Source organism: uncultured Bacteroides sp. (assembly GCF_902472605.1).
GTDB lineage: Bacteria > Bacteroidota > Bacteroidia > Bacteroidales > Bacteroidaceae > Phocaeicola.
Genome location: NZ_CABROP010000022.1, coordinates 1 through 51,071 on the forward strand (window position 1 = coordinate 1; position 51,071 = coordinate 51,071).

At 46.3% G+C, this 51,071-nt stretch carries 31 protein-coding genes and 2 tRNA genes; 5 read left to right on the forward strand and 28 right to left on the reverse strand.

What is annotated here, in order from left to right; translation table 11 throughout:
* Positions 1 to 132 precede the first annotated feature (132 nt).
* From RDP42_RS06690 to RDP42_RS06725, 8 genes are all read right to left on the reverse strand, one after another.
* Positions 133 to 1,197 (reverse strand): DUF4837 family protein, encoded by a 1,065-nt coding sequence (locus RDP42_RS06690; RefSeq protein WP_308763067.1) that lies wholly within the window; start codon positions 1,195 to 1,197, stop codon positions 133 to 135.
* A gap of 48 nt (positions 1,198 to 1,245) precedes the next feature.
* The gene (locus RDP42_RS06695) at positions 1,246 to 2,898 is read right to left on the reverse strand and encodes a M56 family metallopeptidase (RefSeq protein ID WP_308763068.1); all 1,653 of its coding nucleotides are present in this window, start codon (positions 2,896 to 2,898) and stop codon (positions 1,246 to 1,248) included.
* Between the two features lie 3 nt (positions 2,899 to 2,901).
* Positions 2,902 to 3,276, reverse strand: a complete 375-nt coding sequence (locus RDP42_RS06700; protein ID WP_148329602.1) for a BlaI/MecI/CopY family transcriptional regulator — start codon at positions 3,274 to 3,276, stop codon at positions 2,902 to 2,904.
* 278 nt (positions 3,277 to 3,554) lie between these two features.
* Entirely contained in the window at positions 3,555 to 5,126 is a 1,572-nt protein-coding gene (locus RDP42_RS06705) for a peptide chain release factor 3 (protein WP_204475728.1), read from the reverse strand.
* A gap of 2 nt (positions 5,127 to 5,128) precedes the next feature.
* Positions 5,129 to 5,986: a dTDP-4-dehydrorhamnose reductase gene (gene rfbD / locus RDP42_RS06710; protein WP_308763069.1), complete on the reverse strand. Its 858-nt coding sequence runs from the start codon at positions 5,984 to 5,986 to the stop codon at positions 5,129 to 5,131.
* Positions 5,987 to 5,999: 13 nt separating this feature from the next.
* Positions 6,000 to 6,545 (reverse strand): DUF4924 family protein, encoded by a 546-nt coding sequence (locus tag RDP42_RS06715; protein ID WP_204475726.1) that lies wholly within the window; start codon positions 6,543 to 6,545, stop codon positions 6,000 to 6,002.
* A gap of 6 nt (positions 6,546 to 6,551) precedes the next feature.
* On the reverse strand, positions 6,552 to 7,211 hold the full coding sequence (locus RDP42_RS06720) for a LysE family transporter (protein ID WP_308763070.1): 660 nt from the start codon (positions 7,209 to 7,211) through the stop codon (positions 6,552 to 6,554).
* A 324-nt stretch (positions 7,212 to 7,535) separates the two neighbouring features.
* Entirely contained in the window at positions 7,536 to 8,849 is a 1,314-nt protein-coding gene (locus RDP42_RS06725) for an anaerobic C4-dicarboxylate transporter (RefSeq protein ID WP_308763071.1), read from the reverse strand.
* 186 nt (positions 8,850 to 9,035) lie between these two features.
* Between RDP42_RS06725 and purL the strand changes: the two genes are divergently transcribed.
* Positions 9,036 to 12,743 carry a phosphoribosylformylglycinamidine synthase gene (gene purL / locus RDP42_RS06730; protein WP_308763072.1) on the forward strand — a complete coding sequence of 1,236 codons (3,708 nt, stop codon included), beginning with the start codon at positions 9,036 to 9,038 and terminating at the stop codon, positions 12,741 to 12,743.
* Positions 12,744 to 12,973: 230 nt separating this feature from the next.
* Here purL and RDP42_RS06735 read toward each other — a convergent pair whose 3' ends face one another.
* From RDP42_RS06735 to RDP42_RS06750, 4 genes are all read right to left on the reverse strand, one after another.
* The gene (locus RDP42_RS06735) at positions 12,974 to 14,149 is read right to left on the reverse strand and encodes a TlpA disulfide reductase family protein (protein ID WP_308763073.1); all 1,176 of its coding nucleotides are present in this window, start codon (positions 14,147 to 14,149) and stop codon (positions 12,974 to 12,976) included.
* 9 nt (positions 14,150 to 14,158) lie between these two features.
* Positions 14,159 to 15,574 carry a RagB/SusD family nutrient uptake outer membrane protein gene (locus RDP42_RS06740; RefSeq protein ID WP_308763074.1) on the reverse strand — a complete coding sequence of 472 codons (1,416 nt, stop codon included), beginning with the start codon at positions 15,572 to 15,574 and terminating at the stop codon, positions 14,159 to 14,161.
* A gap of 25 nt (positions 15,575 to 15,599) precedes the next feature.
* Entirely contained in the window at positions 15,600 to 18,854 is a 3,255-nt protein-coding gene (locus RDP42_RS06745; protein ID WP_374046932.1) for a SusC/RagA family TonB-linked outer membrane protein, read from the reverse strand.
* Positions 18,855 to 19,012: 158 nt separating this feature from the next.
* Complete coding sequence (locus RDP42_RS06750; RefSeq protein ID WP_308763075.1) at positions 19,013 to 20,794, reverse strand: helix-turn-helix domain-containing protein; 1,782 nt, start codon at positions 20,792 to 20,794, stop codon at positions 19,013 to 19,015.
* A gap of 403 nt (positions 20,795 to 21,197) precedes the next feature.
* On the opposite strand from RDP42_RS06750, the gene RDP42_RS06755 reads away from it, so the two are divergent.
* A complete protein-coding gene (locus RDP42_RS06755; protein ID WP_204476342.1) occupies positions 21,198 to 22,217 on the forward strand; it encodes a branched-chain amino acid aminotransferase in 1,020 nt (339 codons plus the stop codon).
* 143 nt (positions 22,218 to 22,360) lie between these two features.
* Here RDP42_RS06755 and RDP42_RS06760 read toward each other — a convergent pair.
* From RDP42_RS06760 to RDP42_RS06785, 6 genes are all read right to left on the reverse strand, one after another.
* Positions 22,361 to 22,433 (reverse strand) — tRNA-Trp (locus tag RDP42_RS06760).
* A gap of 73 nt (positions 22,434 to 22,506) precedes the next feature.
* Positions 22,507 to 23,097 carry a uracil-DNA glycosylase family protein gene (locus RDP42_RS06765; RefSeq protein WP_239465268.1) on the reverse strand — a complete coding sequence of 197 codons (591 nt, stop codon included), beginning with the start codon at positions 23,095 to 23,097 and terminating at the stop codon, positions 22,507 to 22,509.
* 2 nt (positions 23,098 to 23,099) lie between these two features.
* On the reverse strand, positions 23,100 to 23,729 hold the full coding sequence (locus RDP42_RS06770; protein ID WP_308763076.1) for a hypothetical protein: 630 nt from the start codon (positions 23,727 to 23,729) through the stop codon (positions 23,100 to 23,102).
* Positions 23,730 to 23,787: 58 nt separating this feature from the next.
* Positions 23,788 to 24,471, reverse strand: a complete 684-nt coding sequence (locus tag RDP42_RS06775; protein ID WP_308763077.1) for an ATP-binding protein — start codon at positions 24,469 to 24,471, stop codon at positions 23,788 to 23,790.
* A gap of 10 nt (positions 24,472 to 24,481) precedes the next feature.
* On the reverse strand, positions 24,482 to 25,777 hold the full coding sequence (locus RDP42_RS06780) for an L-serine ammonia-lyase, iron-sulfur-dependent, subunit alpha (RefSeq protein WP_308763078.1): 1,296 nt from the start codon (positions 25,775 to 25,777) through the stop codon (positions 24,482 to 24,484).
* A gap of 6 nt (positions 25,778 to 25,783) precedes the next feature.
* Positions 25,784 to 27,790, reverse strand: coding sequence for a cytochrome c biogenesis protein CcdA (locus tag RDP42_RS06785; protein ID WP_303912430.1), 2,007 nt, complete (start codon positions 27,788 to 27,790; stop codon positions 25,784 to 25,786).
* Between the two features lie 263 nt (positions 27,791 to 28,053).
* Here RDP42_RS06785 and RDP42_RS06790 point away from each other — a divergent pair.
* A tRNA-Ser gene (locus RDP42_RS06790) sits at positions 28,054 to 28,138 on the forward strand.
* 213 nt (positions 28,139 to 28,351) lie between these two features.
* Here the strand turns inward: RDP42_RS06790 and RDP42_RS06795 are convergent.
* Together RDP42_RS06795 and RDP42_RS06800 are read right to left on the reverse strand one after the other, a co-directional pair.
* Entirely contained in the window at positions 28,352 to 30,193 is a 1,842-nt protein-coding gene (locus RDP42_RS06795) for a RagB/SusD family nutrient uptake outer membrane protein (protein WP_308763079.1), read from the reverse strand.
* Between the two features lie 11 nt (positions 30,194 to 30,204).
* Positions 30,205 to 33,399, reverse strand: a complete 3,195-nt coding sequence (locus tag RDP42_RS06800) for a TonB-dependent receptor (RefSeq protein ID WP_308763086.1) — start codon at positions 33,397 to 33,399, stop codon at positions 30,205 to 30,207.
* A gap of 358 nt (positions 33,400 to 33,757) precedes the next feature.
* Between RDP42_RS06800 and RDP42_RS06805 the strand changes: the two genes are divergently transcribed.
* Complete coding sequence (locus tag RDP42_RS06805) at positions 33,758 to 36,322, forward strand: beta-N-acetylglucosaminidase domain-containing protein (protein WP_308763080.1); 2,565 nt, start codon at positions 33,758 to 33,760, stop codon at positions 36,320 to 36,322.
* 153 nt (positions 36,323 to 36,475) lie between these two features.
* Here RDP42_RS06805 and RDP42_RS06810 read toward each other — a convergent pair whose 3' ends face one another.
* The 7 genes from RDP42_RS06810 to ilvD all read right to left on the reverse strand — a co-directional run bounded on the left by RDP42_RS06810 (position 36,476) and on the right by ilvD (position 45,981).
* Positions 36,476 to 37,000 carry a nitroreductase gene (locus tag RDP42_RS06810; RefSeq protein ID WP_308763081.1) on the reverse strand — a complete coding sequence of 175 codons (525 nt, stop codon included), beginning with the start codon at positions 36,998 to 37,000 and terminating at the stop codon, positions 36,476 to 36,478.
* A 47-nt stretch (positions 37,001 to 37,047) separates the two neighbouring features.
* Positions 37,048 to 39,921 carry a xanthan lyase gene (locus tag RDP42_RS06815; RefSeq protein WP_374046933.1) on the reverse strand — a complete coding sequence of 958 codons (2,874 nt, stop codon included), beginning with the start codon at positions 39,919 to 39,921 and terminating at the stop codon, positions 37,048 to 37,050.
* 128 nt (positions 39,922 to 40,049) lie between these two features.
* Entirely contained in the window at positions 40,050 to 41,093 is a 1,044-nt protein-coding gene (gene ilvC, locus RDP42_RS06820; RefSeq protein WP_148330716.1) for a ketol-acid reductoisomerase, read from the reverse strand.
* Between the two features lie 52 nt (positions 41,094 to 41,145).
* Positions 41,146 to 41,892 carry an acyl-[acyl-carrier-protein] thioesterase gene (locus RDP42_RS06825; protein WP_204476352.1) on the reverse strand — a complete coding sequence of 249 codons (747 nt, stop codon included), beginning with the start codon at positions 41,890 to 41,892 and terminating at the stop codon, positions 41,146 to 41,148.
* A gap of 4 nt (positions 41,893 to 41,896) precedes the next feature.
* Positions 41,897 to 42,451, reverse strand: a complete 555-nt coding sequence (gene ilvN / locus RDP42_RS06830; protein ID WP_204479205.1) for an acetolactate synthase small subunit — start codon at positions 42,449 to 42,451, stop codon at positions 41,897 to 41,899.
* Positions 42,452 to 42,470: 19 nt separating this feature from the next.
* A complete protein-coding gene (gene ilvB, locus RDP42_RS06835; RefSeq protein ID WP_308763082.1) occupies positions 42,471 to 44,168 on the reverse strand; it encodes a biosynthetic-type acetolactate synthase large subunit in 1,698 nt (565 codons plus the stop codon).
* A gap of 10 nt (positions 44,169 to 44,178) precedes the next feature.
* A complete protein-coding gene (gene ilvD / locus RDP42_RS06840; protein WP_308763083.1) occupies positions 44,179 to 45,981 on the reverse strand; it encodes a dihydroxy-acid dehydratase in 1,803 nt (600 codons plus the stop codon).
* A gap of 599 nt (positions 45,982 to 46,580) precedes the next feature.
* On the opposite strand from ilvD, the gene RDP42_RS06845 reads away from it, so the two are divergent.
* Entirely contained in the window at positions 46,581 to 48,290 is a 1,710-nt protein-coding gene (locus tag RDP42_RS06845) for a Gfo/Idh/MocA family oxidoreductase (protein WP_374046934.1), read from the forward strand.
* An 81-nt stretch (positions 48,291 to 48,371) separates the two neighbouring features.
* Here RDP42_RS06845 and RDP42_RS06850 read toward each other — a convergent pair.
* Positions 48,372 to 51,071: efflux RND transporter permease subunit (locus tag RDP42_RS06850; RefSeq protein WP_308763084.1), on the reverse strand; the 2,700-nt coding region annotated here is incomplete at its 5' end.

Here is a 51,071-nt window from a genome sequence, read left to right on the forward strand (position 1 = left end):
AACACTTTGTGTATGAATTAGTTGGCTAATTTTATACTATTTACTGAATGTCCCTAGTTGGCTTTTTGTATCTCTATATATTCTCCCGCAAATAAGGTTTAGCCGCCCACAGGAGAAATCCCGATATCAAATTCAATTTATACTTTTACAATAGTCTTTCATTACCTTTTCTTCCGAAATCTGATTGTCTACAGGAAGTTCTCCCATCTTTTTCTCCTGAGGAAGTTTCAACGTATAAAGGGCAACATTCAGTTTACGAATCTGGTCACGTTTCAGTTTGCCCGGATTATAAACGAAACCTTCTACTACGACAATCCGACCGTTCGTACGGTCCACACGAACATGTGAAACGAAAGGACCTCCCATAGCATCGTTCTCCATTTCCCACAAACCGCGTACTTCATATGCATAATCACCCTGCACTGCAATGTGACGAGCTTCTACAAAAATAGAATCAGCAGTCACCATATACATACCTTCTTTTGCTCCCAGAATGTTGGCTTTCATCACAGAATCTCGTTTCTCTATGAAATATGCCTTTGTAAAAGTTCCCTTGCTGGTATACGGATAAGTATAGATTACAAAATTCAAATCATTCAGGTTGCTGGAAGCCCACAAGAACTGTGGGCCAACCTTATACGAAGCCAGTTCTACCGGCATCCAGATATCACAGTCAAACAAGCTTTGTACCTTGGCAGACAAGACATCATTATGCTTCTTCTCCAACAGTTTTACTTCCCGGTTCATTTCTGCACGGGTAAAGAAATCAATAATCACCTGTCCATTCTTGGATACATATTCGGCAAACTCTTCCTGATTCGGCGACTGGATAGTCATAATCATCTGTGGAGAAGAATACGCGTCACGGATATACTTGAATTTAGTTTGCGTATAGATGTCCTGAATATCCACAATAATGATGTTGCGGAACAAACGGGTACTACGGTCAAAATACTCCGGACGAATTCTTGAAATCCGGAAAGAACGTTCCGGTTGGGGCAATCCCGGTACATCGGTATCAAGTACATGGAAAAGCGCACTATCCGGACTGTTCCAACATTTGTCATCCGCAACCACCAGTACCTCATAAGGCCTACCACTGGATACCGGAGTAACAATACTTTTACCATCCTTCTGACAAGAAGCCAACACCGATACAACGAATATAAGACTTAAATAAAAGGAAAAACGTTTCATAAATTTTAAAACTAAGTTTTCAAATACAGACTATTACACGAATCAATTCTAAAAACCATTCATAAGATTCAGTTTAAGCATATATCCTTCACGTAATGCCTGCTTGATATCATATACCACTCCTTCAGAAGCATCTGAAGGTACCTTCAGCGAAACTGAAAGGTTCTCAGACTTATTTTCCTCACATAACTGCTTGATTTTCGAAGAAAGTTCATCCAGAGAGAAATCCTCCAACTCACCCACTATCACATTATCACTCAAAAATCGGACTTCATATCCGGGCAACGGAACAGTCTTATCGGCCACACCCGCCGGTACATCCGCATATGCTTTCGGAGAAGCATAATAGAAACGGGAAATCAAACATTCATTCACCAATTCTTGAGGATAAGTTTTCGAAAGCTCCCGTCTGACCTCATCATACGCTTTTACCAATTTCTGCTTGGCGACAGTTATCGCCCCCATCTTTGTATTGCGGTCTGCTACAATACGGACAACGATAGGAAACATTTCCTCTTTCTGTTCAGAATACAATTTAACGAAAGAGTCTTTCAGTTGCTTCTTAGCCTCGTCCGTCATGGTTTCATAATCAACAAACTTCTTCTTTAAAACATGATTTTCAGGTCCGAAAAGAAACTGGTTCCGCTGGTTGCAATACAATTCCAGCACATACGCCTTTCCCGACGAAATATGCTCCAGCATCAGATTGTCTGTATTCCGCTGCTGTGCTGTGTCCCTCACCATTAATCCGGATTTTTCTTTTCCTTGATGCTTCATTTGAAAAGCTGCGCCATAATCCGCTACCGTTTCTTTCACTTCCGGCCTCGCAAAGGCATACACGACCCCTGCAGCCAAAGGTACGGCTAACAAGACACGCAGCCGGACCCACTTACTGTGTCTTTTTTTCGACATCATAGATATACGTTTTTTAAGTGAACTGTGAGTAAAACCGCAAGCCATAGAGTAGAGCCTTGAGCCCACTGCTTTCCTCACCAATAACAGTTGATATGTTTTTACATCGATGCCTTGATTCAATACACCTTCATCGGCCTGATACTCATGAACACCATTAAGTTCATACCTCAGTTTCCACACCAACGGATTCCACCAATGAAAGATTAAGATAAACTGTATCAGCAGATTGTCATAACAATGTCCATACCGGCAATGCATCTCCTCATGCAAACGGACCGGAGAATATTCTTCATACTCCTGACTGTTCATGACGATATACCTTCCCCAGCTAAAAGGACGGACAGGAATATCATACAACACCCATCGTAATCCATTACATTCTTTATATTCCTTCCGGTTTATCCAACGGAACAAACGGATATAGCCTACAACCCATTGCAAAAGAATGAAGGCACACCCCGACAGATAAACCACCATCGATAACACAAGCCAACCCCAATCATTGGCTTCCTTCTGAGTAATCTCCACCATACCGGTAGCAGAAGCAGATATTACATCAACAGGCTGTTTCCATTCCTCCATAAGAATAAAAGGAGACTGCACTAAAGGCTCATGCTCTAATTCCAGAGAAACGAAAGGCAATAACAGACAGGTCAGCATTCCACCCACCAGCACCCATCGGTTCAAAGAAAAGCGAGTGGTCGAAGCACAAAGCAGCTTATAGAACCCATAGAGCAATGTCAGGCAGAAAGAGCTTTTCAGTAAATAGATTAAAAGGGCTACCATAGGTCAAAATTTACGATTATTCTTCCCCTCCTCTATCTGAGCTATCAACTGCTTCAGTTCCTCCAGGTTCATTTTCTCGTCTTCAATAAACTGAGAAACGACCTTGGTATAAGAATTATCAAAATATTGAGAAACAATCTCTCCGATAGCCGAACCCTTGTATTCATTTTCTGTTATTTTTGCTTCATAACGGTAGGTATTTCCAAATGCACGATAACTGACAAAGCCTTTTTCTACCAACAACTTCACCAGAGTAGCTACTGTATTGTAATGTGGTTTCGGTTCCGAATAGAATGCCAACATTTCACGGATAAACAAAGGGCCATGGGTCCATAAGATATTCATTATTTCTTCTTCTTTTGGTGTCAGTTTCTTCATAAACAGCTCATTTAAGATTAATACTACACGAAGATATGAAAATTATCAGACAAACAACTAAAAGTTTTAGTAGAACTACTAATATTAATAGTAATTAATAATAAGAATAAAAAAAGACAAAATATTCAAACGATTTATGGAAAACACAAGCAGATTTTGACCGACATGTCAAAACTAAAATAGAACATTCAGTAAATATCTCAATTTAAGGATATAAAAAAGGCAGGAGAGCGATGATTCACTTTCCTGCCTTTTTATATGTTTATATCTTATCTTCTTTAGAACTCACTGGTAAAATGGAACTTGATATGCTTGAAGTCCATCTGCGCCATCTGAAGCACATAACCACTGTCGGCCAGGAACACATCGCGTCCGTCGCGGTCTTTGGCCATATACTGGTACTTACGCTTCTTGAAGGCTTCCAGTTCAGCCGGATCGTCGCTTTCAATCCAGCACGCCTTGTAGAGGCTCAACGGTTCCCAACGGCATTTCGCATTGTATTCATTTTCCAAACGATACTGGATTACTTCAAACTGCAACTGCCCTACCGTACCGATAATCTTCCGACCATTGAACTGGTTGATAAACAACTGTGCCACACCTTCGTCCATCAGCTGGTCAATACCCTTGTTCAACTGCTTGGTCTTCATCGGGTCGGCATTCTCGATGTACTTGAACATTTCCGGAGAGAAGCTGGGCAATCCCTTGAAATGCAGGATTTCACCCTCAGTCAACGTATCACCAATCTTAAAGGTTCCATTGTCCGGCAAACCGATGATATCGCCTGCCCATGCCTCATCCACCGTGGTCTTGCGCTGAGCCATGAACTGCGTGGGTGAAGAGAAACGCATGGTTTTGTTGTGACGCACGTGCAGATACGGCGTGTTACGGGTAAACTTCCCGGAACATACCTTACAGAAAGCCACACACGAACGATGGTTCGGGTCGATGTTGGCCGTAATCTTGAACACGAACCCCGTGAACTTGGGCTCTTCCGGCATCACAATACGTTCCTCTGCCTGTACCGGACGCGGACTCGGCGCAATCTCCACAAAGCAGTCGAGCAATTCCTGTACACCGAAGTTGTTCAAGGCCGAACCGAAGAACACCGGAGCCAGTTCACCTTTCAGGTAATCGTCTACGTTGAATTCCGGATAAACCCCTTCAATCAGTTCCAGCTCGCTGCGCAACTTCTCCGCCAGCGGCGTACCGATATGATTGTCCAGGTCTTCCGTATGAATGTCCACTTCCACCTTCTCCGTCACCACCTGCTTGGAGGGCTGGAAAAGATTCAACTTCTGTTCGTAAATGTTGTATACCCCCTTGAAACGCGGACCGCTCTCAATCGGCCACGTCAGCGGGCGTACGTTGATGACCAGCTCTTCCTCCAGTTCATCCAGCAAATCGAACGGGTCCTTAGCTTCCCGGTCCATCTTGTTCACGAAGATAATCACCGGCGTGTTACGCATACGGCAAACTTCCATCAGCTTACGGGTCTGCGATTCCACACCCTTTGCTCCGTCCACCACGATGATAACGCTATCCACCGCCGTCAGCGTACGGTACGTATCTTCCGCAAAATCCTGGTGGCCCGGCGTATCGAGGATATTGATTTTATAGTCATGGTAGTCAAACTCCATCACGGAGGTAGTGACCGAGATACCACGCTGTTTCTCGATGTCCATCCAGTCAGACGTGGCCGTTTTCTTAATCTTGTTTGACTTCACGGCTCCGGCCACCTGAATCTGCCCACCGAAAAGCAACAACTTTTCCGTCAACGAGGTTTTACCGGCATCCGGATGCGCGATAATCGCAAATGTTCGTCTTCTTGCTATTTCCTGATTTGCCATATTTATTGTTTTAATTTTTCAATACATTCCGCCAGACTGTCCATCCAGTAAGGAACCTCCACTCCGTAGGTCTTTTTCAGCTTGGTCTTGTCGAGCACGGAATAGTGCGGACGGCAAGCCTTGGTGGGATAATCTTCTGTGTGAAGCGGGGATACGTGACAAGAGGTAATGCCTGCCAGCCGATGGATGGCCTTGGTAAAATCAAACCAAGAGCAGACACCTTCATTGCTGAAATGATAGATGCCCGGCACAATTCCTTTTTCCAGTGCCACAAAAATAGCCTGAGCCAGGTCGCGTGCATACGTCGGGGTACCAATCTGGTCGAAGATAACGCCCAATGTTTCTTTTTCCTTTCCCAGACGAATCATTGTCTTCACAAAATTATTACCGAAGGTAGAATACAGCCACGCCGTACGGATAATCATCGCATTCGGACAATATTTCATCACCTCCTGTTCTCCTCCTAACTTGGTAGAACCATATACGGAATTCGGACACGGAGTATCCTCTTCCTTATACGGGATATGGGCCGTACCATCAAACACATAATCCGTAGACACCTGCACCAGCCAGCCTCCCCTGCTCTGTGCCGCCTTGGCCAGATAGCCCGGTGCCACACGATTCAACTTGTCACAGAGTTCCACATTATCCTCTGCCTTATCAACAGCCGTATAGGCCGCACAGTTCACAATGACGTCAATCTGATGGGCTGTCACAAAATCCATCACCGCCTTCTCATCGCAGATGTCCAGCTCTGCCACATCCGTAAAAAAATACTCAAAATTGGTGTGCTCTTCTGCCAGCAGACGCATCTCATTGCCTAACTGTCCGTTGGCTCCCGTCACTAATATTTTTTTCATATTTCTGTGTATGTTAATCCAAATCCAAATCGCCTTCCTTGTCCTTTATATAATAATCAGCCAGCATGGCCAGTAAGTCACTAATGGATTTCATGGCCTTAGCCGTTCCCTCACTGATTTCCTTTTTCTGCAACTTCAGCATCAGCACCCCATAAAGGGCATCGAAACAGGTCTCCAGTTCAGGCACATCCTTGTCGCCTCCCTTGGCCCGCAACTCCACAATAAAAGGCAATACCTTATAATAAGCCGCCGTATAATACGGAAACTTAGGTGAACGCAACAGACGCAGATGCAAGTCGGTCAGCCAGACAATGATATTCTTGTTAATCTGCAGGTGACCTTTTTCCATCACTCCCTCCTGCTGCATCATGTGAATCAGGTCCTCATACCAGCGGGCCAGCTCCTGTTTCTGCTCGTCCGTAGCCGGATAAGGATCAATGATGTGCTTCCGGATTTTCTCCATATCGCAGCCATTGGCCCGAATCAAATCCTCTACCTGCCACATATACAGCAGGTATTCAGCAATATTCTTTTTTTTAAGTTGTTGAGAAATATACATATCCTATCAAGAAAAAGATTTGCCAGCAATGGCCAAGACGATTCCTACCACCGCCGCTATCATGACCACGACACCGATGATGCGGTTGAGCACCCAAATGCCGCGTAGGTTAAACCGCGAACGTACTTTGTTGACGAAATACGTAATGCTGAACCACCAGCCCAACGCCCCCGTAATAATAGCCAGATAGCCTACCAGTTGAAAACCAATGGGGCTGCCCGGCATCACAAACGAGAAGCGGGCAAACAGACCGATGAACAGGAAAATGATGAGCGGATTGGACAGGGTCACAAAAAAAGCCGTCACGAAATTGTGTAAGTACGTACCACGCGTACCCGAAGACGGACGAAGAGATTTTACCGGATTGCTGCGAAACGTGTAAATACCGAAAGCCAGCAACATGATGCTACCTACTACCTGAAGAAAAATATGATGTTTCAGAATAATATCATCCATGAAACTCATTCCGTATCCGGTAATCAACGCATAACATATATCGCTCAGCGCTGCTCCTACTCCTGTAACAAATCCAAACCAGCGACCCTTGTTCAACGTACGTTGAATGCAGAGCACACCGACCGGACCCAAAGGGGCAGAAACCACGATTCCGATAATCAACCCTTTCACAAACAATTCAAGTATAGTAACCTGTTCAATCCAATTCATAGTGCAAAGATGCTACTTTTTTACGAAAGTACCTACAAATTTTTATACGATTATCATCTTCTGCCTACCGAGAAAAACCCTTTCACAAAATTTTAACCTCCCATCCATACCCTCTTTTCCTCCAGTGTTTTCTTCAAAAAACTCTTACAAATTCTCTGTTTCACACTGTGGGATACAAAAACCACAGTGTGGGATATATATTTCACACTGTGAGATACAAATTCCACACTGTGAAACAGAGAATATTCAAGGGAAAAAAGATAAATGAGACGGGGCGTTTTCGTTTATCATCTCTACCACCTCCGAAAAATACCTTTACTCAGTCTACAAATCCACCAGTACTGCTAAGATACCCAGGCCTACAGCCACAAACGTAGAAATTAATCCCGGCATCATAAACGAATGATTGAGCACATATTTACCGATACGAGTCGTCCCTGTGGTATCAAAATTGATTGCTGCCACGACCGTCGGATAATTCGGAATGAAAAAATACCCGTTCACCGCTGGAAAGAGCGCAATCAGCATATAGGGGGAAATGCCCAATGCCATACCCAAGGGAAGCAAGGCCCGAATGGTAGCCGCCTGACTGAACAACAGGATGGACATGACAAACAAAGCCACGCCGAAAAGCCAAGGCATATCAGTCACCATACCGAAGATACCTTCCTTTATCACCGAAATATTACCTGAAATAAATGTATCGCCCATCCAGGCAATACCAAAGATGGCCACTACCGCTTGCATTCCCGCATTGAATACTGAACTCTTGGCCGCCTTCATGCCACTAGTGCCGGTCAGCAGCAGAATCAATGCGGCTACCGACAACATAAGAATTTCAATGATGTGCGCCATCTGCATCACGACCACGCCCCCGGAAGTCTGGAACGACGGACGAAGGCTGTCGATGGAACCAAACAACACAATACCTACCGTGGCTGCCAAAAACAACAGTACAGAAGTCAGCGCCTTGCCGGGATGAAGCACCTCGGCCGTACAATAATTGGCCCCCGACAACTCCCCCGACTTCAAACGTGCCTGGTACACAGGGTCATCTTTCAATTCCTTACCCACATGCATGGAATAAAAAGCTCCTACCAACACTCCCACCAAAGTACAAGGAATGGAAATCTTCAGGATATCAAACAAGGTAATATCGTATCCGGCCAACATACTCAAAAGGGCAACCGTAGCCGCAGAAATGGGACTGGCGGTAATGGCCTGCTGGGAAGCAATAACGGCAATTCCCATCGGACGCTCCGGACGGATGCCTGTCTCACGAGCCACTTCGGCAATCACCGGAAGTACGGAATAGGCCACATGCCCCGTTCCGGCAAAGAAAGTAAAGAGGTAAGTCACCAGCGGACTCAGCAAAGTGATGCGCTGGGGATGGCGACGCAAGATCTTCTCCGCCCATTTCACCATCAAGTCCAATCCTCCGGCAGCCTGCATGCAACCCGCCGCTGCAATCACTGCCACAATCATCAGCATCACATCAATCGGAGGAGCAGTCGGTTCCAGCCCGAACACAAACGCAAGAACAGCCAGCCCGAGACCTCCAAACACACCCAGTCCGATGCCACCCACCCGTGCGCCGACCACAATGGCCAGCAAGACAAACAGTAATTGTAACCACATAAAATAGAAACAGTTTTTGGTTTAAAGTGCAAAGATAGGCATATTCCGCGGAATGTGAAAACGACACAGGCATTCCACGACGCAGCGATAACATTACTTCTATTTTTTTCGTTTATTCCGAGGATTTTCCCTACCTTTGTACCACTTTTAAAGCGCATTGAATTTTCATTATAACATACAAGTGCTATGATTCTATTTTTCAGAACACCCACAAACAGTGTGATTGCCACAGAATGCAATCAGGAGCTGAATGCTGAAGACGTCAAGAAACTATGCTGGCTTTACAGCGACGCTACTGTGGAAAATGAAGACAACCTGAAAGGATGGTTCATCGGTCCACGTCGTGAAATGATTACCCCTTGGAGTACAAATGCAGTAGAAATCACCCAAAACATGGGGCTCAAAGGTATCCGCCGTATCGAGGAATATTTCCCGGTAAAGGACGAAAATGCCGACCATGATCCGATGCTGCAACGTATGTACCACGGACTGAACCAGGATATTTTCACGGTGGACATCAAACCGCAGCCTATCATATACATTGAGAATCTGGAAGAATACAACGAAAAGGAAGGTCTGGCGCTTTCACGCGAAGAAATGGACTACCTGCTGAAGGTGGAAAAAGACCTGGGACGCAAGCTGACCGACTCGGAAGTATTCGGTTTCGCACAGATTAATTCAGAGCACTGCCGCCACAAAATCTTCGGTGGAACTTTCATCATCGACGGACAGGAAATGGAATCTTCTCTGTTCCAGATGATCAAGAAAACCACACAGGAAAACCCCAACAAAATTATCTCGGCCTACAAAGACAACGTAGCCTTCGCCGAAGGTCCTGTAGTAGAACAATTCGCTCCGGCCGACCACTCTACTTCTGACTATTTCATTATCAAAGATATCAAGACCGTCATCTCACTGAAAGCGGAAACTCACAACTTCCCGACTACCGTGGAACCGTTCAACGGGGCCTCTACCGGTACAGGTGGTGAAATCCGTGACCGTATGGGTGGTGGTAAAGGTTCCTGGCCGATTGCCGGAACTGCCGTGTACATGACTTCTTATCCGCGTACGGACGAAGGCCGCGACTGGGAAAACATCCTGCCGGTGCGCAAATGGTTGTACCAGACTCCGGAACAGATTCTGATCAAAGCATCAAACGGTGCTTCCGACTTCGGAAACAAATTCGGACAACCGCTAATTTGTGGTTCTGTACTGACGTTCGAACACGAAGAAAATAACGAAAAATATGCTTACGACAAAGTCATCATGTTGGCAGGAGGTGTAGGTTACGGTACACAGCGTGACTGCCTGAAAGGTACTCCGGAAGCCGGTGACGAAATCGTCGTACTCGGTGGTGACAACTACCGCATCGGTCTGGGAGGTGGTTCCGTTTCTTCTGTAGATACCGGACGTTACTCTTCTGGTATCGAGCTGAACGCCATCCAGCGTGCCAATGCCGAAATGCAGAAACGTGCCTACAACGTGGTACGTGCCCTGTGTGAGGAAGATGTGAACCCGATTGTGTCTATCCACGACCACGGTTCTGCCGGACACGTGAACTGTCTGTCTGAGTTGGTGGAAGATTGCGGTGGTCTGATTCACATGGACAAGCTGCCTATCGGCGACGAAACCTTGTCGGCCAAAGAAATCATCGCCAACGAATCACAGGAACGTATGGGCTTGCTGATTGAAGACGAGGCCATCGAACATGTACGCAAGATTGCGGAACGTGAACGTGCCCCGATGTACGTGGTAGGTGAAACAACCGGCGACCATCGCTTTGCCTTCGAACAGGCTGACGGTGTGCGTCCGTTCGACCTGGCCGTAGACCAGATGTTCGGTTCTTCTCCGAAAACTTATATGGTGGACAAGACCGTAGAACGTCACTATGAAAACGTTTCTTACGATGTCACCAAACTGAATGAATATTTGCGCCGTGTGCTGCAGCTGGAAGCCGTAGCCTGCAAGGACTGGTTGACCAACAAGGTAGACCGTTCCGTGACAGGTAAGATTGCCCGCCAGCAGTGCCAGGGTGAATTGCAGTTGCCGTTGAGCGACTGTGGTGTGGTAGCCCTCGACTACCGTGGTGAAAAAGGTATCGCTACTGCACTGGGACACGCTCCGCAGGCTGCCTTGGCCAATCCGGAAGCCGGTTCCGTACTGGCTGTATCGGAAGCACTGACCAACTTGGTATGGGCTCCGCTGGCCGACGGTATGGACAGCATTTCTTTGTCAGCCAACTGGATGTGGCCTTGCCGTTCACAGGAAGGGGAAGATGCCCGTCTGTACAAGGCCGTGAAAGCATTGTCTGATTTCTGCTGCGAACTGCAAATCAACGTACCGACCGGTAAGGACTCCCTGTCCATGACACAGAAATATCCGAACGGAGAAAAAATCATCAGCCCGGGAACCGTCATCGTTTCTGCCGGTGGTGAAGTATCCGACATCAAGAAAGTGGTTTCTCCGGTCATGGTCAACAAACCGAAATCAACCTTCTATCATATCGACTTCAGCTTCGACCAGCTCCGTCTAGGTGGTTCTGCCTTCGCACAGTCACTCAACAAGGTGGGAGACGACGTGCCGACCGTACAGAATCCGGAATACTTCCGCGATGCCTTCATGGCTATCCAGGAACTGGTCAACAAGGGATTGATTCTGGCCGGACACGATATCTCTGCCGGTGGTCTGATTACGACCCTGCTGGAAATGTGTTTTGCCAACGTGGACGGCGGTATGGAAATCAACCTCGACAAGATCAAATGCGACGATATCGTGAAGATTCTATTTGCTGAGAATCCGGGTGTAGTGATTCAGGTAGCCGACAAGCACAAAGCAGAAGTCAAGAAGATTCTGGAAGATGCCGGTGTAGGTTACGTGAAAATTGGTGTACCGACCGAAGAACGTCACATCCTGGCTACCTTCCACGATGCCACTTACCAGTTTGGAATTGATTACTTGCGTGATGTATGGTATTCTACTTCTTACCTGCTCGACCGCAAGCAGAGCATGAACGGCTGTGCCAAGAAACGTTTTGAAAACTACAAGCAGCAGCCGCTGGAATTCGTATTCGACAAGTCATTCACCGGCAAACTGTCACAATTCGGACTCGACCCGAACCGTCGTACACCGAGTGGTATCAAGGCAGCCATCATCCGTGAAAAAGGAACCAATGGTGAACGTGAAATGGCTTACATGCTATATCTGGCCGGCTTCGACGTAAAAGACGTGACCATGACCGACTTGGTCAGCGGACGTGAGACACTGGAAGACATCAACATGGTGGTTTACTGTGGTGGTTTCTCCAACTCCGACGTGTTGGGTTCTGCCAAAGGATGGGCCGGAAGCTTCCTGTTCAACCCGAAAGCCAAAGCAGCCCTGGACAACTTCTACGCACGCGAAGATACATTGTCACTGGGTGTCTGCAACGGTTGCCAGCTGATGATGGAACTGGGACTGATTACTCCGGAAGACAAGAAGAAAGGAAAGATGCTGCATAACGACTCCCACAAGTTTGAATCTGCCTTCTTAGGCGTGACCGTACCGATGAACCGCAGTGTGATGTTCGGTTCACTGAGCGGCTCCAAACTGGGTATCTGGGTAGCTCACGGAGAAGGTAAGTTCTCATTGCCTTATCCGGAAGACCACTACAACGTAGTGCTGAAGTATTCTTACGATGAATATCCAGGCAACCCGAACGGTTCAGACTACAGTGTAGCCGGTATCGCCAGCCAGGATGGACGTCATCTGGCCATGATGCCTCACTTGGAACGTGCTTGCTTCCCGTGGGAAAATGCTTACTATCCGCTCGATCGCAAGAACGAAGACCAAATCACTCCGTGGATGGAGGCCTTCGTCAATGCCCGCAAGTGGGTAGAAGCCAACCGCAAGAAATAATCTGGTATAACTGGAACATGATACAAATGGAGGTGCACTTCAGCACCTCCATTTTTTTATTTCTTTCTTCCCATCCGAAACCCGGAATTTCCTTCTCTACATTGGAACGGACTCCTTTCTTCAATCCATAAAAAAACGGTACACAAATCTGACTGCTCAGATTCATGCACCGCCTGTGTTCGGAATCCCTTACAGGGCTTTCCGTATCAAATTCTCGCTTAGTTCAACTCTTACTGGAACAACTCCTTCAATTTCTCAGCCAGGGCCTCGCCACGCAGGTTTTCACCTACCATTACCCCATCTGCTGTAATCAGATACATGGTCGGTACGAATTTCACCTTATAAAGTGCGGCTACACCTGTCTCATCCAGGAAGTTCGGCCAAGTCAATCCTTCCTCCTTCAACGCCTTTTCCCAATCGGCTTTCTTCTGATCGATGGAAATACTTACAATTTCAAAACCTTTTCCGCTATACTGCGCATACAGTTTCTTCAGGTTCGGAATTTCTTTCCGGCACGGATTACACCAGGAAGCCCAGAAATCAATCAGCACATACTTCTTTCCCTGACGTAATGCAGAAAGAGACACTTCCTTTCCGGTTTTGTCTTTCACCTTGAAATCGGGAACCTTCGTTCCTTCCTTTCCTGCTGGATAAAGTTCCTCTTTCACCTTCTGTCCATAATAAGACTGTTTGGCCGCAGGAGAAAGGGCTTCGTACCACGGTTTCATGTCTTCACTCAAGTAGCTGGTAAACGAAATCATCATCAAAGGTCCCCAGAAAGAATCCTTGTTGGCCATGACTACCTGATGATACAATGAGTCTACCGTAGTAAAAAATTCCTTATCGGCAGCTGCTCTGACCTTACCCTCCTCGCTCTGCCGCAGTTCCTGAATCTTCGCCTGGTCTTTGACCTGATAAGCCGCCATTATCAAACTGTCGAAGGCGGCAAATTTACGGCCATTAAGCGCATACAATGAATCCAGATACGTCCGCGCAGACAGCAACGAATCATAACGCGCACTCAGCGGAGAGCCCTTTACCGTCAAAGAAGACAGATTATAGGAAACTCCCCCGTCAGATTCCTTCTTGGCCACCAGCTTTCCTGTTACCTCCATCTGGGCATTTTCCAACATAAGATTGCGCGAACCATACGCATCTTTCACCAACAGATGGAAAGCTCTCGGTTCTTCCATTTTTCCCGTAAATACGAACTGTCCGTTAACCACCGTCGTATCGGCAAAAGGCAACTCACTGTCGTGGCTGACCGGCACCAGCTGCACATGCGTACCATCAGGCAAGCCTTCAATATTACCTTTCAACACATAACCATCTACCGTAGGCTGGCTGGTACATGCCATCGCCATCAGCCCCATAGTGGCCATACAAAAGAAATTTTTCATTTTCATAATCCGATTTTATTTAGTTACATTTTGTTCAATTGTTCCGTTTCCGGGATTATTGAGTGCCCCAGCGGGGAAAGGCATGGTCCACAAATAAGACGTAGGACTCAACGTATACTCCTTCCCCTCATAAGTTTTGGTCAAAGTCCGGGCATACGTACCTTCCTGATTATAACGGCGGGCATCCGCAAAAGGCACAATAGAGAAAATCAGTTCATTGTCTTTGGTGCGTCGAATCTGTGACAGTGCCTCCTCCAATGTGGAAGCCTCAGCCGGACGATAAACTTCAGGACGGATACGGGTAATACGCACGGCATTCAGCGTATTCATGGCTTCAGAATAATCGTTGTTCTGAGCCAGCCGTGCCTGACACTCCGCCTTGATAAGATACGCCTCACAGGTGGTCAGTCCCCCATGATTGAAATAGCCCGACTCCAGTGCCTTGTAATACGTATCATTATTATCTGTTTTCAACTTCCAGCGTGACAGGAAACGGGCATCTCCTTCCTCAAAGCGTGCCGCTCTTTCCACCGGAATGTTTTTCTCATAACTGTCGTACACAGACTGTTCTCCAAAACGCAGATAATAGTTCTCCACATAATCATACTGCATAGGAGTGGCAATCTTGTCATAATTGTCCGGATCATCGATCGCATCCTTATGTTCTTCATAGAATGCATTCCAGTCGTAAAGCTGGTCATTCTGTGCCAAAGCCAGGTCGGCATAACGCAAAGCATCACTGTAATTCTGCATCTGCAAGTACACACGGGCCAACAATGCATAACCCGCCCCCAAGTTGGGGTGTATGGCCGTCATGGACTGGGCCGGTAATCCCATTTCAATGGCCTCCTTTACATCTTGGATAATGAAATCATACATCTCCTGAATGGAAACCTGCGTGTAAGGCGCATCAATCTCCGCACTGGTAATAAGGGGCACACTGCGCTTCTGGGAAGCCGTTGCCGCATCGTACGTATCGGCATAATAATTGACCAGCACATCGTAGCAAAGCGCACGTATCACCTTGGCATACGCTATCACTTCGTTCCGTTCGGCATCTGTCGCTTCAGTGGCCGTAGGTACATTTTCAACAATCAGATTACAACTGGAAATGGCTCCATAAAGCACGTAATAGGTTCCCTCGTCGGAATTATTCAGCACAATGCGATCGGCCGATTCGTCCCACATGTAGTTGGCACGACTCAAGCTTGGTGTGTTCACCTGCGAATTGGTCAAATAGACATCATTCAACAGATACAACGCGTTGGTCACTGGAGTCCGGCCGATGGTGTACTGGTCGCGCAGCAAAGCCTCAAAATCGGCCAGCGTAGTAGGAATCTTGTTCCCTTTCGGCGCTATATTCAAATAATCATTGCATGAGCTGAGCAACAGGCAAACCAGCGCAGCCCCAAAATATAATATCTTATTCATACGTTTCATACTATAAAAATCGAGATTAGAAATTCAGATACACACCACACAAGTAGTTAGGTCTGGCATAACCGCCCAGCAAATATTTGGCATTGCTGCTCTTAGCCACCATAAACACATTTTCCATACCCAACATAATACGTGCATTCTTTACATACAGTTTGTGACACACACTGGCCGGAATACGATATGTCAATGACAAGTTTCTCAACCGCCAGTTAGTAGCATCCAACACATTAATAGAGGAATAGGCATACATGCTCTCGTAGTTATAGTTATAGAGTTCACTCTCTGACGAAATATAACGCGGCACATTGGTATAAGCCTCATCCCCCGGTTCCCGCCAACGGTTTTCAATATCTTTGCTTACAGGACTCATGCCAGAACCGATGAAAGCCACGTTGGTATTCCGCATCTTGTGTCCGCCTTCAAACAAGAACTGAGCAGCCAGTTCCCAGTTCTTCCAGCGCAAATTCGTATTAATAGAGCCATTGTAAACCGGTACGGTAGTTCCTAAATAAACCAAGTCTTCAATTTCGGTAGGAGTCATATCTGTGTACAAGTTTCCTTTTGCATCATATACCTGCGGAGTACCTGTCGCACTTAATCCAGCCCACTGGTATCTGTAAATCGCATTGTACGGATTTCCTACCCGAGGATAAGCCGTCGGATAATCAATCACCAGATAAGAAACAGGGGCTTCCACATTGATGTAAGTCACCTTATTCTTATTGTAACCCAACACCCCACTCACATTCCAGGTCCAGTCATTATTCCGGATGATATCCCCCGACAAGGTCAGTTCAAATCCCCGGTTTGTCATTTTTCCATTGTTGATGGAATAGGTGCTGTATCCCCATCCTTCCGTAGGTACTCCATTGGTATTGGCCAGCAAGTCTGTACCTAACTTGTTATAAATTTCAAACGAACCGTTCAACCGGTTGCCCAACAAGGCAAAGTCTACACCGATATTCAGCGTCGTAGTCTTTTCCCAACGCAGGTTCGGATTCGGACGGCTGGAGATGGTACCCTGAATACCTCCCACCTGGTTATTGGTATTATAATAGGCAATCATGTAAGGAGCCGAATCTTTGGCAATATTACCTCCGATACCATAACTTGCACGCAACTTCAACATATTTATCCACGGCACCTGGAAAAACTTTTCCTCACTGATGTTCCATCCGGCACCCACCGACCAGATAGGACGCTTCTGATATTTGGAACCCGTGGAAAACAAGTTGGTCTTATCCCAGCGGATACTTCCGCTCACCATATATTTACCATTGTAAGTGTATGCCGCATTGCTATATACAGACACATACCGGTTTACCAGTTCACGGATGTAGGACATATCTTGCTGCCCAAAAGAGCCATATCCCCATTGCCCGCGGAAATTGCTCAACTGCCCTGCATCAACCAAGCTGTAGGTCAACAATTGAGGGTCGTAATTATACAGCGTACGGTCATTGTAATCCAATTTGTTTTCCCGGGTTTCCGTACCTAAAATCATAGTCACATCGTGTACCTCGGCAAAAGTTTTGTTGAAGTCCAGCTGCTGACGAAAATTATACGCATGCGTCGTATTGGCAGAAGTGAAAAAGATGTTTCCATACGGCAGAGCAAACGTCGATGTCCCGTCATTGTTGGAAGTAGAGAACGTGTTGACCTTATTGCGCACTTCGTACGAATCCTTGCTCTTCAGCTGTTCGGTCTTATATTCCGCATATTCATACTGAAAAGAAGCCGTATATTTTAGCCAATCGGTAAACTTGAACGTCAGACGGGCAAACGTACGGTTGCTGAAATCCTGATTCTTGGTCTGATTCATCTTCATCTCATCCAGCGGTGTGATATCCAGATTATACAATCCGTTATTGTGCAGCAGATTCAAGTCATACACGCTATAACGGTCGGCTTCCGTATTGGTGTAATACGTACCGTCATTATTTACCAGACCATCGTAAGGCATATAAGTATATCCCGGTGAGAAAAGGCTATAAGACTGCGTAGTACCTTTACCGTAGTTCAAATACGTCCCTACATCCAAAGTCAGCCAGGAAGTCATCTTCGTAGAGTTCTGCAAATTGATGCCGATGGTTCTGTTTTCAGAGAATTTATCCTCCAACTGATTGTTACGATAAGACACAGACGCATTGAACGTATTCTTCTCTGTCCCCTTTCCGATATTCAGGTTATACTGTTGGGAAAAAGGATTACGCTTACCATACTTCTCCACGTCCCGATAATAACGATATCCCTGAGATGCCAGCCCTGCCAGGTTGCTTTCCATCTGCTCCTTTGAAATATGTCCCGCATAATAATTCAGGATGTTACGGATACCTTGTGTAGGATAAGACATGTTATCGAGTACCGTCTGCGCATAGCCTTGCGCGTCAGCCCCACTCAGATGAGGATTCTGGGCAGCCCATTCCCGTTCCAGTTCCACCATCGTAGCCGAGCCTGCCAAGTATTTATCCGCATACGTTGCATAGGGTTGTACGGTCAGTGTGGCAGAGAAAGACACATTCAATTCGTCCTTCTTGGCCCGTTTGGTCGTAATCACTACTACACCGTTCGCCGCACGGGCTCCATAGATGGAAGTGGCCGCCGCATCTTTCAGGACCGTAATGCTTTCGATGTCTTCCATATTCAGATCGGGCACACTTTCCACCCAGTTTCCGTATCCGTCGTTCGTGGTTTTTTCTACTGGAAAGCCGTCAATCACATACAACGGCGTGGTCAGTCCATTCATGGAAGTCACCCCTCGGATTTTCCCGTCGCTGTATCCAGCCACGCGCCCTTCCAATACGGACCCCATGTCACTAAGACGCTGTGTTTCCAGCTTCTGGGCATCCACTTTTGAGAATGCTCCGGTAGCACGTTCCTTGGAAATGGTCTGATAACCGGTCACCACCACTTCATCGAGCAGTTCAGTCGAAGGCTGAAGGGCTATGTAATAATCATTGTCTGAAGTCAACTTCACACGCTGCGATTTGTAACCCAGATAAGATGCCTCAATCTCCTTTGTGCCCCGCGGCAGCGTCAGCGTGAAATGCCCCTGCATGTCTGTAATGACAGCCGTAATGGAACCTTTCGGGTCCTCATTGACCTGCTTCACATGTGCAGCAGGAAGCGGTTCCTTGTTTTCATCCACTACAATACCATGAATAGTGCGCTCATGTTGGGCATAAGCCGGAAATACGGACAAGACCAGCATAGCACCCAATAGCAGAAAGCCCATTTTGAGCCGAATGTCGTGCAATACGTTTTTTCCCATACTTATATCTTTTTAGAAGTTATAGACTGATGTCTTTCTACATTTTTTGCAAATCTCCTTAGCGCAAAAATGTAAAAAAAAGATATAACATTGATATTAAACGTGCATCCAAATTCGACAATTGTCACATTAGGATAACATTTTGTTATAAAAAGAGACTATTGCACATTTTTATGCATTGACATCACCTTGTTACGGTATTGTTTGGGAGGAATCCCCACTGTGTTCTGAAATATTTTGTAGAATGTACTCATGGAATTAAAGCCGACTTCCGAGGCCACAGCCTTAAGCGGAATGTCAGTTTCCGGGTCACTCAGCAGACGGATAGCCTCATTAATCCGATAATTATTGACATACTGCGTGAAATTCTGCTGTGTCTGCTCATTGATGACTTGTGACAGATACGTCCGGTTCGTCCCCAACAAGTCGGCAACCCGCTCCTTGGTCAGCAAATTTTCTTTATAAACCTCTTCCTCCTGCATCAATTTTTCCAGACGCTGGAACAAGGAATTCTTCTTTTCGTTTGTCAATGAAGAAGCCGCATATTTCTCCCCCACAGCAGCTACCGACACAGCAGGTGCTTCCTGTGGCTGCTCCCGAAGTGAAGCAATAACCTCTTTCAACTGCTGTTCTTTCCGAATTGCCTCCTGATGCTGCCGGACAATACTGGTGTACAACTGGTTCTGCCGCCTGTAACGATACCATAAAGCAAAAACCACCAACAACACAATAACCAGAATCCCTATGAGGGCCTGCTCTTTTTTCTCCTTTTGCAACAGAATCAACTTATTTTTCCGGATTTCATTTGCCTGATGCTCCGTATCATACTTGATACGCAGCTCACTCAGCACCTTCTCTTTATCCGTATTGAAAAGACTGTCGGTCTCCTGCTGAAGCTTACGTTGCCAAGCCAAAGCCTCAACATACTGTCCCATATTCTCATAGCAGACCGACAAAGTATTAATCACTTTGTTCCGATAAATCTCACAATTCTCTTCTTTAGTGAACGCCAAAGCTTGGAACAACAAATCAATGGCTTGCTGGTTTTTCCCTTCCTCGGCCAAGGCTATGGCGTATTCATTCAACAACAACACCTTATATGAGGTCTGATTCATATCATTCAAGGCCAGCCCTTTCTTATAGTATTCGATAGCCTGTTGCCGGTTGCCTTTGGCAAACTCAATCATCCCATAAATGGCATACACATTTCCCTGATTGTAATACTCGTTCTGCTTCATGATAAACTCTGCCTCCTTTATGTAGGGCAAAGCCTTGTCATAGTCATGCAACAGATAATACATATAGGAGGCATTCAAAGCTCCAATAAAGATAAGGTAGGCCGAATTCTGTTCGTGCCCCATCTCATAGGTCTGCAACGAATAAGTCAACCCCGCCGGATCTTCTTTCAAAAAATAAATACTCGAAATATTCCCGAGCAGAATGGCTTCCAGTTCTTTATAGTGACACCGGTGTGCAGCTTCTATCCCTTCAAAGAAATAGTGCAGGGCCGAATAATAATCTTTATGAATGTTGCTGGTATAAAGTCCCATCCCATTGTATACAGAGCACAGGGCAGAATCATTCTTCTCACTCTTAGCCAACAGCATGGCCTGCCCCAGATGGTTTATCGCCGAGGTATCCCCCTGCATGACGTATGCCTGTCCTAACCCGATATGGGCATAAAGAATGCTGAACTTATAGTCTTGCTTTTTATATCCCAGCTGGAAAAGTCTCTCCCCATATTCGATAGCTTTCCGATAATCAGCTTTGTACAAATAGAGGAAACACAATTCTTTTAAAGCCTTCGTATCTTCAGGATGATGTTTCAATATCTGTTCCTGCTGCTGAATAGCAGGAAGAAGGGTCTCCTGTGCAAAAGCTCTCACTTGCATTCCCACAAACAAGAAAAGAAATATTATGTGCTTCAGCCTTCTACTCATCCGGATACGATCTTTAATTGACATTTCACCAAATAAAAAATGACTTTCATCGCATTTTGATACTCTATAAACAATTAAAAAGCCTTTTTGCCGCCTTAAAAGTCAATTTTATTTCGTGCAAACTTACAGAAAAACTTTGTCTTTACATGAATATCCCTTGAAAAAATCCTCTCATACACTCAATTTACCCAGCTATCTCCTGTTTTACCAGTATATAAATTATACAAGCACAAGTGCAGGTCATTCCCAAAAACCATATTTCATTTCAAAATGAGGAGATATTCTTTTACTCTCTTTATTTCTGTCAAAAAAGAGCGGTTTTATATTGGATTTTGTAAATATAAAACGTACTTTTGCTTGCTGGTTTACAAAGACATTCAAAAAACTTATAAAATAGATAACCATGAAAGAAATAGACTGGTCAAATCTGTCTTTTGGATACATGAAGACAGATTACAATGTACGTTGCTATTACCGCGACGGAAAATGGGGAGAACTTGAACTCTGCTCTGAAGAAACACTGAACATCCATATGGCGGCCACCTGCCTGCACTACGGACAGGAAGCTTTCGAAGGCTTGAAAGCTTATCGTGGAAAAGATGGCAAAATTCGTATCTTCCGCCCAGAAGCCAATGCAGAACGCTTGCAGAGCACTTGCCGCGGTATCCTTATGCCGGAATTTTCTACCGAAAAATTCTGCGAAGCGGTAAAGATGGTAGTTAAAGCAAACGAACGCTTCATCCCTCCATACGAAAGCGGTGCGTCTCTTTATATCCGTCCGTTACTAATTGGTACAGGTGCACAAGTTGGTGTACATCCAGCCAACGAATACTTATTTGTGATATTTGTCACTCCGGTAGGCCCTTACTTCAAAGGTGGATTTGCTACGAATCCGTATGTTATCATCCGTCAATATGACCGTGCGGCTCCGCTGGGAACCGGTACCTACAAAGTCGGTGGTAACTACGCAGCCAGCCTTCGTGCCAACAAAATCGCACACGATGCAGGATATGCCAGCGAATTCTATCTGGATGCCAAGGAAAAGAAATACATTGACGAATGTGGTGCCGCCAACTTCTTCGGTATCAAGAACAATACCTACGTCACTCCGTTGTCTACATCTATTCTGCCCTCCATCACCAACCGCAGCTTGATGCAACTGGCAGAAGATATGGGCCTGAAAGTAGAACGCCGTCCAATTCCAGAAGAAGAGCTGACTACGTTCGAAGAAGCTGGTGCTTGCGGTACTGCTGCCGTTATCAGCCCGATTGAACGCATTGACGACTTAGAAAACCACAAGTCCTACGTCATCTCCAAAGACGGAAAACCGGGTCCTATCAGCGAAAAATTGTACCACAAGCTGCGCGCCATCCAGTATGGCGATGAAGCTGACCCATACGGATGGGTAACCGTACTCGACTAAACGAATCTCATCTGACTTATAATAAAAAGTCCGAAACCCGTTTTACAGACTGTTTCGGACTTTTTTTATTTTTCCATCTACTCCAAAGGAATCAATGAATACATAAAAATAAAGGCCACAACTTTTAAAGTTGCAGCCTTTAGCACGGGAAGAGAGACTCGAACTCCCGACACTCGGTTTTGGAGACCGATGCTCTACCAACTGAGCTATTCCCGTGTTTGCGGTTGCAAAAGTAGTATAAATTTTGGAAACCGCAAGAGGTATAGACAAATATTTTACCACCTTTTTGTCATAATAAAGATAAGCGACTGAACATAAGGCGATAATATTCTGCTTTTTTTTCAAGCTTCAAAGGATAAGCACGACTGGAAGAAGGCATCCGGAACAAAGATAATTCACGGTCTTTGAAATAAAACCTGCTTTCTCCCCCTACCGACGGCTCTTTGGCCTCCATTTGCTCACACAACACGTCCGTAGCTTTCTGTCCGGTTGTCACTACCGCCTTGCACGCAGGCAACTGTTGAAGCAACAAACCTATGTCCGTAGGGGTAACCACTTCCAAGAATTTATCCGAGGCATTGTCCTGCAACCTCCTGACACAAGATGCCGTATCGTACAGCGCAATTCCTTTTTCTTGAAGAAAAGCTACGATACGCGGCTTGTCGAAGACTTTTTCCGGACTAAGAAAGTGCTCCTTGTCTCCAAAGAAAATAAGTCCGAAAATACGCCACATATCGTTCTGTAGATTCGGATAGAAGAAATCCATGCTCCAGCGTTTCTTCTGCGGAGGAAAACTCCCAAGCATCAGCAAGACCGCATTCTTTGGCAGAAAAGGTTCCAGCGGATGGCATTCCACTTCAGGAAGCTGATTCTCGCTCATGGTCATGCCTTCGGTTTCGGTTCTTTCTTAGCCAACAATACAATGTTGTAGACGTATTCTGTCATCCATGCCTCAGAATATCCCAACGCATGCTGATACTGACGGATGTTTCCACAAGTCTTGCGTACCCCGTCGTCCTTCCAATCTACTTTGGTCAGGATGTCGTGAACCGTCTTTTCCGTCATGTTACGCAACAGTTTCTTGAAGACTCCCGGCATACGGAATTTCCACTGCATCAGGTTGCCAATCACCATCATCAAATCCTGGCTGAATCCCTGGAACATGAAAAGATAGTTCTTGATATCGTTTACATTGCGGCAGTTACGCTTGATAGAACCGTCTATCTCTTTAAAAAACAGTTCATTCAAGCCATAAATATCCATCAGCATCTTGCGGCAGCGAGCCCGTTCCGCAATTCCCAGTTTATTGTTTTGGGTAGGCACCTTCAACGTACGCTTGAATACAGCCAAATCCGGCAGGAAGTGAATGTTGCTGATACCCAACTGCGCTGCCATGACTGCCTGATAATACACACGAATCAGCGTCATGAAATCTTCCATGCCACCTACACGTACCGTTTCATCAGCTCCCTCCGTTGTTTTTTTACCCAAAAGTTTAGATAATATACTCATAATGTCTTTTTATTAAATTCTACGGGTACAAAGATAATACAAAAAACCGACACCACCATCATCGGTTTACTGTGGGAAACAAGGAATCCTCTCCTGGCACATCTTCTTTCAACCGATAGAAAAAAGTATGTTCCCGAAAAACCTGCTCCACCAGTCCGAAACGGATGAAATCGGCCAGCAACCGACATACTTCCGGACGAGGAAGATGTACCAGACGGCCACATTTATTTAAGGCAAGCATACCCTGGCTACCCAGTTCCTCCAGCACCCGTTTTTCCCGATCGGTATAGGTAATGACCACCTCTTTCTTCTTCTCATGATTCCAGATTTGAAGATGCACCGGTGAAGCTAAAATATTCTCGTCGGCAATACGCACATAAGCCCATGCCTTCCCTGCTTCATCGATAGCCTGCACCGGCTTGCGGCCATACTCCTTGACCTTCACCTCCAGCACATCTTTTCCCTCAACCCTGTACACACGGTTTTCAGTCACTACAGGAGGACGACAATACATAGTAGCTGCGGCTTCTATCATATAGATTTCTTCCTCTGAACGGATACCAGCAATCTTGCCGTTATCTTTCACACCCACCAACAGTCTTCCTCCCTCGGTATTTGCAAAAGCAGACAAGCTTTTAGCTATCTTCCTGGCATCGGAGATAGCAAACTTAAAATCTTGGTGTACGTGCTCACCTTCTGCAATGAGTTGTTGTATATAGTCTGTTTCTGCGTTTTGTTTCATTTCCAGTCACTCAGTCACAATGCTTGTGCGTCATAATATCCAGTACCAGCTTATCTGTTTCGTTCATTCCTTCTGAACCAATCTTGGTCAGGTTGCGGATACTGTAATCCACATTGTCCTCAATGATTCCCTCCACAGAAGTTACACATTTACCTTCCATGGCTAAAATGGCTGAAAAAACTGCCGTAGAAACGCCGCTGGTCAACTTCAACGCACAGCTTGGCTTGGCACCGTCACAAATCATTCCCGTCAGATTGGCAATCATGTTCTGCACAGCATACGCTACCTGCTTATACTCGCCTCCCATCAGGTAAGTGATTCCGCAACTGCTACCTGTAGCTGCCACCACGCAACCACATAGGGCAGACAAGCGTCCCAAGTTCTGTTTGATGTAAATTGCCGTCAGATGGCTCAAGATCAAGGCACGAATCAAGTCTTCCTCTGATTTCTGATTTTCCTGTGCAAAAACCACCACAGGAAGAGTAGCAGCGATACCTTGGTTTCCACTGCCTGAATTACTCATCACCGGAATCATGGCACCGGCCATACGGGCATCACATGCAGCCGATGTATAAGAAAGAATATGGGTAAACGTATTGCTTCCCATGATATGCTGCTCTTCCTGGCTGCTGCGCAACATTTTACCTAATTCATGACCATAATTTCCTTGGAAAGAACGTTCAGCCGCCTGTAAGTTCAGCCGCTTAGCCTCAAGGATGAAACGGATTTCGTCCAACGGAGCAGTTGTAGCAAAATCATACACCTTTTTCAGATTCAAATCCACTTCTTCCACATCCGCTTCGGCTCCGGCCTTTTCTCTATGATCAAACAAGACCTCACCATTCCGTTCCGCATATACGAAGTTCGTATGTCCTCCACTGATGATAGCCGTAGCTGTATCCTTCCCAGCCGTACAAGTCACTTCAATATACAATTTCTCTTCAATGTCTTTTTTCAGCTCAATCTTTATGCCTTGACCGGCAATCATCTGCTTGCCTTCTTCCACGCTTTCCGGAGTAATGTCCTTCAAAACTTCCAAACCATATTCTGATTTGCCTTTTAAAGCTCCCAAAGCAATGGCAATAGGCAACCCAATCATCCCTGTGCCAGGGATTCCCACTCCCATGGCGTTCTTCAAAATATTAGCACTAAGCTGAGCCGTAATTGTTTCCGGACGGCATCCCAGAACTTCCGTAGCTTTAGCCACACAAAGAGCCACAGCTACGGGTTCCGTACAGCCGATAGCCGGAACGACTTCCCGCTTGATCAGTGCGATAATACGTTCTCTTTCTGACTGCGAAATCATTATCTGTTATTTTTTATAGTTCTTTAATCCTGTTTGCAAGAATTCCACGTATTTCTGAATGTCTTCGTCATACGAATAAGACTTGTTCAACGGCATTCCTTCATTGTCAATCAACACATAGAAAGGCTGGGCATTGGCTCCGAATTTAGAACGCTGCAAATAGCTCCATTTATCACCAACCGTACGCAAAGTGCGCTCTGTGCCATTTTCTGTCACCTTGACCGGTTCCGGCAATTTCGTCTTTTCGTCTACATACAGCGTAATCAATACATAGTCATCATTCAGAATCTTGCTGACCGTCGGGTCTGTCCATACAGCCAGTTCCATCTTACGACAGTTCACACAACCATAACCCGTAAAGTCAATCATCACCGGTTTTCCCTGCTGACGGGCATATTCCATACCTGCATCAAAATCATTGAATTTCGCATGTACTTCGTTCTTGTACAGATTGAAATCCTGTGTCTGCATAGGAGGTGCAAAAGCGCTGACAGCTTTCAGCGGAGCTCCCCACAATCCAGGTATCATGTATACAGCGAATGCCAATGAGAAAAGTGCCAAGAAGAACCGCGGCACACTTACCTTATTATCATCTCCATCGTGCGGGAACTTGATTTTACCCAACAGATACATACCCAGCAAAGCAAAAATCACAATCCACAAAGCCAGGAAGGTCTCACGGTCGAGCAAACGCCATCCATACGCCAAATCGGCCACAGAAAGGAACTTCAACGCAAAGGCCAGTTCCAAGAATCCCAATGTGACTTTGATGACATTCATCCATCCTCCGGATTTCGGCATAGATTTCAACCAAGACGGGAACAACGCGAACAAAGTGAACGGCAAAGCCAAAGCAATGGCAAATCCCAGCATACCAATGGCTGGAGCCACAATGCTATTTGAAGTAGAAACTTCCACCAGCAAGAAACCGATAATCGGACCGGTACAAGAGAAAGATACCAGTGACAAGGTGAAGGCCATCAGGAAAATACTCAGCAACCCAGTCGTCTGTTCAGCCTTGCTATCCACGGCGTTGCTCCACTTTGAAGGAAGTGTGATTTCAAATGCGCCAAAGAAAGAAGCGGCAAACACCACTAACATAAGGAAGAAGAAAATATTAAAGATGGCGCTCGTAGAGAGGTCATTCAAGGCACTGGCTCCAAAGATCAAGGTGATAGCCAGTCCTAAAGCCACATAAATCACGACAATAGAAGCTCCATACGTCCACGCATCACGAATTCCTTTCCGTTTGTCCTTGGTACGTTTCAAGAAGAAGCTGACAGTCATCGGAATGATCGGCCATACACAAGGAGTGAACAATGCCAACAATCCGCCTACAAATCCCGCAAAAAAGATATAAAGCCATGAGCGTGATTCATTATTCACATTTCCGCCAAATGCTTTCAGCTCTTCGATAACAGGTTTCCAGTAATCGGAGGTTTCCACATTATTCGAGTTCGCACCTATTTGAAGCGGAGTCAGTGCCAATGAATCGGAATCTGCCGTATCAGACATTTCGGCTTCAGCAGTAGCCGATGCTACAGCCTGTCCACCAGCTGCCTCTCCCTTAAAAGAGAAATCTACATTGGTAGGAGGCAAACAGTTTTCATCATTACAAGCACCGTACTGCAAATAACCGCTCACTTCGTATTTCCCACCTTTCAGTTTGAGTTTCTGCACAAAGGTAGCTGTCCCTTCAAAAAAGCGGACCTGCATACCAAATATCGGATCCATTTTGTCGATTTCTTTCCCCGCAGGTTTCAGTTTTCCAACCAATTCCGCTCCTTCCAATTTATCCACATTAAAAGTAGCTGAAACAGGTCCCCCTTCCGGTAAATCCGTAGAGTATACATGCCACCCTTTTTCCATTTTTCCGGTGAACACAATTTCTACTTCATTAGCGGATACAGATTTCCACTCGGTTTTAAACTTCACCGGTTCTTGTATTTGGGCGAATACCGGCAAACTTAAAATGGCCATCAAAAGCCAGCTAAGAAAAATCTTCTTATTCATAAATATGCACTTGGTGATGTAATAAAACTATTTTCTATAAAAGTAGCGCAAAGATAATCATTTTTCCAAAGGGAATGTAGGACTGACTATGATTCAATCTTGTTTTTTATTTCAAATACGACAATTTTTACATTCGGAATGCTTCTTCTTGAATCCTTACGGAACGGTATTGACGAAAAAATCACAAAAACATTTGCTAAATAAAAAATATTACCTACCTTTGCACCGCCTTTGAAAAACAAGGCACTCCCAATTGGAGTTTTGGAGAGGTGGCAGAGTGGTCGATTGCGGCGGTCTTGAAAACCGTTGTACTGCGAGGTACCCGGGGTTCGAATCCCTGTCTCTCCGCTGAAACCTAAGACATTAGGTAGTCAAATTAAGACAAGTCCCGTAAAATCAACGTTTTACGGGACTTTTTCTATTTATCCGGTGGACAACCGAAAGACATTTAAATGCCCACTTCAGACAAAGTTCCGTTACTAAATCGTTACAGAATTGACATAAAAAAAGAGGCTATTCTATTTGAACGCCTCTTTTTCTTTAACTTTCATCAAGAACGAATTACCACCCAGGATTCTGTTTCCATAATCCATCCATCAAATTCAACATTCTCTCCTGTATAGGCTGCAGATAATCTCTGTTAGACTTAAACTGCCATCCCTCCGGCATTGAAGAAGGAGGTACTGGCAAAATATAACGAAGGGCATCTCCCGGATTTCCTGTCAGGAACAGGTTATTGTCACTTGCCAAATCGTATTTCAATTCTGAACCATAATGCTGTGGCAAATTACTACCAATAAACAATGCTCCCATAGGAACCTTACCTATAATAAGTTCTTCAGCTGCAGCCCAGCGCAAGATATCTTTCAACCGTTTTCCTTCCAAGGCCGTTTCAACTCTTCTTTCACGACGGACAGCCTGCACATATTTGTTCAGATTCTTGAACGGATAACTTGCATCCGTATTATATTCCCTGTCAAAATCCACAGCAGGCATACCGGCACGATCACGCAATGGTTGCAGTACATTCTTAATTGTAGTGGCATTAGCCTCACCATTCTGCTCAGCCAAAGCTTCCGCATGATTCAACAGGATGTCTGCATAGCGGAACTGGATAGCCGGAGTCGTTCCTTTGTATTCACTGATATAGTCTCCTGCACAGTCTATTTCTACATGTTTGAGCATCACATAACCTGTAAGATTTGTTCCGAACGCCGTACCATCTCCAGCCAAAGAAGGCCATTGAAGTATGTATGGATTACCATCTCTTTCCGGCTTCATGCGTTGACCAGGAAATGCTACTGTTTGAGCCAAGCGTGGATCACGATTCGCAGGATCCAACTCATTAGGATAGTTTTTCTTTAACCCCAGCAACTCATTACCATATAAGGGTCTACCATCTCTCGACAAATAATCGTCTACCAGCGAAGCACATATACCAATATTTCCACCTCCTGTATTCAAATAACGAGTCACACTGTTTCCTACCTTGTCACCATCGTACATTTTAAACCACAAAACTTCCGGATTGGTCGTAAGATCCGGGGTATCAAAAAGCTTACGATAGTCATTACTAATGTCACCTGTATTATAAATCCTCCAAACGCCCCGCGCTTCCACTTCCTGACAAGCTTTGATTGCCGTTTCAAGATAGCTTTCAATCTTCGCATTCAAATCAGCTTCACTCAAAGTATAATCATAGAATTTTTCAGATTTATCTTTTTCTTTTGCATAATGATAGCGTTCCCACGTAGCCTCAAACAATGCTACTTCACTGATCAATGCACGAGCCACATCCCGATGGAGTCTCATGGAAGATGAATTATTCTGTTCACCCATCAAATCCCTGGCATTACCCAAATCCTCAAGAATTTTGTCGACAATGAACGTACGGCTTTCCCGGGGCAACATCATCACCTCCATGTCGGGATCCAAAGGTTTGTCTACCCATGCCAGTTCTCCATAATCAATAAACATTCTATAATAATACCATGCACGGAAGTACAACGCTTCTCCCTTGAGTTGGTTATATTCCACACTACCTTTCTCGGGGCAATTTTCGATATTATTAAGCAGATAGTTTATATTTCTAATATAGGTATAGTTTGACAATTCAACAGCATTACTCAATGCAGTCTGCCCCATCAGTCGTGTATTAGCTGCCATACTACTCATGTTGTCACTGTCATAATCCTGACCTGCGATACCACCACCGCCACCGGCCATGAATCCTTGCCCTATCAAGCCACTTTCATAATAACGGTCTATATAATTTCTCATTTCGCCCACACTCTGAAACGGGTCTGCCGTAGAAAGTACCCCTTCCGGCATCTTATCCAAATCATAACATCCGGCTAATCCAAAGGAAAAAGCCACTGCTAAAAGTATATTTATTTTTTTCATATTTCAATGCATTATAAGTTAACAATCAGCCCTACAGACAAGACCTTGTTCATAGGATAGTTCTTACCACCTTCTGCAGTATAGGTATTGGAAGTAAATATAGCTTCCGGGTCAAACATACCTTTCAGTTTGGTGAAAGTCAACAAATTTTCGCCAGAGAAGAATACCTGTACTTTCTGCAAAGCCAATTTCTTCACCCATACGTCAGGCAATGTATAACTCAATGTAAGATTCTTCAATCTGCAATATGCTGCATTCTGCAAATAACGGTCGGTAGGCTGTGTATTTTTATTCTGGAAAGGCGCTACTCCACCCGCACTATTAATATAAGGTTTCGGATAATAAGCACCCGGATTATCCGGACGCCAATAGTCCATGTGTTCCTTGAATACTGTAACCTGTGCAAAAGAGCTGGAACCCCAGAAATAAACACCGCTTGGATTCCAATCACGTTTGCCTACTCCCTGGAACATCAAACTCAAACTCAATCCTTTCCAGCTGATTGACCCATTCACGGTATATTGGTAACGAGGGGTAGTGTTACCGATGACGGTCATATCACCCATATTACCCAAGATGTTACTTCCACGGTCTATAATTTTTCTTCCATCTTCCCCCACTTTTCCATCAAGATCTACATATTTCACGTCTCCTGGCTCCCAAAGTTTTCCACTAAAGTAGGTCATGTCATACGCTTTATTATATGCATCGGCTTCTTCTTGCGTCTGTATCAATCCATCCGTACGATACCCCCATATTTCTCCGTAGGTTTTACCTGCATACCAAGTGTTTGCGGGATCATTTTCTTTTGACGAATATTGCATAACTTTAGTCACTGCATCCGAAATAGATCCACCAATACTATAATCAATATCACTACCAATCTTACCTCTATAGTTTAACGATAATTCCCATCCTCTGTCACGCAAATTGGCGTTGTTTTCCTGAGGAGCATCCGCACCAAACATATCGGGAAACTCATGTCCACGTCCCAACATATCTTTCGTATCTCGCTGGAAAATATCCAGAGTTCCCGTCAAGGCATTGCCAAAGAAGCCAAAGTCAAGACCGATATTCTTACTTTCCACCTTCTCCCATGTAGTATTGGGATTTACTACGGCCGGAGGATTCGTGTACATGTGACGCCCGTCACTAAATATATAGTTGCCCAAACTGTTATTGATACTCATTGTAGAAGCAAATGTATACAATGCCGCATTGGCTTGATTACCCAACAATCCATAAGAAACTCTTAGTTTCAGATTTGACAAGAATCCTTCGGCCTTCTGCATGAATTTTTCACGATGAATATTCCATCCCAATGATACGGAAGGGAAAAATCCCCATCTGCTGTGACTGGCAAAACGTGAAGAACCGTCATAACGTCCGTTCACTTCCACAAGGTATTTTCCGTCGAAATCATAATTGATACGACCGAAGAATCCTCGTGTAGCCCATCCGTTACGCGTATCCACCACAATCTTATCACCCGTACCCATACTGACATTTGGATTAGCTGTAGAATACAGCCCGGTAATCGAATTCTTCATCCAGCTAAAATCATTGTTTTCTTCCTGGTAACCAGCCATAACTGTAAAGTTATGCTTATCAGCCAATGAAAACATGTAGTTGGTATAAAGATTGATACTCTGATATCTTGTATTGGCATACGCACGCGTAAACTGACCGTCAGCTGATACCCCCAATTCAGAACGCGCCACCTTAGTCAACGTCACACCATCTTGTTCATAAATGTATGGAGCTACATTTAAAGCCTCATACTCCATATTCTCTTGTTTATAAGTATAATCAAAGAAAATAAACCAATTCTTGACTGGCTGGAACTCCAGTCCTGTAGTAAAGTTGAAACGGTCATTCTGTGTATCCGTATATGTTCCACTTTGCAAATAAGGCACCATTGACAATTCTGTGAAATGTCCATTTGGATCTATAGGAGATACTGTAGGACGAAAACGCGCCAAGCTATGATAAAAACCTTCCGACAGACCTCCATCAAGAGATACTCCATTTACTGTTCCCTGATTGAATGGCGTTTTATTGTCCGAATGCATGAATTTGGTATTGAATTTCACCTTCATCCATTTGGTCAGTTCAGAAGTGATATTTGCATTCACCGTATAGCGGGCATAATCCATATCCGCATACCTCAATATACCATCTTCGTTATAATAACCTGCAGAAACATAATACTGGGCCTTCTTATTGCCACCACTGAAACTTAAATTGTGACTTTGCTTGAAACTGAAGTTTTTGTAATGCAAATCAAAATAATCCGTGTTACCCAAACCAAGTTCTGAGTTCTCAAAGGCCGCATTCAATGATTGTCCGGGTTTCAAATCAGCCCAGGGATTCATACTTGAAGGATCTCTCATATACTGTTCAAGCTGGGCTATTTTCTCTGCTGAATAGGCACGACCACCCGCTCCCGCATTATTTACTCCATCATTCCAGAATTTCACAAAGTCAAGTGAGTTAACCATATCAGGTAATACAGTAGGTGTACTCCACCCTACGGTCCCCTGATAATTTGCACGCATTTTTCCTTCCTTACCTTTTTTGGTAGTAACCAAAATCACACCGTAAGCAGCACGTGCTCCATAAATAGAACAAGCAGCAGCATCCTTCAATACTGAAATATTTTCTATATCATTAGGATTTACATCGGATAATTCCATTTCCACTCCATCTACCAATATATATGGAGAAGCATTCCCCGACAAATTACCTTGCCCACGCAAAGTCAACGTACCTGTAGCACCTGGTCTACCTGAACTATTATTACTTACCGTCAATCCCGGCACCATACCCTGCAAACCTTGTGTAGCATCTGCAATAGGACGAGTTTCAAAAGCATCTCCTTTTACAGAAGAAACAGCACCAGTAAGATTTACCTTCTTTTGAACGCCATAACCTACCACTACAATTTCATCAAGCTCTTCCGTATTACTCTTTAAGGTAATTCTAAGGTCTGTACCATTCCATACAGCTTCCACGTTCTTATAACCGACAAAAGAAATGACAATCACATCTCCCTTTTTTACATTTGGAATGGAAAAATTACCATCCAAGTCGGTTATAGTTCCATTGGAAGTTCCCTTCACCAAAACCGAGGCTCCAATTATACTTTCACCGGTTTCATCTAAAACCACTCCTTTACATTGGTTTTCTTGTTGAGGTGCGTACATCCTCACTGCTTCCGAGTGAGTTTCGGCATGAACGTAACCCACCGAAAATCCTGACAACAGCATCGTTATTGCCAAGAGTTTAAACTCTGTTCTTTTCATAATTTGATTTTAGGTTAATGCAATATAATTTACTACATGGCCCAAAGATATTTATTTTATATTAATATCACAACAAATAATTAAATATATTTCAAATTAATCTTTCATTTAATGTTCATTCTTTATTTACAAAACATTTGTAATAAAGAAAACTAACAATATTCTATACACTATTTGCACGATTCAGAAACAAATCGTACCTTTGAATGAGAGTATTAATCAGACAAACACCTTGTCATTACCTAAAACATCCATTGTTATGAAAATGAATCATTATGCAAAATGCATGGCTGCCGGATTATTGTGCACTTTCATGTACGGAACTTTATCAGCACAAGAAGCAGACTTTGATCTTTCGTCCCAGCGTTCTGAAAAGCAGGACGTACGAGCTGTACCGGGGAAAAAGATAGACCATCAGGGACTTATCATTAACCCTACGCCTCATCAATTAAAAGTAAACAAAGAGAATACCTGCCCCATTTTACAAGGTATTAACCTGAAAGACAAGCAGCATAAATTTTCAGCTTATCTGGATTTCCTGCCTACGAATAAAAAGGGTGTCAAGCTTACCATTGATTTCGGACCCAAAGCAGCTCGTAAAGCCCAGGTAAAAGAAGTCTCCGGAGCTTACTCCCTAATTATCAACCCAAAAGAAATTATCCTCACCGGATACGATGCACGAGGAGCTTTCTATGGCATCCAGACCTTGAAACAACTGACCGAAAGTCCGGTCGCTTCCCAAGGTACGCTGCCCTGCATGGAAATCAACGATTATCCGGACTTGCCCAACCGCGGTGTGGTGGAAGGTTTCTACGGCACGCCCTGGTCACATGAAGTTCGCCTGTCGCTGATTGACTTCTACGGAAAGTTCAAAATGAATACCTATTTATATGGTCCTAAAGACGACCCTTACCACAGCTGCCCGAACTGGCGTCTGCCCTATCCGGAAAAAGAAGCACAGCACATCAAGGAACTGGTAGATGCCAGCAACCGGAATTATGTAGACTTTGTGTGGGCCATTCATCCGGGACAGGACATCAAATGGAATGAAGAGGATTATCAGAACCTGATCAACAAGTTCAACTGGATGTACGACTTGGGAGTCCGTCATTTTGCCATCTTCTTCGACGATATTTCGGGCGAGGGTACCAACCCACTGAAGCAAACGGAATTGCTGAACCGTCTGACTGAAGAGTTCGTGAAGGTAAAAGGAGATGTGTCTCCGCTGACCGTCTGCCCGACCGACTACTCCAAACTTTGGGCCAATCCGACCGAAAAAGGCAGCCTGGCCATTTACGGAAAAACCCTGAATCCTGAAATCAAGGTGTTCTGGACAGGTGACGTGGTATGTAGTGACCTGACACCCGAAACCCTCGACTTCATCAACTCCCGTATCAAACGTCCGGCTTACTATTGGTGGAACTATCCGGTGACCGACTACATCCGTAACTTCCTGCTCCAGGGACCGGTCTATGGACTGGATACCAGCCTGACAGCCCAGGAGACTTGCGGCGTGATCAGCAATCCGATGGAACACGGTGAAGCCTCCAAGCTGGCCTTATATGGAGTGGCCGACTACGCTTGGAACATCGCCGACTACAACGCCATTGACAACTGGGAACGGGGACTGGCCGAACTGGTACCCGATGCCACTGATGCATATCGCACCTTCGCCATCCACTCCAGTGATACCGAAAACGGATACCGGCGGGATGAATCGTGGGAAACAAAGACTTTCCGCATTGCCGACTGGAACGATGCGGCAGCCAACGCCTTGGAAGAAGAATTCAAGAAAGTAGAGAGTGTTCCTGCACGCATGGAAAACGGTTGCCAGAACAAAGCGTTGCTCAATGAACTCCGGCCTTGGCTGACAGAATTCGGAAAACTGGGTACACGCGGCAAGCAAGCCATCGAACTGGCCCGTATATACCGTTCCGGTCAGGACGATGCGCTTTTCTGGACGAAATACATACAAAACATCATGACGGCGGAAGACCGGAAAAACTACGAAGCCCACAAGTCGGGCACACTGAAGCTTCAGCCGTTCTATGAGTATGCAATGGACGACATGGCACACGGATACCTGAAGAAACTTTCGGGGAAGGTACCCAACGACTACAAAGGTATCGGCTCTTTCAGCAGTGCGCATACCGTACAAACCAAACTGATGTTCGACAATGATTCTACAACTTTCTATACTTCCGGAATCGCTCAAAAGCCGAACGACTGGATTGGAGTAGACTTGCGCGACGTACGTGATGTGACGGAAATCTCCATTCTTCAAGGAAGAAATTCCAAAGACGATGTGGACTATTTTGACCATGCCGTAGTGGAATGTTCTGCCGATGGACAAAACTGGAAAGCACTCACCGGCGAGCTGAACCAGCAATACATCATCCACTGGCAGGGGGCTCCGGAAAAAGCACGCTACGTCCGCCTGAAACGACTGGATTCCAAACGCACCAATTATGCTTCTGTCCGCTCGTTCGATGTAAACCCACTCCGTCCGGACAATCTTGGCTTTACGCTTGAGGCGGATACACTGAGCAAAGCGGTTTATGCTTTCGACAACAATCTCTCCACCTCTTACCAAAGCACAAAAGTGATTGCGTTCGAAGTGAACAAGGATGTCAAAGCCTACACCTTACTGATGAACCAGTTGTCTGCCCCGATAAAATGCGTGCAGCTGGACAAAAAAAGCAAGATACTGTCTGAAACCATGATTGAAACTCCTTATGCAAGAATCGAACTGGCCGACAAGAATGTCTGTCAGATTCGTCTGGAAGGAAAGGCAGAAATCTTTGAAATTGTGCCGATTAACTGATAAAAAACGAGTCATAAAAAACGCCCTTGCGTTTCTACCCAAACGCAAGGACGTTTCAAGTAAAACGTAAGGGCGTTTAAGGGAAAACGCAAAGGCGTTTTGAATCAAACGCAAGGACATTTTGACCAAAACGCCCTTGCGTTTTTTTTCGTCTTATTTTATCACCCGGAAATAGTCCAGTTTACGCAGTTTTGCCGGAGCGGGTTCTCCGTCGGGATAGCCCAACGCAAGGGCACCGATACCCATCAACCCTTCGGGAAGTCCCCATTCTTCCATCAGCTGCTTGCCTTCTTCTGTGGCAAACATCTCGCGTTCCCGGTGAATCCAGCAACTGCCCAATCCTAAGGCATGTGCTGCCAACATCATGTTTTCCAACACGCAACTGCCGTCCTGTACCGGATTGTTGGCCAATGAAGGCACAAAAACCAGCACGTAAGTAGGCGCATCGTAATAAGGATTGGAAGTAACTCCCATGATTTCCGCATTCATCTTAGCCAGCTTGGCCAACACTTCTTTTTTCTGTACAGCCACAATATAAGGCGACTGCATACCGCGTGAAGTCGGAGCATAAGTACCTGCTTCGAGCACAGCCTTCAACTCTTCATCCGTAATCTGTTCCGGTTTATACTTGCGGCAACTGCGCCGTGTTTCAATGACCTTCAAAAAATCTTTTTCCATATCGATACATTTATTGATGGTTACTTAATTCCTTTCTTTATACTGAATCAGCGTTTTTTCTTGGACAAAAGCGTGGTCACAGCAGTCTGCATCAAGTGATTGCGTACGTCGGTGTTTTCCACACATTCCAAGGGGAAACCCAATACAAAGGTACGGTAATCTTCTCCACGATATACGGTTCCTACCCCATAATTTCCCTTGGTATACACAAAAGATGAATAGGCCCCAGCTGCAGGCAGCACACATTCCATGGAAGGAACGGCATAAACCGTTTCATTAGCTCCCCCTTCTACCTGGAACTGTACCCCTGCTCCCTGCAAAGAAGAGGAAGTCTGGTTACTGAAACGACCGCCATACATGCACTTCAGCACATCCTTGCCAAAGTCTCCCTTTTGCAAATTTGCTCCCCACGCAGAACCGCTCACCAGCAAACGTCCGCCCTGTCGGCAGTAACGGGTAAGAGCTTCCTGCATAGCCGAAGAGAAGGATTTGGGATCGGCTCCACAAATCAAATCTACCATGTCATACAGACTCAGGTCTGTACTTCCACTCTCCAAAGTTTCGTCACTACAGGAAACGAACGAATAGCGTCCGGCCCGTTGAATGGCCTTGCCATGCACAAACACATAATCATAGGTATTTCCCGCAATCAATTTTCCTTCTAAGGCATTGTCACTGACTCCCAGCCCGTCACCAGTCTCCAGTCCCGCTTTGTCGCGATTGAATCCTTGCTGGTAGCCGCAATAAGCAGGAGTCTGCCCGTAAGGAATGCCCGGGTCCGACTTCAGGTCAAAGCCCTGCAGCAAAGCCGAGTTGACTTCCGCCGGACCAGAGGTAGCATCGAATCCGTTCACAATCAGCAACGTGCCTTTGCTTCGTTTGGCCTTATAGGCCGACAAAATTTCCGAAGGGAAACTTTCTCCTCCCTTGTTGACGGCCGTCACCTTGAAACTGTACACCAGTCCCGGTTCGACTTTCACCGTGTATTCCGGTTTGCGTACATATACTCCGTTGTCAAATCCGCCGTAACCGATACGGGTATAGACGATATAACCCTGCGGTTTGGCCGTAGGCTCCATCACATCCTCTACCGGATTCCAGTTCAGAGTAAAAGTATTTTTCTTCTTTCCTTCCCGGATGGCAAAATGATTCACCGGAAGCGGTTGCACCACATAGTCGGTACCGTGCATGGTAGAAAGATATTTCAAAATGGATTTATAGACTGAACGTCCCACCGTAAACTTGAAATCGGGATTGTGTCCCCACTGCATATCGGCAAAGTTCTGATGGGAGAGCAATTCCAGAATCATGGAAGGCACTGCCGGCAGACGGGTCTCGCTGTAGTTCCGGTTCCACATGCTCCGCCGGGCCCACTGCACCCCAAAACGAGAAGCGATGTCCCGCTGCAATCCTGTCAGCACCATGTCTGTCAGGTCGCGCGACGCATAACGAGAGATACCGCAATTCAGTTTCCCGTCGTTGAAGTCAGTCGTATAAATGCCTAATGAACCCACCAGTTCATCATCCGTTTTGAACCCCGCATCGCTGTGCAATCCCAGCGTCATTTCAAACGGCACCTTCAATCCCTCTTCCGAAGGATTGTACACCGACCCGCCACTCAGGTAGTTCACCATCAGCGAACGAGCATTGATATCGTCATTGTAATCATTTTCTCCCTGGCTCTTGCTGTACACCACATAAGGCATGCCGGCCCATTGTGCCCAATAGCGTGCCCCTTCCAGGTAACGGGGCACTCCACTCACCTGTCCGCCACGGACAATGTTTCCCATGCCGCCGCCAAAACGGACTGCATCGGCACAGACCACTCCCTTTTGGGAGCTCTCGTTGCTCAGCACCACCATGCCGTAATCGTTCCGGCCTTTGTCGAACTCAAAGGTACCCAAATACACCCAGGTACCTCCCCCCATCTGCTGGTTCACCTTGAACTCAGTAACTCCTCCGTTGTGGAAGACCAAGTATTTAGCATCCGACACGCTTTCCGGCAGTGTCTGATAACTGACATACACCGCATATTTTCCTTTTTCCGGGATGTTGGGAATCCATTCGGCAAAAGCCTTTTCCGGCTGGTTTTGGGTCGCAATGTACCTCGCCGTACCATCCTTGAAAGGATTATAGTTATCCGGATACTGCTGATACTTTTGAGCAAATCCCGGCTGACCCGTATCCTTCCACGTATATTTTTTGTATTCCACTTCCAGATAATGGCTACCCGGCGTACAAGTGTTATTATCCACAATCACCTCGTGCCGCTGCCAGTCGCGTTCACGCGGAGTGAAAACTACGGCTCCAGCATTTTCCAGCATCGGAATCAGATACGGTACCACAAACGATTGGGTAAACAAATCTTCCGTAGTGCAGAACAAGCGCGGACGCTGCCAACGCCATTCATCCCGGTCGTTCCGATACACCTTTCCATGACTTTGCCACACGGCCACATGCCGTCCTTCCAATCCCCGGCTGATTTCAAACGGACGCGACACATTGGTCACCCACGGGTTTCCTTTCGCCTCCAGTTTACCGTACAAGCGAGTCTTGTCCTGTTTCTTCCGGAACGCATTAGGCACCAGGTCCTCAATCAGCTTTCCGTCTGCATACACTTGCAGGGTATAATAATTTACCGGCCCCGGAAGCGACTGCTTTAACAAACGATAGATGGCCGATACATTCTCTTCCGTAAACGGCTGGTAACCAAAAGTCGGATTGGCATACACGCGCAATACCTTCTTTTCATGTTCCAGCTCCATGCGTTCCAGCTTACACTTGCCGATATTCGCATACGAAGTCTCATAATTGGCAAAAAAATCCTTCAGACGCTGCTCCGTGGTCTGCTCCAGACTTTGTCCAAACACTGTCCCTGCCATACAAAGACAGCCCAGCAGAAAAATAGCAATTTTTTTCATCTCTATTCTATAGAACCGGCACAAAGGTAACAAAATCTCACAGATTCTTTTCATCCTTACCTTACGAAAAAAGCCGTCCGGCATCTTCCGACACCGAACGGCTTTCTTATAATTTTCACCTACCGTGATTAGTTGTTTTCCGGACGAAGTTTACGTACAGTCACAGCAGTCTGCCACATTTCGCTTTCACGCAATGCTTTCAATTCTGCATTCAGTTTTTCACGATAATCCGGCTGAGAGTTGCTGTCGATAGAAATCTGAGCTTCATGACCGCATTTTACACTCTGATACAGTTTCTGCATTACCGGTTTGATGGCATCGTGGAACGGACCCATCCAGTCGAGGGCACCACGCTGTGCGGTAGTAGAGCAGTTTGCATACATCCAGTCCATACCATTCTTTGCAAACAACGGCATCAGTGACTGAGTCAGCTCTTCTACAGTTTCGTTGAAAGCTTCAGACGGAGTATGTCCGTTTTCACGGAGCACTTCATACTGTGCCAACAGCAATCCCTGGATAGCTCCCATCAAAGAACCACGTTCACCAGTCAAGTCGGAAGTAGCTTCACGCTGGAAAGTAGTTTCGAACAGGTAACCTGAACCGATACCGATACCCAATGCAATGGTACGGTCGTATGCCTTACCGGTAGCATCCTGGTAGATCGCATAAGAAGAGTTCAAGCCACGTCCTTCCAGGAACATAGTACGCAAAGAAGTACCTGAACCTTTCGGAGCCACCATGATGACATCGATGTCTTTAGGAGGAACTACGCCAGTACGGTCATTCCAAGTGATGGCGAAACCATGAGAGAAATACAAAGCCTTTCCTGCAGTCAAGCACGGTTTGATAGTCGGCCATACAGAGATCACTGCGGCATCTGACAACAGACACATGATGATAGTGGCTCTCTTGCAAGCTTCTTCAATGCTGAACAAAGTTTCTCCCGGAACCCATCCATCAGCGATTGCTTTTTCAAAAGTCTTGCCCTGACGCTGTCCGACAATGACGTTAAAACCGTTATCGCGCAAGTTCAATGACTGTCCCGGTCCCTGTACACCGTAACCGATTACAGCAATGGTTTCATCTTTCAATACTTCACGTGCTTTTTCCAATGGAAATTCTTCGCGAGTGATTACATTTTCAATCACACCGCCAAAATTCATTTTTGCCATAGTTTTTACAATCTTTTTACGCAGCCTTTCGGCTGCAAGTTGATATACTAATTTAATCTCTAAAAATCACTTTACTTCGAACAACCACTTCCGTGCCGTTCTTTTTCACTTCCACATCATATTCATTTTCTCCGGTCTGCTCCTGGAAGAAGCTCAACGTATCGCCGTAATAACTTTCGGCCACATAAGCCATCTCAAACCGGTGGACCTGTTTCTTTCGGAACATTTCCATAGGGAACAAATCCAGAATATGTTCAATGTATTTGATGCTGTTCACATGCCCGTTCAGGTCAATGTCACTATACTTCACCCGATACTCTCCCATCGCCTGCGGATGTGTCACCTTGATACGTCCCGGCTTGTCAATCGGACAGTCTTTCTGACACACATAGTCCACAATCGAACCTCCGTGCAATGTCAGCAAATCGGCCGGCTTACGCGTTTCCATGCTGATCATCGCCCAGATGGAACGGGCGTATCCAATAGGCTTCCCATCCTTGTTCAGAATGGCAAAGTTACGGTCTGTAAACAGGCGGTACACATTCTCCACCCAAGTCTGTATGGTAAAGTGTTCGTAGGCATGCGGCATTTCTTCCATCTCAATTGCCAGACGTGAAAGCACCCACGTGTAATGATTCTCATTCAGCGTAGCGATGCCAAATCCTCTGTCTGCCGCATGGAAGCCGGCACAGTTCAGCAAATGATTGCCCAACACCCCCATTGTCAGCCGCTCCATGAAATCCACATGAAACGGTTCGGCCACAAACGGATAACTACCTACTTTACTTTCTTCTGCCATACATTCACTTTTTTTGGTTGCGATATCTTTCTTCACGATGTGCCAGGTATTCGTTCACCCGTTCAAAACAACTGGTAGAAACGGCAATACGACCAGAACGCACAAACTGGAGCACACAATTCAACTGTTTCAGTTCCTGATAGAGTGAGGTGATATCTGCACTCATTCCCACCATTTCCACGATCGAGAAAGTCGGATTGACTTCCACGATATGGGCACTGTAACGGCGAATCACCTTGGATGCTTCCGGATTCGACTGAAATTCAGGAGTGGACACCTTATACATCGCCACTTCACGCTGGAAGATTTCCTTGTCCGTGAAATAATGTGCCTGAATCACATCCATTTTCTTTTCTATCTGTGTCACCACCTTGCCAATCACATCTGGAGTGGTCCAGCAAGTAATGGTGTATTTATGTACTCCCTTGATGGAAGAAGCCGACACATTCAGACTCTCGATGTTGATCTGGCGACGGGTAAACACTGCGGTAATCTGGTTCAAAATACCGGCAATATTCTCTGAATGAACAATGATTGTATATAATGTTTTATTATCCATATTCTTCCTCCTTCTCCTCTCAACATTCCATTAACATATAGTTGACCGAACTTCCCGGAGGTGTCATCGGCAACACATTTCCTTCTTCTATCACGCATACCTCCAGCAAGAAAGCGCCGTCGGTCGACAACATTTCCTGAATACCGTCGTTCAATTCCTCACGATTCATCACACGGCGTGAGGCAATTCCGTAAGCCGATGCAATCTGCATGTAGTCAGGATTCATCATCGGGGTGAAAGAATAGCGGCGGTTGAAGAACATGGCCTGCCACTGACGCACATTGCCCAGGTAATTATTATTCAGCAGGATAATCTTGACCGGCGACTTCTGTTCCATAATTGTACCCAGTTCCTGCATGGTCATCTGCAAACCGCCATCTCCCATAAAGGCACATACTGTACGGTCCGTACGGCCGAATGTGGCTCCAATAGCGGCCGGCAAACAGAATCCCATCGTTCCCATACCGCCGGAAGTGACAATGCTACGAGGCTTGCTAAATTTAAAGTAACGGCAAGCCATCATCTGATTCTGACCGACATCAGTTACCAGGATAGCTTCGTTGTGAGTGGCCTCACTCACCGCATTCACGACTTCACCCATATTGATAGGTCCCTCTTTCGGGAACACTTCCTTTTCGATGACCTGCGTGTATTCTTTTTCTTCATACGGTTTGAAGCTGGCAATCCACTCTTCGTGCTTATGCGGCTGAATTAGTTCGGTGAGCAGTGCAAGTGTCCGTTTGCAGTTACCCAAAATCGGCACATCTACCGGTACATTCTTCCCGATTTCCGACGGGTCTACATCCAGATGAATCACCTTGGCTTGTTTGGCATAGGTTTCCAACTTACCGGTTACACGGTCATCAAAACGCATACCCACTGCAATCAACACATCGCATTCGTTGGTCTTCACATTCGGTCCCAGGTTTCCGTGCATACCCAACATTCCTTTGTTCAAAGGATGATTGCTTGGCAATGCCGACAACCCCAGTAATGTACATCCGCAAGGGATATCTGCCTTTTCCACGAATTCTTTCAGTTCCTGCTGCGCATTTCCCAGTTCTACACCCTGACCTACCAGTACCAGCGGACGCTTAGCTTCATTGATTAAAGCCACAGCCTCAGCCACAGCTTTTGAATCGGTTTCCGGATCTGGGTCGTAACTACGGATAAAATCCAAATCCACTGGTTCATAGTCTGTCATTTCCGTCTGCGCATTCTTGGCAAAATCCAATACGACAGGTCCCGGTCGTCCACTCCGTGCGATGTAAAACGCCCGGGCAACCGCCCAAGCCACATCCTCCGCACGACGTATCTGATAGCTCCACTTGGAAATAGGCTGTGTAATGCCCACCAAGTCGACTTCCTGAAACGCATCCGTACCCAGCAGAGAAGCTCCTACCTGACCGGCAATCACCACAATCGGCGTACTGTCAATCATGGCATCAGCGATACCGGTAATTGTATTGGTAGCGCCCGGTCCACTTGTTACCAGACAAACTCCTACTTCTCCCGATACACGGGCAAAACCCTGAGCCGCATGCGCAGCTCCTTGTTCATGACGAACCAAAATGTGGTTCAATTTGTCGCGATGGTCATACAACGCATCGAACACCGGCATGATGGCACCTCCCGGATAGCCGAAGAGTGTTTTGACCCCTTCATGCTCCAACGAGCGCATCAACGCTTCTGAACCTGATATCTTTTCTTTACTCATAAGCTTCTCCTTATTCTACAATTCTCACTCCACCTTTATCTGCCGAGCTCACCATGCTGGCGTATGCCTTCAATGCCTTTGAAACCTTGCGGTCGCGGGTCACCGGCGTCATCGGACGCTGGGCCAGTTCTTCGTCAGAAAGTCTCACATTGATAGAACGGTTAGGAATGTCTATTTCAATGATGTCACCATCTACAATCTTACCGATGTTGCCTCCGGCTGCGGCTTCCGGAGAAATATGCCCGATGCTCAAGCCAGAAGTTCCTCCACTGAAACGTCCGTCGGTAATCAAAGCACATTCCTTACCCAAATGCTTGGATTTAATATAAGAGGTAGGATACAGCATTTCCTGCATACCCGGACCTCCTTTCGGACCTTCGTGAGTAATGACTACCACGTCACCGCTGACTACTTTTCCACCCAAGATACCTTCACAGGCAGCTTCCTGCGAATCGAACACCTTGGCCGGGCCTGAGAACTTCCAGATACTTTCATCCACTCCGGCAGTTTTCACTACGCAACCGTCTTGAGCGATATTTCCTTTCAATACGGCCAGTCCGCCATCCTTGCTGTACGCGTGCTGCAAGTCACGGATACATCCGTTGGCACGGTCAGTATCCAACTCCTTGTAGGTGGCGTTCTGTGCCCCTAACTGGATACAGAATTTACCGCCCGGTGCACTTGAATAAATACGCTGTGCTTCTGCATCTACATCCGGACGACAGATATTGTATTTGGCAATGGCTTCTGCCAATGTGGAACCGTCCACCCGATGTACGGTAGTATCCAACAGTCCCCCTTTGGCCAGTTCGCCCAAAATATTCAAAATACCTCCCGCACGGTTCACATCCTGAATGTGATATTTCTGTGTATTGGGAGCCACCTTGCAAAGACAAGGTACACGACGTGACAGCATGTCAATGTCGTCCATCTTGAAATCCACTTCCGCTTCGTGAGCCACCGCCAACAAGTGAAGCACCGTATTGGTAGAACCACCCATGGCAATGTCGAGGGTCATGGCATTCAGAAATGCCTCACGAGTTGCAATGCTGCGCGGCAACACGCTGTCGTCTCCTTCTTCATAATATTTATATGCGTTCTTCACAATCAGGGCCGCTGCATCCTTGAACAACTGCTTGCGATTGGCATGAGTAGCCAGAATCGTACCGTTACCCGGCAAAGCCAGTCCGATAGCTTCATTCAAACAGTTCATCGAATTGGCGGTAAACATACCTGAGCAACTTCCGCAACCCGGACACGCATGGCGTTCAATTTCGGCTACATCCTCATCACTCACGGTCGTATCGGCCGACTTAATCATGGCATCAATCAAATCCAGATGCTGTCCGCCCCACTCTCCGGCTTCCATCGGTCCACCTGACACGAACACCGTCGGAATATCCAATCGCATGGAAGCCATCAGCATTCCCGGTGTAATCTTATCACAGTTGGAAATACATACCATGGCATCTGCCTTATGTGCATTCACCATATATTCTATGCTGTCGGCGATGATATCACGCGAAGGCAAAGAATACAGCATCCCGTCATGCCCCATCGCGATTCCGTCGTCGATGGCAATGGTGTTGAACTCAGCCGCAAAGCATCCCAGCTTCTCAATCTCTGCCTTCACCTGCTGACCAATCTCATGCAAGTGTGTATGACCGGGTACAAACTGCGTAAAAGAGTTCACTATTGCGATGATTGGTTTTCCCATCATCTCCTTTTTCATTCCATTGGCCACCCACAGTGCTCTGGCGCCTGCCATACGGCGGCCTTCGGTACTCATCGAACTACGTAACTGATGTTTCATTTTCATCTCTCTTTTCAATTAAAAAGCCTCTCTCAACACTTGGTGAGAAAGGCTTTCTACAATATCATTTTCATATCATTACATACACGAACCTTTCTCACCTCTTGGTGCCACGACCAGGACGCGAATAATATGCAGGACTGCCAAGTTCACGGATGTGTGTAATGTAATCATATTTGTTATCTCTTGTTTTATTACAGCTGCAAAGGTAAAGGCTTTTTTGTAACATGCAAATAAAATGACACTTTTTTTTCAAATAAATTATTATTCGTAAGAAACAATACGTTTTTCTTGTCAGTTTATCATCCAATATAAAATTTGCCCCTTCTAATCAGACCACCCTTAACTTTCAGATAAACACACAGTTCCACCTTGCCACATTATACCATAATATATAATAGGATATACTATATTAATAAGGTATATTAAACCCTTTTTTGTTTATTAATTACTTTTTGGATAATTCATTTTATTTCTTTTACGAGCATCAATCATTATTCTTTTTAATATGTACAGGTTTTATATAAAAAACTTTTGTGTAATAATGTTTTTTTATATCTTTGTCCCCAGTAAAATTCAACATCAAAACAACTAAAGCTATGAAACATTTTGGAAAATTGCTTTTAGGTGCTTGCACCGTATTAACTTTAACCTGTACACCGGCTCAAATGCTTGCACAGAGCCTTTCTCCTTCCACTCAATGGGAATGGAATAAAGGTACCATCGTTATCAAAACTCCTGAACGTCCGGCCGGACAAGAATGTGCACTCGGACTGACTGTTCCTAAAATGAATGTAGTCCGCGTAGGTTTCGTGGGACTGGGTATGCGTGGTCCGGGAGCTGTAGAACGCTTCACCTACATTGCCGGTACCAAAATCGTAGCTTTGTGTGATTACGAAAAAGACCGTGCTGAAAGATGCCAAAAACTCCTTCAGAAAGCTTGTCTGCCCGAAGCTGCCATCTATTCAGGTGCAGAAGGCTACAAAGCACTCTGCGAACGCGATGACATCGACTTGGTATACATCGCAGCCGACTGGGACCATCACTTCCCTATTGCCAAATATGCCATGGAACATGGTAAGAACGTAGCCATCGAAGTACCGTCTGCCATGAACTTGGAACAGTGCTGGGAGCTCATCAACTTGTCAGAAAAGAACCGCAAGCACTGCATGATTCTGGAAAACTGCTGCTATGACTGGTTTGAAATGAATACCCTGAACATGGCACAACACGGTGTGTTCGGTGAAGTAATTCGCGCACAAGGAGCTTACATCCACAACCTGGATGATTTCTGGCCTTATTACTGGAAAAATGGGAAAGAAGACAAATTGGGCTGGCGTCTGCGTTACAACAAGGAAAACCGCGGCGACGTATACGCTACTCACGGCCTTGGCCCTGTAGCTCAAGCACTCGACATTCACCGTGGCGACCGTATGACTACCTTGGTTGCTATGGATACGAAATCTGTACACGGTAAGGCATTGGTAGAAAAAGCAACTGGTGAACCTTGCAAAGAATTCCGCAACGGTGACCACACCACTACCCTGATTCGCACCGCCAACGGAAAAGTCATCGAAATCCAGCACGATGTGATGAACCCGCAACCTTATAACCGCTTGTATCAGTTGACTGGAACAAAAGGTTTCGCCAATAAATATCCGATTGAAGGTTATGCAGTAGATGCCAATCAGATGAAAGCTTCTGGCGTACAGCCGAAGGTAGACAACCTGAGCTCTCACTCATTCCTTCCGGAAAAAGAAATGCAGGCATTGGTCGACAAATACCAGCACCCGATTCTGAAGAAATACGGTGAAATGGCCAAAGAAGTAGGTGGACACGGAGGTATGGACTTCATCATGGACAGCCGTTTGGTATACTGTCTGCAGAATGGACTGCCATTGGATATGGATGTATACGACTTGGCTGAATGGTGCTCACTGGCAGAACTGGGAGCCATTTCCATGGACAACGGCTGTGCAGCAGTTGCATTCCCGGACTTTACTCGCGGACACTGGAACGATGTAAAAGGATTCCACCATGCATTTGCCACTCCGGAAGAAGAAGCAGCTACTGAACTGACTGCCGAAACTGCTACTCTTGCTCTCAAAGCTCAGGGTATGAAAGAATGGTTGGCTAAGTCAAAGAAAGCCGATGTAAAGAAAGAAGAAGTAGAATCACACATCCAGCAGCTTTCAGAGCAACTGGACAAGACTCAGAAAAAAGCCAATGGTACTGAAAGCAAGGAACTGAAAGAAGCCGTAAAACAAGCTGAAAAGATGTTGAAACAGGCTCAGAAACTGCTGAAATAACTAAGGTATTAGTCTTCCATACAATTCACAAAGAAAGGCTGTCTTCCTCCCCCGAAGACAGCCTTTTATCTTGACCATTGGTCATTTTCTTTTCCGCCGTATGGTTTTCCGAATCGTCCCCGACACACTCAATACCGGCAGATAGATAAAGATACCGATAACCGACATCACCAGTCCGCCGATGGTTCCGGCGGCCAGCGGGAACCAGAACGGGGTCTTGTCACCTATCATGAACGGCACGAAACCGAGGATGGTCGACATCACCGTCAGGAAGATGGGAATGACCTTCACGTTCCAGGCCTTGGTATAGGCCCTCAGCGGTGACAGTCCCGGGAAATTCCTGCGGATGGCATTATACTCGTTCAGGATGTAGATGCTTGCGTTCACCGTAATGCCGCACAACAGCACGAAGGAAGCGAAACCTCCCTGGTCGAAGTTCAGGCCGAACAGATAGAACGTGAGGAACACGCCGATATACGACACCGGAATCACGAAGATGATGGCCAGCGGCTGGCTCAGCGAGTTGAAGAGGATGGCCGAAATGAAGAAGATGATGGAAATGACAATCAGCAACAGGAAATACTGACTGTGGTCTTCCTTCCCCCAGCTCCAGTAGGCACTATCACTCTCCACGGTATACCCCATCGGAAGGCGCTTCCGGAGGGTATCGATGTCCTTCTCCAGCAGTTTCTTGCCCTGTTCCGACGAGCCGATGTACTCATATTGCAGGCAGAGCCTGTACTGCTGGTTCTCCTTGGCCACCTGTTTCGGGGCCTGCCCTTTCGCCAGCACGGCCAGGTCGGAGAGCTTGTACTGCTTGTCCTTCACCAGGAACGGCACCGACATGAAAGCCCATACATCATAGTCCCGGCTCTGGGCGGACGACAGCCGCAGATACTCCACGCCGTTGTCGTAAAGGATGCTGCCCGCCAGCTGGTCACGCATGAATACCGGACGCAACACCGCAAACAGGTCGTAGGCCGTCAGGTTCTCCTCCGCCATCCTGCGCTTGTCAAACTCCAGATAGAACTCCGTATAGTCGTCCTTCCACCACGAGAACTCCGAACTGACGGTCACCTCCTTGATGCGGCGGTGGGAAAGCAGCAGCTTCTTCATCTCCTCCGCCCAGCGGCCCAGCTCGTCGTAGTTGTATCCGTACATCTTCACGCGGAAGCTGCCGGCACTCTCCCGCACGTCGTTGCTGAAGCCCTGGTCCTGCAGCCCGTACACGCTCCAGCTTCCACCGCCCAGGGTCAGCGACTTGCTCACCACGTCCGACTTCAGCACATAGGGAAAACCCGTATGGCTGTACTCCTTCTTGAAGAACACCTGGATGCTCGCCCGGCGCGCATTGTACACCGATGTCTGGAACTGGCGTATCTCCTTGAACCCGCTCAGGTAGGTCTCCATCTTCTTGATCAGCACGTTCATCTGCTCCAGCGTACTGCCGTTGGGCAGGGTGGCGTTGATATACAGCACCACCTCGCTCTCGTCACGGTTGAAGTAGCTGCCGTCGTACACCTTCTCGGCAAAGAGACGGAGAGAACCGCCCAGCACCTTGTCCACTACAGGCTTGATGTCTTCCCGGTAGGTCGTATTGTCGAAAATCTTATTATACCATTCCGCCCATGCCCCCTTCTGCTCCGCGTCCTCTATCTTCTCCGGAAGCATGAACACCGGAAGTCCGAAACCGAGCACCAGCAGAAGGAAGGCGACCGCCCGATAGCGGCTCAGCAGCACGATCATCCCCCGGTAAAAGCGGGTGAAATGCACGGCCCCCCGCTTCACCCACAGCCGCGGATGCGCCGGCTTTCCCCTTTGCAGACCGATTTTCTCTATCATCGGAGGCACAAAGAACAGGGCCACCAGCAGCGAGATGCCCAGGTTGACAATCACCACCGCCGCAAAGTCCTGCAGGTTCAGGCGTATCTTCTCGTCGAGGAAGAAGATGATGACCAGCGCCCCGATGGTGGTCAGCGTGGCCGCCAGCACCGACATGAACGCCTTCAGGTTGCGCCTTCTCAGAATATGGTCGGTCATGACGATGATGTTGTCTATCACCAGGTTCAGCGAGATGGTGATGCCCGCCAGCGAATAAAGCTGAATTTCCAGCCCCAGCGCATAATACAGGATGACGGCCACGGCAATGTTCACCGCCAGCCCGGCCACTATCAGGAAAAGATACCGCAGGTTGCGCGTAATCACCGCCACGAACAGCAACAGGATCAGCACGGTGATTCCCGTACGGAAATAAATCGTGTCCAATTCCTTCGAGATGTATTCCGTGGCATCATAGCCCGTATGGATTTCGTACCCGGCCGGCATCACGGCCTCCGCTTCGGCTATCACCTTCCTGACCTTCTCCGCCAGGGCCAGCTGGTTGGCCGTTTCCGAGGCGGTGACGGACAGATACACCGAGTTCAGCCCGTTGATGCGGTAGTACGATGTGGGCTCCTCCTCCGTGCGCGTCACCCTGACCAGCCGGTCCAGCGGCACCATGCTCCCGTCGGCCGCCTTCACCGCAATTTCCGAGGGGACAAACCCCTCCGGACTGCCTTCGGTGGTACGCACCAGCCGTATCCATTCCGTCCCGCGGGCCGTCTCCAGCTCACAAATCCCCAGAAACTCACGGCCGTACCTTTCCTCAATGGCGGTCAGGATATCCTGTACCCCCACCCCGATGCGCTCCAGCTGCACATTGTCGTACACGATGCGCCACTCCATGGGCGTGGCACCGCTCAGCTCCACCTTATACACTCCGTCCAATGCCGCAACCAGCGG

What these genes read in the sequence shown, in the direction of transcription:
- ilvN (WP_204479205.1), bottom strand. Translation starts at nt 42,451, where the DNA reads ATGGATAATAAAACATTATATACAATCATTGTTCATTCAGAGAATATT.
- RDP42_RS06765 (WP_239465268.1), bottom strand. Translation starts at nt 23,097, where the DNA reads ATGAGCGAGAATCAGCTTCCTGAAGTGGAATGCCATCCGCTGGAACCT.
- RDP42_RS06740 (WP_308763074.1), bottom strand. Translation starts at nt 15,574, where the DNA reads ATGAATAAGATATTATATTTTGGGGCTGCGCTGGTTTGCCTGTTGCTC.
- RDP42_RS06845 (WP_374046934.1), top strand. Translation starts at nt 46,581, where the DNA reads ATGAAACATTTTGGAAAATTGCTTTTAGGTGCTTGCACCGTATTAACT.
- RDP42_RS06715 (WP_204475726.1), bottom strand. Translation starts at nt 6,545, where the DNA reads ATGTATATTTCTCAACAACTTAAAAAAAAGAATATTGCTGAATACCTG.
- RDP42_RS06775 (WP_308763077.1), bottom strand. Translation starts at nt 24,471, where the DNA reads ATGAAACAAAACGCAGAAACAGACTATATACAACAACTCATTGCAGAA.
- ilvD (WP_308763083.1), bottom strand. Translation starts at nt 45,981, where the DNA reads ATGAAACATCAGTTACGTAGTTCGATGAGTACCGAAGGCCGCCGTATG.
- ilvB (WP_308763082.1), bottom strand. Translation starts at nt 44,168, where the DNA reads ATGAGTAAAGAAAAGATATCAGGTTCAGAAGCGTTGATGCGCTCGTTG.
- RDP42_RS06815 (WP_374046933.1), bottom strand. Translation starts at nt 39,921, where the DNA reads ATGAAAAAAATTGCTATTTTTCTGCTGGGCTGTCTTTGTATGGCAGGG.
- RDP42_RS06770 (WP_308763076.1), bottom strand. Translation starts at nt 23,729, where the DNA reads ATGAGTATATTATCTAAACTTTTGGGTAAAAAAACAACGGAGGGAGCT.
- RDP42_RS06735 (WP_308763073.1), bottom strand. Translation starts at nt 14,149, where the DNA reads ATGAAAATGAAAAATTTCTTTTGTATGGCCACTATGGGGCTGATGGCG.
- RDP42_RS06690 (WP_308763067.1), bottom strand. Translation starts at nt 1,197, where the DNA reads ATGAAACGTTTTTCCTTTTATTTAAGTCTTATATTCGTTGTATCGGTG.
- RDP42_RS06785 (WP_303912430.1), bottom strand. Translation starts at nt 27,790, where the DNA reads ATGAATAAGAAGATTTTTCTTAGCTGGCTTTTGATGGCCATTTTAAGT.
- RDP42_RS06800 (WP_308763086.1), bottom strand. Translation starts at nt 33,399, where the DNA reads ATGTACGCACCTCAACAAGAAAACCAATGTAAAGGAGTGGTTTTAGAT.
- RDP42_RS06705 (WP_204475728.1), bottom strand. Translation starts at nt 5,126, where the DNA reads ATGGCAAATCAGGAAATAGCAAGAAGACGAACATTTGCGATTATCGCG.
- purL (WP_308763072.1), top strand. Translation starts at nt 9,036, where the DNA reads ATGATTCTATTTTTCAGAACACCCACAAACAGTGTGATTGCCACAGAA.
- RDP42_RS06750 (WP_308763075.1), bottom strand. Translation starts at nt 20,794, where the DNA reads ATGAGTAGAAGGCTGAAGCACATAATATTTCTTTTCTTGTTTGTGGGA.
- RDP42_RS06695 (WP_308763068.1), bottom strand. Translation starts at nt 2,898, where the DNA reads ATGGTAGCCCTTTTAATCTATTTACTGAAAAGCTCTTTCTGCCTGACA.
- RDP42_RS06700 (WP_148329602.1), bottom strand. Translation starts at nt 3,276, where the DNA reads ATGAAGAAACTGACACCAAAAGAAGAAGAAATAATGAATATCTTATGG.
- RDP42_RS06755 (WP_204476342.1), top strand. Translation starts at nt 21,198, where the DNA reads ATGAAAGAAATAGACTGGTCAAATCTGTCTTTTGGATACATGAAGACA.
- RDP42_RS06810 (WP_308763081.1), bottom strand. Translation starts at nt 37,000, where the DNA reads ATGGAAAAAGATTTTTTGAAGGTCATTGAAACACGGCGCAGTTGCCGC.
- RDP42_RS06825 (WP_204476352.1), bottom strand. Translation starts at nt 41,892, where the DNA reads ATGGCAGAAGAAAGTAAAGTAGGTAGTTATCCGTTTGTGGCCGAACCG.
- RDP42_RS06780 (WP_308763078.1), bottom strand. Translation starts at nt 25,777, where the DNA reads ATGATTTCGCAGTCAGAAAGAGAACGTATTATCGCACTGATCAAGCGG.
- RDP42_RS06795 (WP_308763079.1), bottom strand. Translation starts at nt 30,193, where the DNA reads ATGAAAAAAATAAATATACTTTTAGCAGTGGCTTTTTCCTTTGGATTA.
- RDP42_RS06725 (WP_308763071.1), bottom strand. Translation starts at nt 8,849, where the DNA reads ATGTGGTTACAATTACTGTTTGTCTTGCTGGCCATTGTGGTCGGCGCA.
- ilvC (WP_148330716.1), bottom strand. Translation starts at nt 41,093, where the DNA reads ATGGCAAAAATGAATTTTGGCGGTGTGATTGAAAATGTAATCACTCGC.
- rfbD (WP_308763069.1), bottom strand. Translation starts at nt 5,986, where the DNA reads ATGAAAAAAATATTAGTGACGGGAGCCAACGGACAGTTAGGCAATGAG.
- RDP42_RS06720 (WP_308763070.1), bottom strand. Translation starts at nt 7,211, where the DNA reads ATGAATTGGATTGAACAGGTTACTATACTTGAATTGTTTGTGAAAGGG.
- RDP42_RS06745 (WP_374046932.1), bottom strand. Translation starts at nt 18,854, where the DNA reads ATGGGAAAAAACGTATTGCACGACATTCGGCTCAAAATGGGCTTTCTG.
- RDP42_RS06805 (WP_308763080.1), top strand. Translation starts at nt 33,758, where the DNA reads ATGAAAATGAATCATTATGCAAAATGCATGGCTGCCGGATTATTGTGC.